Source organism: Curtobacterium sp. Csp2 (assembly GCF_013347165.1).
In genome coordinates, this window is the sequence record NZ_CP054593.1 from 3,318,570 (window position 1) to 3,360,839 (window position 42,270).

Genomic DNA, 42,270 nt, shown 5'->3' on the forward strand with positions numbered 1-42,270 from the left:
GTGTATAAGAGACAGGACGTCTTCTGCTCCATCGAAGGCGGTGCACGAGTGAGGCGAGGGCGTTCCGAGGGCGCAGCACGTCCGCGCACGCAGGGCGTGGGGGTAAGAGTGAGGAGTGTTGCGGCTCGGGTGGCAGGTGATGCGGGGGCTCCTCGGCCAGGTCGTCGACCTCGCGCGGGTCCGCCGTGCCCTGTGGATCGCCGGTGCCGTCGCTGCCGTGGTGCTCGGCGCGCTCGTCGCCCTGCACCTGGTGAACGGTTGGGCCGGGACGGGGAGCCTGCGGCCGGGGCTCGTGGTCGCGGCCGTGACGGCCAGCGTGTTCCTGCTCGTCTACGCCTGCTGCCCCACGGCGCGCGAGGTCGGCCCGGAGCTGCGGATCAACGGACGGCAGGTCCGGCCGAACACTGCGTTGGCGGTCCGGTGGGAGGTCCGCCCCTACCTGGACCGCGTCCGGCGCCCGGTGTACCCGGAGCACCGCGAGGCGATCCTGAACGACGTGCCCCTGCTGCAGCGCGGCCTGGTGCGCCGGCTGACCCGGCTCGCCCCGCTGCTGCTCGCCGTGGCGATCGGCGCAGCCGTGGTGCTCACGACAGGACGCGCTCAGGTGTTCGCGGTCCTGTGGCCGTTCGTGTACCTCTTCACACTGCCCGACATGGTGCTCCGGATCGGACGATCCGAACGGGCACGGCGGGACGCCCTCGCGACGCCGCCCGCGGCCCCGGAGCAGCGGCCGCAGTGGCGTCGGGACCCGAGCGGCTCGAAGCTGGGCCTGCCCGGGGAGTGACCGCCGGCCGGGTGTCGGTCCGGGCGGGCACACTGGGCGCATGTGTGGAAGGTTCGTCGTCTCCGACACCACGGCCGATCTGCTGCCCGAGCTCGTCGGTGAGCTCGCCGCGCGCACCGAGCACGTCGACCAGGAGACAGGCGAGGTGCACGCCGGCCTCGCCCCGAGCTGGAACGTCGCCCCGACGGACCCCGTGTACGCCGTCCGGCAGCGGCACGGGCAGCGCGAGCTCCCGCAGATCAGCTGGGGCTTCGTGCCGAGCTGGGCGAAGGACTTCCAGAAGCAGCGCCCGAAGCCGATCAACGCCCGGATCGAGACGGTCGCGACGAGCGGGATGTTCAAGCGGGCGTTCGCGACGAACCGGTGCATCGTCCCCGCGCTCGGGTACTACGAGTGGGTGGTGCGCGAGGACGGCAAGGAGCCGCACTTCGTGCACGAGCCCGGCGGCGCCCTGGCGATGGCCGGGGTGGTCAGCGCCTGGCCGGACCCGACCAAGCCCGAGGACGACCCGGACAAGTGGCGGCTGTCCCTGGCGATCATCACCCGGGACGCGCACGTGGCCCCGGGCGAGGTCCACGACCGGATGCCGGCGTTCCTGACCCCGGACGGCTACGACGACTGGCTCGACGGCAGCCTGGGCACGGACGACCTGCTCGCACTGCTCGACCACGAGTCGCTCGCGGTCGCAGCGGGGCTCGAGCAGTACGAGGTCTCGCGGGCGGTCAACAGCGTGCGGAACGAGGGCCCGCAGCTCATCGACCCCGTGCGCCGAGCCGACCGAGCGGACGAACCGGTCCCCCTCTTTGGGGACAAGAAACCCCCCGTCTGAGTCGCAGCTGGGAACCGGTGTCCCCAATAACGTGATGAACGGCCGTGTACCCGACACGACCGCTCTTCCCGAAGGACACCCGTGCCCTCCTTGCACCGCGCTCGACCGCGCCGTCGAACCCTCCGGCTGGTCGCCGGATCCGTCGCAACGACACTCGTCGCAGGGAGCGCCGCGCTCCTGTTGCCGCACGCCGCGTTCGCGGCCCCGGCCTTCGACGCGTCGAAGCTCTACGCCGTCCAGAGCTCGTCGTCGAACGTCGTGACGATCGACCGGACGACCGGGACGGCGACGACCGTCCTGACCGCCCCGACCGGTCCGGCGAACAACGGCAGCTTCAACCAGCTCGGCATCTCCGCCGACGGCGACAAGCTCTACATGACCGACAGTGCGACGGTCCGCGAGTACACCGCGTCGACGAACACCTGGGAGTCGACGCAGCGTTCGACCGGCGCCGCGGTCGGAACCACCATGGGCGGTGTCAACCCGAAGACGCAGCAGTACTTCTTCGGTGGTCAGACCAACGGCAAGTTCCTCTTCGACTCGTACGACCCGGCGACCAACAAGATCTCCACCACCCCGGTCACCGTCTCCGCGGCGGGAGCACCCGGCGGCAGTGGCGACCTGGCGTTCGACCGGCAGGGCAACCTGTACTTCGTGTCCAGCTCGGGCGCGAACAACAACTCGAACACCGCACAGCTCTACCGCGTCAACGCATCCGACCTCGGCGGTGGCAACACGACGGCGACCGCGGTCGGTCCGCTGATCACCAACACCCCGATCCTCAACTCGCTGGCCTTCGGCGACGACGGCTACCTCTACATCGCGGGGAACGGCACGAACTCGTTCCTCAAGGTCAACCCGGTGAACGGCAAGACCGTCGACACCAAGACCGTCGGCGTCTCGATCACCGACATGGCGTCGAACGCGGTGCCGTCGACCGGCCAGTCGCAGGGCGGCTTCACCGACGGTCGCGCGAAGCCGAGCGACCAGCTCACGACGACCATCAGCGGCGGTGACATCCCGACCCCGGTGAGCGCGACAACGTCGACCGGCAAGGACACCGTCACGGTGGGCCCGATCATCCTGCTGCCCGGCCAGAGCTACACGGTCGACCAGACCCCCGGGAACACCACGACCGACCCGAACGCCTACGACACGACGTACAAGTGCATCAACCTGGTCGACGGCTCGGTCGTCAAGCAGGGCACGGGCACCTCGGCGACGTTCACCGTCCCCGCCGCCGGCGGCGACGTGCAGTGCGTCTTCTCGAACCCGCTCAAGCCGACCGTGACGAACACCTCGTCGACGGGCAACGCACCCGGCCAGCCGGTGACCGTCGACCCGCTCGTGGGCTCGCAGGGCTCCATCGACCCGACCACCGTCACCCTGACCCCGAACACGCCGGACTCGACCGTGTCGAACGGCGGCAAGCAGCTCACCGTCCCCGGTGAGGGCACCTGGACCGTCGACCCGCAGTCCGGCAAGGTCACCTTCACGCCGGAGAGCGGCTCGACGAAGAACCCGACCCCGGTCACGTACACGGTCGACGACACCCGCGGCAACCAGACCTCCGGCCAGATCGCCGTGACGTACAAGGGGAACGCGCAGCCCGACACCGCGAAGACCACCCAGGGCACGGCCGTCACGGTCGACGTCCTGGCGAACGACCAGGGCGGCACCGTCGCCTCGAGCGTCGTCTTCCCGACCTCCGGCCAGCCGAAGGGCGCGCAGGTCTCCACCGACGGCAAGCAGCTGACGGTCCCCGGCGAGGGCACGTACACGATCGACCCGAGCACCGGGAAGGTCACGTTCACCCCGGACCCCGCGTTCCGCGGCACCACCTCGCCCGTGTCGTACCAGGTCGCCGACGCCGACGGCGCGACGTCCACGGCGACGATCACGGTGCAGGTCGCTGCGGTCGGCCCGACGGCGAAGAACGAGACCGCCACGACCCAGCAGAACACCCCGACCACGGTCGACGTCGTCAGCGACGCCGCCCCGGGCGTGCAGGGCGGCACCCCCGTCGACCCGACGAAGGTCACCTTCCCGACCACGGGCCAGCCGGCCGGCGCCACCACGAGCACCGACGGCCGCCAGCTGACCGTCCCGGGCCAGGGCACGTACACCGCCGACCCGACCACCGGGAAGATCACGTTCACCCCGGCGCAGGGCTTCACCGGCACCACCACCCCCGTCTCCTACCAGGTCGGTGACACCGGCGGCGCGACCGGCACCGGCACGCTGACCGTCACCGTCACGGCCGTCACCCCGACCGCGAAGGACGACACGGTCACCCTCGCGCAGGGCGACACGGCCACGGTCAACGTCCTCGGCAACGACACCCCGGGCAACGCGGCGACCCCGCTCGACCCCACCAGCGTGACGTTCCCCGGCAACGGCACGAAGCAGCTCACCGTCCCGGGCGAGGGCTCGTACGCGATCGACCCGAAGTCCGGGAAGGTCACCTTCACCCCCGAGCCGACCTTCCGCGGTACCGCGACGCCCGTGACCTACCAGGTCGCCGACGTCGATGGTCACACCGCGTCGGCGACGATCACCGCGACGGTCACCCCGGTCGGCCCCGCGGCGAAGGACGACACCGCGAAGACCGAGCAGAACGATCCGGTCGTCGTGGACGTCACCGCGAACGACCAGCCCGGTGTCGCGAACGGCACCCCGGTCGACCCGACCAGCGTGGTCTTCCCGACCTCCGGCCAGCCGAACGGTTCCACCGTGTCGACGGACGGCAAGCAGCTCACCGTCCCCGGCCAGGCGACGTACGTGATCGACCCGACCACCGGGAAGGTCATCGTCACCCCGGCGCAGGGCTTCACCGGCACCACCGCGCCGGTGACCTACCAGGTCGCCGACACCGGCAAGGCCACGGGCACCGCGACGATCAGCGTGACGGTCAGCGCCGTCAGCCCGACCGCGAAGGACGACACCGCGACGACCGACCAGGGCAGCGCGACCACCGTCGACGTCCTGGCGAACGACACCGCCGGCAACGCCCAGACCCCGCTCGACCCCACCACCGTGACGTTCCGCAGCACCAAGACGGGCACGACGAGCACGGACGGCAAGCAGCTGACCGTCCCCGGCGAGGGCACGTACACGATCGACCCGACCACCGGCAAGGTCACCTTCACGCCCGAGGCCACGTTCCGCGGCACCGCCACCCCGGTGACGTACCAGGTCGCGGACACCGACGGCACGACGGCCACGGCGACGATCACCGTGACGGCGAAGCCGGTCGGCCCGAAGGTCGCGAAGGACACCACCGCGACCACGTCGCAGAACACCCCGGCGACCTTCGACGTCGCCGGTGCCGCCAGCCCCGGCGTCAAGAGCGGCACGCCCGTCGACCCGACGAGCGTCGTCTTCCCGAAGGACGGGCAGCCGACCGGCGCCACGGTGTCGGACGACGGCAAGCAGCTCACCGTCTCCGGTGAGGGCACCTACACGGTCGACCCGAAGACGGGCGTGGTCACGTTCACACCGGCGCCCGGGTTCTCCGGCACCACCACCCCGGTGACCTACCAGGTGAGCGACACCGGCGGGCAGACGTCGACCGGTCAGCTGACCACCACGGTCACCGCGGTCTCGCCGACCGCCGAGCCGGACACCGCCACGCTCGCACAGGGCGACTCCGCGACGATCGACGTGCTCGGCAACGACCACGGCGGCAACGCGGCGACCCCGCTCGACCCGGAGAGCGTCGTCTTCCCGGCTGCAGGCCAGCCCGCGGGCGCCGTCGGCACCGAGAGCGCGAAGCAGCTCGTGGTCCCCGGCCAGGGCACGTACGTGATCGACCCGGAGTCGGGCACGGTGACCTTCACGCCCGAGCCGACGTTCCGCGGCACCGCGACGCCGGTGACCTACCAGGTCGCCGACGTCGACAGGCACACCGCCACGGCGACGATCACCGCCACGGTCACCCCGGTCGGCCCGGCGGCGAAGGACGACAGCGCGACGACCGAGCAGAACACCCCGGTCTCGATCACGGTCCTGAGCAACGACGGCCCCGGCGTCGAGGACGGCACGCCGCTCGATCCCGCCAGCGTGGTGTTCCCGGCGACGGGCCAGCCGGACGGCGCCGCGGTCAGCACGGACGGCAAGCAGCTGACCGTCGCCGGCCAGGGCACCTACACCGTCGACCCGGCGACCGGGAAGGTGACGTTCGCCCCGGCGCAGGGCTTCGGTGGCGCTGCCGCGCCGGTGACCTACCGGGTCGCCGACACGGGCGGGGTGTCCGCTGCTGCGACGATCACCGTCACGGTCACCTCGGTCGCGCCCGCCGCGCACGACGACTGGGCGAGCACCGCGATGGACACCCCGGTGACGATGTCGGTCCTGAGCAACGACGACGCCGGGAACGCCGCGACGCCGATCGTCCGGACCACCGTCCGGCTGATCGACGGCTCCGGCGCCTCGGTGTCCCGCATCGCGGTGCCCCGGAACGGTGTCTGGTCGGTGAACGACGCGGACGGGACCGTGACCTTCACGCCGGAACCGGGGTTCTCGGGTCCGACGCAGGGGAACTACCGGATCACGGACACCGACGGGCGCACGAGCGACGCCGTCATGACCGTGGTCGTCGGCACCCCGCCGACCGCGAAGGCGGACCACCGTGACGGCAAGCCCGGCACCGCGACCGTCGTCGACGTCCTCGGCAACGACGGCCCCGGCACCGCGCCGATCGACCCCGCATCGGTCCGTCTGGTCGACCCGAAGACGGGCAAGCTCGTCGACACCGTGACGATCGCCGGCGAGGGCACCTTCACGGTCCAGCCCTCGGGCACGGTCACCTTCACCCCGGTCGACGGCTACGCCGGGACCGCCACGATCCGGTACTCGGTCGCCGGCGAGGACGGCAGCCGCGCCACCGCGGCGGTCTCGGTCACGATCCCGGTCGTGCCCGGCATCACGCAGAACCCGGCGAAGGGCGGCGGCGTCATCGTCACCACCCCGAGCGGCGACCGTCTGGCCTTCACCGGCAGCGACGTGCTGTGGCCCGGCCTCGGCGCCTCGTTCGTCCTGATGGCGATCGGCCTCGGCCTGGTCCTGCTGCACCGCCGCCGCACGGCACAGGAGCGCTGACCGGAAACCAGCTGATCAAGAACGGCGAAGGGCCGGGACACCAGATGGTGTCCCGGCCCTTCGCCGTTGCGTGCGGATCGGCTCAGTCGAGCGTCCGCCGCACGTCCGGCAGCAGCTCGTGGAGCCGCTCCGCCAGACGGTCCTGGGCTTCGTGCAGGGACCGGAAGTCCCCGACGTACTGCCCGTAGGTGTCCGAAACGAAGAAGTGCGCGCCCTGCTGGTCGACCACTCCCCCGTAGTACCCGCCGTAGTTCGCCGCCCAGAGCCCCGTGTCGGCTTCGGACCAGACGACGTGCGCCCGGGCCGGTGCGTCGGGTGACACGACCCCGGCAGCGATGCCGGTGATGACCTCGATGGTCGCCGTGTCCACGGTCACCTCGGCCTGGTGGCTGCTGGTGACGCTCGTGCTCATGGTGGTGCTCCTCGTGATGGTGGTGCTGGTGGATCCGTGCAGTGTGGTGTTGTCGCGGGGCCCGTCCGACGACGGGCCGAGATGGTCGCCAGGCACTAGTCGATCGGCCGGATGACGGCCGGCAGCATGACGTGCAGCTGGTCGGCGAGCTTGGCCTGGGCGTCCTCGAGCGTGGCGAAGTCGCCGACGACCAGGCCGAAGGTGTCGGAGGCGACGTAACGGCCGTCGCGCTTGTCGACGGTGCCGCCGAAGTAGCCGCCGTAGTTGGCGATCCACTCGCCGTCGTCTTCCTGCGTCCAGGTGGTCTTCGCGCGGGCGGCACGACCGGCGTGCTCGGCTTCCGCTTCGAGGATCGCGATGACGTCGACGGTCTCGGTGTCGAGCGTGACCTCGGCTCGGCTGTCGGTGGTGACGGTGATGCTCATTTGTCGCTCTCCTTCGCGATCCGGGGTACATCTGCTGACATCAGAAACCTACGGGGCCGACCGTCGGCAGCGCCAGCGATGCCCGCCGATTCACGGGTCGCACCAATGCGATCGATCGGGTATCCCCGGAAATCCGGGGTTGGGGGACGCAAGAACGGGGTACAGGCCCGAAACGGGGTACTCGTTTCGCGGATGAACGACTTCCCGGGGGACGTCGCGGCCGTCGGACGGTCGCCAGCGGCCGGGAGGCGCGGCACAGTACGGTCGGTTCCCGTGACCACCGCGAGCAGGACGACCGCCGTCCGGATCGTGCTGTGGGCGGCGGTCGGACTGCTGGTCGCCCTCCTGCTCGTGCCGGGCACCGCGGACGGGCTGCGGTCCGCCCTGGGCCGCGCCCTCGCGGCGCTGCGCGCCCTCGGGCACGGCACCCTCGACGTCGACCCGGGCTTCGCGATGGCGATGGTCGTGACGGTGGTGACCGTCCCGGTGCCGGTGCTGCTCGCGGTGGTGGGGCGTGCCTCCAGGCCGGGTGGTGTGCGGCAGCGCGCGGACGTGAGCGGACTGCTCGTCCTGGTGCTCGCCGCGGCCGCGGCGGTGCACGCCGACGGACGGTGGGACCGCTTCCGGGACGTCGCGACCGCCGGACTGGTCGGGGTGCTGCTCGGCAGCCTGCTCGACGCGGCGGTGCACGCGCGGGAGCGGGCGGCGCACGCCTCGGTGCGGAGCAAGCGGGTGGCGTGGACGATCGCGGGGGCCTACGGGCTGCTGGTGGTGCTCGTGGCGACGTGGGGGACGCCGGTCGACGGCGGGATCCACCCGTGGCTCGTGCGGGCCCTCGCGGCCGGGCAGCGACTCGGGGCGCCGTCGTGGCTCGGGTACAGCGCGGTCGAGTTCACGGCGAACGTGGTGTTCTTCGCGCCGTTCGGGTTCCTGGCCGTGCTCCTGCTCGGCGCCCGGCGGTGGTGGGTGGGGATGCTCGGCGGCTTCCTGGTGAGCTGCGCGATCGAGACGACGCAGGCGCTGTTCCTGCCGGCGCGGTTCGCGTCGGTGGACGACGTGCTCGCGAACACCTCGGGGGCCGTGCTCGGGGTGCTGCTGGGGGTCGTGGTGCTGGGGCGGGTGCGGCAGGCCTGAGCGGTCGTTGTTGCATCGGGCATGCTGTCCGAGTTCGGCACTGACGACTGAAGAAGCACAGAGCGCGCCCCTGCCGGAAACAAACGTGACCTACCGTCAGCGCATGGCCCGACCCGAACGCCGCCCCTACCATCCGCCCTCGATGTTCCCGTGGTGGTTGTGGATCGCCGCGCCGCTGGCGGTGGTCGCCGTCGTGGCGATCGCGTTGCTCGTCGCCTGACGACCACCCGCCTGACGACCACTCGTCCCACGACGAGAAGAACCCCCGGCACCGAGGTGCCGGGGGGTTCTGTCAGTCGAGCGAGGCTCAGACGGTCTCGCGCTGGCGACGGACCGACTTGCGGACGACCAGCAGGCCACCACCGAGGACGATGGCGCCACCGGCAGCCCAGAGGCCGAGCGTGGAGATGGTGCCACCCGTGAAGGCGAGCTCACCGGGGGTGCCGGTGTTGCCGTTGGCGGCGACCGAGGTCGCGCCGGCCGGGGCGATCGTGAAGGTCGCGAAGCCGGTCACACCGGAGGTCGCGCCCGTCGCGGTCAGGTTGTACGTGCCCGAGCCACCGGCCGGGAACGTGACGCGCACGGTGAGCGAGCCGTCGGCGTTCGCGGTGTAGTCCTTCGAGACGGTCGTGGTCGGCAGGGCGCCGAGCGTGACCGCACCGGCACCGGTGACCTGCACGCGGACCGACTCGTTGTCCTGGAAGGCGCCCGGCGTGAAGGCGACCGTCGCCGTGCCCCCGGCGGTGTAGCTACCCGAGACCGACACGTCGGAGTCCGGCGTGTACCCAGCAGCGTTGGCCGCGGTCGGGATGGCGATGAAAGCTGCGCCCGCGAGGACGGCAGCGGCGATGAGCTTCTTCATAGAAGTGTTTCCCCTAGTGATCTGATCCATCAGACCCTGACACCCAGAGCCCGTGCACCGCGCGCGAACCACGTGGTGCACGCGGTTGCTATGGCGAAGTTCCCTCAATCTAGCGGGAATCCTCAGGTTGTTGCCACCGGATCCGAAAGTTTCGCGAAATGTAACGCGGCGAGACCTTGGGTGGACGAGTCACACCAAGGGCACCCACACCCTCACGACACAGTCCTCGGCACCCGAAACCCCAGGTCAACGTCGCATGGGGCATCAAGTCCGGCGCTTGCCTCCACCGGCTGAGCGCTGGGTGCGAACGCGGTCGTGGTGCTCAGGAAGCAGGTCGCACCCCCCGATCTGGGGTCGGCTCAGATCGCGTTTGGCGGATCAACACGCCGGAAGCTGCCGCCTCGGCGCCCGCAGCAGTCCTATGGTTCGCGCTAGCCCTGCGGGACCGGAGCGGCGCAGTCGAACCGCAGCGGCAGGGTCTTCGTCTGCTCGACACCCGGGGTGGACAGCACCTCCGTGCCGGCCTTCGCGTTCTTGGCCTGCCCGAGGAAGGCGACGCGGAACGTCGCACTCTCGCCCGGCGCCAGGACGGTCCGCAGCTGCGCAACCGGGTGGCCGTCGTCGGTCGCCGTCTGCACACCGACCGCCTTGCCGTCCTGCGAGGCGCCGAGGAAGATCGCGTTCTGCGGCGCGTAGACCGCGATGAGCGTCTTGATCTTGCCGGGCTCGGTGTCGAACGCGCCACCGCCGGTCACGTACTCCGGCAGGCTGGTGGCCGCGTCGGCTGGCGCGGTGTTCTTGATCGTGACCTCGACCGCGGAGGTCGGCAGGCCGTCCTTCCGGCAGACCGAGGATCCCACCGAGATCGTCTTCTGCAGGTAGTAGTCCATCTTCGAGCCGGTGCCGTCGTTCAGGTAGACGCCGAACTGCCGGGTCTCCTGGTCAGCGGTCGGCAGCGTGCCGGCGACGGCCGTGCCGTCGATGAGCTGTTCCTCGGACGAGTCGGCGCTCCAGAGGCGGAGCCGTCCCTCCCCCGCCGACTGCGTCAGCGCGGCGACGAACTGCTTTGCGTCGAACCCGCCGCTCGAGACCTTCTCGAAGACCGCGCTGGCTGCCGAGGCGAAGAACGCGTCCTGCACCTTCGGGTCGGAGTACTTCGCGTACGCCTCGCTCAGGAGCAGCTTGACGGCGTTGTCGGACGTGAGCGTGTCACCGGTCGCGAGCTGCACGGGGCCGGTGGCCTTGAGGAGGTAGCCGAGGGTCACGGGGTCGATGGCGATGACGCCGTTGACCTGCTGCCCGGTCTCGCGCTGCCACATCGCCTGGGCGAGCTTGCCGGAGACGTCGAAGCGCGGGGTGAGCGTGACGTCTTGCATGTACTGCCCGGTGATGTCGCCGTAGAGTCCCTTCGTGCCGTCGTCGAGCGGGAGCACCGACTCGGGGTAGGGCCCGAACGAGGAGCCCGAGCGCTGGTCCCCGAAGGCGACGGAGCCGTCGTTCACGTTGAGGAGCGCCACAGCGCCGGGGATCCCGCCACCGGCGCGCAGCTCGGCGTTGTTCTGGAAGAGCAGCAGGTACTGGCGGTCGCCGTCGGCGCCGAGCATCGCCGGGGCGAGCTGCACCACGCGGTTCGCGGTGTCGACCTGGCCGTGCACGGACGTCAGGGCGTTCCTGAGTTGGTTGACCGCGGACGTCACCGGCGACAGCGTGTTGGCGGTGTCGATCGCATCGGCGTCCTTGACGGCCTTGTCGATCGTCGCGGTCGCCTTGGCCACCGGTGCCTGCGCCTGCGCGAGGGGCTGCAGGTCGACCTTGCCGTTCTTCGGCGCGAACGAGTCGGTGCCGAGCTTGCCGACGACGCTCGCGACCGGGCTGACCGCACCCTGCGACACGTCGTCGACGACGCCGGCGATCTGACGGACCGCACGCAGATTGGTGCCGAAGAACGGGACGTGCTCCGAAGCGCGCCAGACCGGGTCGCCGGTCAACGAGCGGGCCGCGCCGGCTTCGTCCTCCAGGTGCGCGGCCGTCTTCTCCGCACTCGCGGTGTCGCCACCCGTCAGCTGTGTCCGGAGTGTCTGGACGTCGGCGACGGCGTTCTCCAGGTGGCCCTTCGCGAGCACACCGCGCACCCCCACCCAGGCGACGGCGAGGATGACGAGCAGGACGATGGCCAAGACGATCCACAGCACGATCCGGGCCCTGTTCCCCCGGCGTACAGCAGTGCGTCGCGACTCGGGCAGGTCGGACATGAGGACAATCTTACGGTCCCTCATGTCCGCCACCCGTCACTGACGGATCGAGTCGGCGTTCTCGTGGAACCAGTCGATCGTGCTGCGCAGACCGTCCTCGAGCCCGATCTGCGCGGTCCACCCTGCCTCGGCGAGCTTCGACACGTCGAGCAGCTTCTGCGGCGTGCCGTCGGGCTTCGACGTGTCCCACACGGTCTCGCCCTCGAACCCGACGACCTTCGCGATGGTCTCGGCGATCTCGCGGATCGTCACGTCCGATCCGGTGCCGACGTTGACCTGGTCGGGCCCGTCGTAGTGCTCGATCAGGTGGAACACCGCGGCGGCCATGTCGTCGACGTGCAGGAACTCGCGGCGCGGTGTCCCGGTGCCCCAGTTCTCGACGCAGTCCACGCCGTCCTGGACCGCTTCGTCGTAGCGACGGATCAGTGCGGGCAGGACGTGCGACCCCGTCGGCGAGAAGTTGTCGCCGGGCCCGTACAGGTTCGTCGGCATCGCCGAGATCCACGGCAGTCCGTGCTGTCGACGCACGGCCTGCACCTGCAGGATCCCCGCGATCTTCGCGATCGCGTACGCGTCGTTCGTCGGCTCCAGGTGCCCGGTCAGCAGGGCGTCCTCGTGGATCGGCTGCTCGGCGAGCTTCGGGTAGATGCACGACGACCCGAGGAACACCAGGCGCTCGACACGGTGCTCGACCGCAGCGTCCATGACGTTCACCTGGATCTGCAGGTTCTCGCTGAGGAAGTCGTGCGGGTAGGTGTTGTTCGCGAGGATCCCGCCGACCTTCGCGGCCGCGAGCACGACGTGCTTCGGGCGCTCCTGCGCGAAGAACTCGAAGACCGCGGCGCGGTCCTTGAGGTCCAGCTCGGCGGACGTCCGGCTCACGAGGTCGGTGAAGCCCTCGGCCTCGAACTTCCGCTGCACCGCGGAGCCCACGAGTCCACGGTGGCCGGCGATGTACACGCGGTCGGACCGATCGAGCGGCCCGGGGGTGAAGGAGGTCTCGGTCATCAGGACTCCCAGCTCGCGAGCTTCACGGTGTCGATCCACGGACGGCCCTCGTGGTCGAGCGCCTCGATGTCGGCGTCGACCATGATGCGGGCGAGTTCCGCCGTGTCGACCGTGGCCTTCCAGCCGAGCTTCTCCTTGGCCTTCGACGCGTCGCCGACCAGGGCGTCCACCTCGCTCGGGCGCAGGTAGCGCTCGTCGAACCGGACGTGGTCTTCCCAGTTCAGCCCGGCGTGCGAGAACGCCGTCGACAGGAAGTCCTTCACTGTGAAGTTGCCCCCGGTGGCGAGGACGAAGTCGTCCGGCTCGTCGACCTGCAGCATCCGCCACATGCCTTCGACGTACTCCGCGGCGTAGCCCCAGTCACGCACCGAGTCGAGGTTGCCGAGGTAGACATGGTCCTCGAGCCCCGCCTTGATCCGCGCCACCGCACGGGTGATCTTCCGGGTCACGAACGTCTCACCGCGGCGCGGGGACTCGTGGTTGAAGAGGATGCCGTTGACGGCGAACATGCCGTACGCCTCGCGGTAGTTCCGGGTCACCCAGTAGCTGTAGACCTTCGCGGCGCCGTACGGGGAGCGCGGCCAGAACGGCGTCTCCTCGTTCTGCGGGGGCGGCGTCGCGCCGAACATCTCGGACGACGATGCCTGGTAGAAGCGCGTGTGGATGCCGGACATCCGGACGGCCTCGAGCATGCGCATCGAGCCGACGCCCGTGACGTCACCGGTGTGTTCTGGCTCGTCGAACGAGACGCGCACATGCGACTGCGCGGCCAGGTTGTAGACCTCGTCCGGCTTCAGCTCGCCGAGCAGGCTGACGAGCCGCGCCCCGTCACCGAGGTCGCCGTAGTGCAGGAAGAGCTTGGCGTCCGGGTTGTGCGGGTCGACGTAGAGGTGGTCGATCCGCGAGGTGTTGAAGGTCGAGGCGCGGCGGATGACTCCGTGCACCTCGTACCCCTTCCGGAGCAGCAGCTCAGCCAGATACGACCCGTCCTGTCCGGTGATGCCCGTGATGAGTGCGCGCTTGGTCAATCGTTTCCCGATCCCGTGGAGGTAGCAGCCCGACGTCCCCGCGTCAGCCCCTGCAGAAGTTGAGCATAAGTGTTGAATGATGCCTGGCTGGACAGACGCTCCCGACGGAAGCGCTGACCGGCGAGGCCCATCTCCGCAGCCCGCTGCGGGTCGGTTGAGAGTCCCTCAGCCACCTCGAGCAGCGCTCGAGGGTCGCCAGCCGCAACGGGGACGCCACCGCCAGACAGGACCACCTCGCTTTCGGTAACGCTCCCCGGGTCCGTCGCTGCCACGACGGGAAGGCCGGTACTGAAGTAGGAGGTGAGCTTGCTCGGGACCGCCATCCCCGCGACACCTGGCTTCTCGTTGACGAGCAGCGCATCTGCGGCCGCGAGGGCGCGGCGGAACTCAGCGTCAGGGAGCGAACCGAGCATCTGCAATGAGGGGACATCCTCGGCGGCCCGCTGGAGTACGCGGCGCTGGTTCCCATCGCCGAGGAGCACGAAACGGACCTGACTGCCATTTGTTCCAGCGAGCTTTGCCGCCTCGACGACGTTCTCGAGCCCCTGCTTGACGCCCATGTTGCCGGCATGCAGAACGACGAATTCGTCGTCCGTCCAACCGAGTTCCGCTCGTGCGGCAGCCCGGTCGATCGGTTCACCGTCCTCCAGGTGCGACCAGTTACGCACGACTGTCACGGCACTCGGAGCGACCCCGAGCTGCTGGACAACCGTGTCACGGAATCGCTCGTGGATCACAACGACCGCGTCCGCTCTCCTGAGCAACCATCCCTCGAGCGCCGCGACCGCCCGCGCAAGTCGACCCGGTCGTTCACCGAGCTCCCGCAATCCGAGCGAGTACAGGTCCTGAACCCAGACGATCACGGGAGTCCGTCCGCCGAGCCGTGCACGGAGAAACGCGATCGCACTGGACAAGAGCGCGGGCGACACGAGCACGATGGCGTCCGGCCGGCCGAACCGTGCCAGCGACGAAGCGAGTCCGAACGATATCTCCGACGCTGCACGCGACGCCCCGCTCGGCTTCGAGGGAAGGCGGTGACGGAACCGCTCTACGACCACGCCAGCTCGCGACTCACGAGATCGACGGAGAGGCTCACCGTCAAACCGCCACTGCGGATAGTGGGGGTGCGCAGTCAAGGCGCGCACGCGGAAGCCGCGGCGCGCGAGCTCCTCGGCCAGACCTGCCGAGTACGGCGCGATCCCAGTGGTCTCGGGGGTGTAGTTCATGCCAATCAGCAGAACCGACAAGGGGGTCGTCACCGGCTGAACATAACAGGCGTTATGGGATCGCACTTCGACTGCGCGCGTAACCACCCGTGGACGGCAGGGGTGATTGGCTAGCGCCCTGACGTCCAATCCGACACAGCGGCCGACCGAGCACCCAAGGTGTCTCGCCCCCACACCCGCCCCACGATTGGTGGTTTCATGCAAGTGGTCATCCATTGGACAGCAAGTCTGCTGCCGAGTGCGCTTCGTTGACCCTAGGCTAGGGGGCAAGGCTGCGACCTGGGGATCGTGGACAGTCCAGCAGTTGCCATCTTTTCTCTCCTGCGCCTCGGAGCGCCAGTATCGAATGGAGTCGCATGGCGTCCGTCGCTGTCGTTCAGCCCTACATTCCAGAATATCGCATTCCGTTTTTCGAAGCGGTGGAGGCGCGATTACGCGGCCAAGGGCACACATTTGTCGTCCTCGCCGGAACCGCAGATGCAGATCAGGCCGTTCGGGGAGACACGGCCCGGTTGCCGGGAATCGAAGTGCCTCTCCAGACTCGTCGGCATGCCCTCGGGCCACTTCGTTGGCGCTCGACAGGTGCGCTCGGGCACCTTCGGCAGGTGGACGTCTGCGTGGTCGAACTCGCCGCCGGCTCGATCGATACCTTCAACGCCTTGACGAGAGCCCACATCCCGGTCGGCGTCTGGGGGCATGTCGACGACTACGTGTCGAAGGGCTCCTTCGCGGGACGCGCAATCAAGAAGTGGCAGGTGCGGCGAGCTCACGCTGTGCTGGCGTACACAGCGTCCGGGGCCGATACGGCACGTAGATGGGGCGCCCGGGCTGACGGAGTCTTCACGCTCAACAACACTGTCGATCTCTCGAGCCTTCAACGCGCAATCGACCAGCGGTCAGCGCTGCCGACTGTGGACGAAGCCGACCGCGCCCGTACTTTCTCTTACATCGGCGGTCTGGACGCATCGAAACGCATCGATCTCGTGGCGGACGCACTTGAAATACTTTGGAACAGCGGGTCGAGCGTCAGGCTGCTCGTAGCCGGAAGCGGCAAACAGAGAGATCTGCTCCACCCGGCCCAGGAGCGGGGACAGGTTGTCTTGATGGGCCGTGCCGATGACGCAATCAAGGCGGACATGGCAGCTCGAAGTGTAGCCTTGCTCAACCCGGGCCGGGTCGGCTTACTGGCCGTCGAGAGCCCTGTACTCGGGTTGCCAATCATCACGACGAACGGCGCCCGACATGCGCCAGAGTTCGAGTACCTGACACCGGGTGCGAACGCGGTGGTGACTCAGGCTAGCGGCCACGCTCTCGCGGACTCCCTTGCGCGAGGTGCCACCGATCCGTTGTACTTATCACAACTACAACAGCGCCTCCGTGAGATCGCCGGACAGCCCCCACTCTCGGCCATGGTGGACAGCTTCGTCAGCGGCATCGAGCACATGCTTCGTTCATCTGTGAGAAGAGACGGCTGACCTTTATGGAACCCAACGAAAGAGATTCGGGCGAACGACCGGCGATCCCGCTCGCAGAAGCACCTGGAGCGCGGTCATCATGGGGGCGCCCCCTAGTGATCGTCCTGCTATGGAACATATTCGAACTCGTTTTCGTGACGAACCCTTGGCAGATCAGTTCCTCATTGAGGATCCGCGCTCTACGTCTCTTTGGCGCCACAATAGGCACTGGGGTGATTTTTCGGCCACGCACGAGGGTCACGTTCCCGTGGAAGCTCACAGTTGGATCGGATTGTTGGATTGGTGATGGCGTTTGGTTCCACAACCAGGCCCCGATCACCGTTGAAGATAACGCAGTCATCTCCCAGGAGACCTTCCTGACCACTGGTAGCCACGCACACCGGAGAGACATGGCTCTCATTACGCGGCCAATATCGATCCGGTCGGGTGCATGGATCACCTCGCGGTGCATCGTCCTGGGGGGATCCGACGTCGGACGGTCAGCACTTGTTCGCCCTTTGTCGGTGGTCAAGGGGAATCTCCGCCCTGGCACCATCTACGGCGGCAATCCTCTCGTCGAAATCGGGCCGAGATTTCCGGATGAGAGCAAGGACGAGGCGTGAGTGGAGGGACAGGACCGACCCGCGTGCTGCACGTTGTCGGCCTTTTGACAGCAGACGGTCGCTATGGAGGACCTCAGCGAGTTGCCCTCGATCTGGCGGCGGAACAGCGCGAGCAAGGGCTCGACGTCTTCGTCGTTTCGGGCAGCGCCCACGACTCACCTTACCGCTCGACGGAGAGTGTACGAACCTTCCGGTCATTTCGGCTTTTGCCACAACTCGGGTACGCAGGCCTCGTTTCCCCGGGCATGGTGTTCTGGCTCTTCCGCCACTTCCGCCGATTCGACGTCATCCACGTTCACTTGGCCCGTGACCTCACCACGCTTCCGATAGCCGCAGTTGCGCGCGCCTTCAAGCGCAATTATGTTCTGCAAACGCACGGAATGATTGACAAGGCAAGTAATATCGCAGCAAAGATCCTCGACTTCGTCGCCGTACGCGGAGTCGCAGCGAAAGCGAACAGGATATTTGCTCTGACGCCGTCCGAGGCTGAAGACATCAAGCGACTCGCCCCCCATTCTGCAGTCGCACTCCTCGACAATGGGATACGTATTTCCGAACCGCATCATCTACCGAGGACGAACGTCACCTTCCTTGCGCGCTTGCACCCTCGGAAAGGCGGCAAGCTTTTCGCCGAAGCCGTGAATCTCATCAGCAAGGACTTTCCTGACGTCAGCTTCATTCTCGCTGGGCCCGATGAAGGCGACCTCCAGAACATCCTCGCGACAGCGCGCAAAGATGGCTCGCCTAAGCTCAAGATCATCGGCCCCGTAGACCCCACTGACGTCCCACTCTTGATGGCCAGCTCACTCATTTACGTTCTGCCGGCACCAGGCGAGCCTTTCGGCATGACTGTTCTAGAAGCCATGGTGGAGGAAACTGCGGTAGTAATCAACAGAACAGCTGAGCTCGCCGACCGACTGCACGCCGATGGATGCGTTGCCACCTTCGACGGGTCAGCAACAGACCTCGCCACAGTGATTGTCGAACTCCTGACAGATCGCCGCGGAACAGAACGCCTAGGTCGCCTCGGACGACAAGTCGCTCAGCGCAAGTTCAGCCTCTCGTTCGTAGCGGAACAGGTCTCTTCAGCCTATCCGTGAGTCTTCGCCGTAAATCCGCAAACGCATGCCAGCCGCGCTCAAGGCGAAACCGATGAGAGCGGGCCAGAACGTGTATCGCTCAGTGAATCCGTTATTGAGCAAGCCGAGTACGGGGACGAGTGCGCCCGCGATCAAACAGCAAAGCACGGCACTGTCACCCAGGTTGTCCCGCATCGCCAGCAGGGGCTTGAACGCGAAAATACTGTAAACAACGAGGAACGTGGCACCGCCGGATACGAGCATCACCAGCGGCGCAAGTTCGCCAACCCAAATGCCAAAGCCAGCCCCGATGAGCGGGCTGGAAAGAAAGTCGGTCCAACCGTCCGAAAGAGCAGCAGCTCGACTGACGTCGCTGGCGCTGGCACCAGAGTCGACCGCAAATCGCGTCCCAGCAATCACACGAGGGCCGACAAACACGGCTGCTACGACTCCAGCGAGGACAATTGGTAGCGCCCATTTCAGCGCCCCAGACCTCGCAGCGACGGCAGCGGCGCACACCACCACCGCAAGAAACCCCACAAGTAGACCCGCGCGAGATCCGGTCTGCCAAAGCGCAAATCCCCAGAGCAGAAGCAGAAGCGGACGAATCAAGCTCGCGAACCTGTGCGATCGAACTGGACCGAGAAATAGAACCGGGATGGAGAGAACCAGCGACTGCGCCAGGGCGTTGGGGTGGCTTGTCAGTCCCGCGTACCGGAAAGCTCCGTTGAGCTGCAGCAAATCCAGCGTAGGAGCAACGATTCCCTGGCCCTGAGCAAGAGCCCAAACGGCACTCACTGCGATGCCCGCAACCCATGTCCAAAGTAGCCTGATCAGGCTACGCCTTCCAATGTACCCAGCAATACTAACCGCAGCGGCGACTCCGAATGTCGACAACGACACTCTGAGGAACATCTGCAACGGGCTGATGCCCAAAGTTTCGTCATCAGATCCATTGAGAGGTCGATCAAGCAGGATCACATCTCGGGCCATGAGCAAGAGCCCGAATACCAGCGGGCCAAACATCCAAAACTTCATTCGCAGGTGGCGAACGCCAATGAGGAGGACCGCAATCGCCGCCGCTATCACCAAGCAGATATCAGCAATCGTAGAGCCCCCGATTCGGATGGCGCTCCAGCTTGAGGTAAGGGCAGCCATACCCACTAGGTATGCAAGTAGCCGGTAACCGAGAGCGCTCTTTTCAACGGGCTCTGTCACGTTCGACTCGCTTGCTGGGGCGCCAAGTGTGGAATTCGCACCAAGCAAGCGCCTTTCAGAAGTCATAGAGAAGTGATCCTCCCGGGCGTCACCCTGCCTCTTGCTGCATCCAGCAAGGCCAACCTGTTACCGAGCAGACGCGCTCGTCTCCCGTCACGATTCCTGAGCGCACCCACTACGTTGGCGAGCAATGGCCGCAGGATCAGTCGCATCACGTCTCTGAGGACAATGCTCCGCTTCCTGTGCAAGTAGAGAACGTTAGCGACCTGCGAGTAGCCAAACCGGAGATGGCTTTGCCGCCCTCCGCTCTTCGAGCCCAAGTGCACGCCCTCCGCGCCGAGAACTCGTCGCAACTTCCCATGACGGGCCAAGCGGCGGGACAAGTCCAGGTCCTCAAGCCAGGAATAGAGCGGAAGCTCATCGTCGAAACGCTCCAGCTCGAGAAAGCGCCCTCGCACGGCAAAGTTGCAACCGTACAGATTCCCGACAGGCAATGATGAGTGGTCATCGGACGCTTCCGTGCCCGCGATCAATTTCTCGCCGGACTCAATATCGATTGCCCCTGAGGCGGCGCCGTCATAAAGCAGCGTTCCTGTTACACCGACCACCGCCCCGTCTTTTTCCAGGAGCGCCTCGCAGCGCTCGAAGTAGGTGCGGTGTACGAGCATGTCGTCATCGAAGAAGTACACAACATCGACTGGCGGAAGAGCCTCGAGGGCGCGGTTCCGCTGGCTCGCAGCGCCGGCCGCCCCGAAGATGAAGTGGACGTTCTGCTCGAGGGTCGCAACGTCGGCAGCTTCGACAGCCGATACCCACACCTCGTCCGGCCGGCCGCCCGCCCGCATGATGGCTCGGATGCTCGCTGCCAGCTCTTCTGGTCGGCCTTTTGTAGCGACAACTATCGCTCGCTTCACTGCCTTGCACCTCTCCAGACGATCAAAAGTTCGAGGACGACGGTCACGGCCAACCCGATAGCGACACCCAGGAGGGCGCCCACTGCGCCGGAGCTCATGACCAGGATCATCACCAAGATCAGCCCGACTATCGCTCCAGCGATCGTCGCAATCGGGAGACGCTTAAGCATGTCGAGGCGGGGAATCACCGCACGGCTCAAAAATTGCTCGAACAAGATGATACCGAAGGTGGATCCGAGCAAGATGACGGCGATTGCCCCGATCGCGATCTGCCCAGATGAGAGCCAACGGAGAATATCAGTACCGACGAACGAGAAGAGCACGGCCCCGGTCAAGGACAAGCTCGCCACGCCCAAGAACGATCTTCGCAGACGCGCCCCTCGCTGACCCTCAGAAGCCCGCGCAACGTATCCCTGGAGGATCTGGATGACGGGCGAAATTGAGGACGAGACCTGCTTCTGTAGCTTGTCTACCAGGGCGTACACCGGCAACGCGGAAGGTGCGAAGGCGGCAACAATGGTGATGGGCAAGGTCGTGTAGAGCGTCGCGACTAGTGCAGACACCATGCCGGGCGTCTGGGTCCAGACTGAATGGACCAGTTGCTGCCGTGAGGTCCTGACCGTTTCATGATGCCCAGTCATTCGCAGCACATAGATCGTCGATGCAATCAGTCCAACGATGATGCCAGCCAACTGTGCGATAAAGATCGCGATCACTGACGACCCCTGCGCAGCCAGAGTAATTGCGCCGACAGTGCCAGCCACACGCGGAACAGTGTCGAGCAGGAGCGAGGCGAAGGGCTTCCCACGTCCGACGAAGAACCAAGTCGGCCCGCAGCCGACGAGCGCGACCGCAGTCACAGCAAGGGCGACTGTCCAGGACCAGGTACCTGTCACCGCGAAGGCAGCCAGCGCCGCGACTGGGCAAACCAGGACGGCCAGCGCGACGCGGATGATCAATGACTGGACATATTCGCTGCGTTGACCTGCAGCTGAAGCGTGGGCAACCCGGACCGGACCAGCGACTCCCCAACCGAAGCCGATGACCACTCCCGCTAGCGCACCTATCGACTGTGCCACAGCGACATGCGCCCACGTACGTGGCCCTAGTGCTCCGACAAGGGCCGGGATCAAAAGAACCCCAGCGAGTGCAAGGGCGAGGGTGTTGAGCACCCAACCCGCGGCGGCAGCCCTCCTCAGAGACCTCGCGCGCCGTTTGGGCAAGGGCATCGAACCATCCTCCTCGTGCCCTTCAAGGTCGCGCCGTTCAGTAAGCACCGCTGCTCCCGAAAACCGCCCGCGCGGTACGCCAGAGCAGGGCGACATCCCCAATGATCGACCAGTTCTCCACGTAGTACAGATCAAGCCGCACCGAGTCCTCCCACGACAGGTCCGACCGACCGCTGACCTGCCAGAGACCGGTCATGCCCGGCTTCACCAGGAACCGTCGGTGCACGTGGGAGTCGTAGCGCTCGACCTCGCGGGCGAGCGGCGGACGCGGACCCACGAGGGACATGTCGCCGACGAGGACGTTGAACAGCTGCGGCACCTCGTCCAGGCTGTACCGCCGCATGAAGGCACCGATGCGGGTGACCCGGGGGTCGTTCTTCATCTTGAACAGGACGGCGTTGCCCTCGGCCCGGTCGAGCGTGCTGAGCTCCTGCAGACGGGCCTCGGCGTCGACGACCATGGAGCGGAACTTGACCATCCGGAAGGTCGAGCCGTTCAGGCCGACGCGCTCCTGCCGGAAGAACACGGGTCCGGGCGACGACGTCTTGACGAGCAGCGCGAGGACGAGCAGCACCGGCGACAGGACGATCAGGAGCGCAGCTGATCCGACCAGGTCGAACGCGCGCTTGGTGTAAAGCTTGCGGCCGGAGTAGGTCGGAGTCTCGACGTGGATCAGCGGCAGACCCTGCACCGGTCGGGTGTGGATGCGCGGACCACCGATGTCGGTCAGGCTCGGCGCGACGACCAGGTGCTGCCGGCCGGGCTCGAGCGACCAGCTGAGCTGGCGGACGCGCTCGGGCGGCAGGTCGTCCGAGCTGGTGATGACGACGGTGTCAGCACCGGTCAGCTGGAGCGCAGACGCCACGTCGTCGATGCCGCCGAAGCTCTCGATCGTCGAGCCGTCCAGCACACCGCGGGTCCCGTTGGACACCGCGGCCCCGACGACCCGGTAACCGGCCTCAGGGGCCCGGGCGAGCTCGCGACCGATGTGGAGGACGCTCGCAGTCGACCCGACGAGCAGGACCCGGGCGGAGTACCCGCCGTGCTTGCGCTCGGCGACGAGCCACTGCCGCCACATCCAACGCGAGAGCAGCAGGACGAGGATCCCGACCGGGAACGCGATGAGCACGTAGCCCCGGGCCAGGTCGACGTGCAGCAGGAACGCCGCGATCGCGAGCAGTCCGAAGACGCGCACGCTCGAGTCCGCGACCAGGCGGTACTCGGCACTGCCCACCCCGATGAACCGGCTGCCCCGGGTGTCGTAGATCGCGAGCGCGACCATCCACACGACGATGACGACGAACGAGATGCCGGTGTAGCTCAGGCGCAGGTCCGCGGTGTTCGTGGCGAGGTTCGAGTCGAAGCCGAGCCATGCGATCTGCACGCCGAACACGACCCAGATCACCGCGAGCAGGTCAGTGACCAGCACGCGCCGCGAGTACGTGCGGCTCCACTCCTGCGTTCCCGCCGGAGCAGCTGCCGGCCGGACCCGCTCCGCCGTCACGGTGTGCCCCGGCTCACCACGTCTTGCCGCCGTCCGCGGACACCGCGACCGTGTCGCCCCCCCACATCCACACGGACTGCCCGGCCCGGTCGATCGCGATCGGCCCCGTGGTCGGCGCCGGGTTGCACCCCACCGGGGTGGTCGGCGTCGCCGGCGTCACGCCGATGGCGGTCATGGTCTCGACCTGCACGCCCTCGCACGCCGACGCCCCGACCCGCGCGAGCGTGTACGAGTTGCCGTCGACCGCGACGCCGCGGACGCCGCCGAGCGGCACGTCCACCCACGCGGCGGTCCCGGTGCGCCACTCGACCTGGCCGTCGCACACGACGATCGCGGTGCGGGTGCCCTGGAACGCGTCGAGCGGTTCCGGGCACGGGTTCGCGACGGTGGTGGTGCCGAGGCGCACGCCGTCCGGCGTGATGCCGGCGCCCGAGGCGCCGGCTACTGCCGCCTTCCAGGTCACGCCGTCGTCGACGGAGGTCCGCTCGGTCGCCTCGCAGCCGTCGCCGACGGCCTCCAGCAACGAGAGTCCGTCCGTGGTCGCGCGCATCCCCCACAGGGCGCGCACGTCGTCGCCCAGGGCGACGGGCGTCCAGGTGGTCCCACCGTCGACGGTGTGCTCCAGCACCACCTGCGCGACGGAACACGACGCACTGGAGGCACGCCATGCCTCCCGTCCGTCCACTGCGGACAGCAGACGGCGGGCCGGGCCCTGGGACGCACCCTGCGCGGACGCGTCCGGTGTCGGGGTGGCGGACGCCGACGGCGTCGGCGTCGCGTCCGAGGACGCGCCGAAGGTGGGGACGGGTCGGGGTGAGCCGACCGCCTCCGGGGCGGTCCGTCCCAGCGCCATCGCGACGAGCACGACGTCCACGACGACCAGGAGCACCACGACGGCGGCGACGCCGATCAGGGTGTTCCGTTTCAGATCACTGCCGAGGCCTCGGGCCCCCCGGCCTGCACGCATGTCGTCCCCCGGTCTCAGCGGTCGGCCCGGCGCAGCGTGCCGAGCTTCCCACGCGCCTTCTTCGGCGCCTTCGTTTCGGGCTGGGTGGGCTCTGCCTCGTCCAGTCCGTAGCCGTAGCCGTACCCGTAGCGGCCGTAGCCGTACGCACCCGGTCCGCGCACCGGCATCATCGTGATGACGAAGCCCGCGATGGGGGCGCCGACGTTCTCGAGCGACGCGACGGCGGCGGCGAGCTGGCCCTTGTGGGTCTTGCCGGAGGCGACGGCGAGGATCGCGCCGGACGCCTTCTTCGACAGGATCGCCGCGTCGGTGACGGGCAGCAGCGGCGGGGCGTCGAACAGCACGTAGTCGAACTGCCCCTCGAGCGTCGTGATGAGGTCCTGCATGGCCTTCGAGCCGAGCAGCTCCGACGGGTTCGGCGGGATCTGGCCGGCGGGCAGCACGACCAGGTTGCCGCGGCCCCAGGGCTGGGCGACGTCCTCGAGCGAGGCGCGGCCGATCAGCACGTCGGTCAGCCCGGCGGAGCCGTCGACCTCCATGTACTCGCCGACGCGCGGGCGGCGCAGGTCGGCGTCGATCAGGATCACGCGGAAGCCGGCGCTGTCGAGCGCGATCGCCAGGTTCGCGACCGTGGTGCTCTTGCCCTCGGACTGCATCGACGACGTCATCACGAAGGTGCGTGCGCCGGTGCCCAGGTCGAGGAACTGCAGGTTCGTGCGGAGCGTGCGGAAGGACTCGGCGCGCGGGCTGCGCGGGTCGACCTGCACGATGAGCGGACGCTCGGAGGCCTTGCCGTCGAACGCGATGCCGCCGACGACAGGCTTGGCGCTGATCTTCTCGACGTCGGTCTCGGTGCGGACGCGGTTGTCGAGCGTCTCGCGCAGCACGGCGATGCCGACGCCGAGCGCCAGGCCGACGAGCAGCCCGAGGGCGATGTTCACGGGAACGTTCGGGCTGACCGGGCTGAGCGGCACGTCGGCCTGCTTCACGCGGGTGAGCTTGACGGTGCTCGTGCCGTTCGCGTCGGTGGCCTCGATGTCCTGCACGACGTTGGTCAGGCTCGACGACACCGCGTTCGCGATCTCGGTGGCCTGCACCGGGTTCGTGTCGTTCACGGTGATGGAGATGAGCGTGGTGCTCGTCGGCGCCGTCGCCGAGACCATCGTCGCGAGCTGGTCGGCGTTCATGTCGAGCTTGAGCGACGAGATCACCGGCAGGAGCACGATGGGCGTCTGCACCAGGTTCGAGTACGTCAGCACGCGCTGCTGCGTGAAGGTGTTGCCCTGCGCCAGGTCACTCGCGCTGCCCGACGTCTCCGTCGACACGAACACCTGGGCAGAGGCGGAGTACACCGGCTTCTTCAGCAGGGAGAAGCCGGCCGCGGCCGCCACCCCCACCAGGGCGAGCACCACGATGAGCACCCACCCCTTGCGGAGCACAGTGATGTAGTCGCGCAGTTCCACGCGGCCGTCCTTCCCCGATCCTCGCCGTCCCTGTGGTCCCGACACAGGCCTGCGGAGGTTTTCCCAGCAGACGGCATTCAAATAGTGCCACATGGATGAGGCCCACTCGGCTGTTCTCCCCGATCCGCGTCGAGGGTCCTCTACGCTCGCCCCATGACGACCCAGCCGGAAGCGGCCGCCCACGAGCCATCGACCGCCCGGCAGCGAGACCTCGTCGCCCTGCTGATCGCCCTCGTCGTGGCGGTCGTGCTCGCCCGGATCGTCAGCACCCTGACGCTCCGGGGGGCGATCCCGACGCCGGTGCTGCAGGTGCTCGTCGGCGACCTGTCGGTGTGGGTGCCGCTCGCGCTCGGTGCCGTGTGGGTGCTCGCGCGGACGGGCCGGGGCACGCTCTCCCGGTTCCGGATCGAGCTCGGCGACCTGGTCTTCGCGCTCGGCATCGTGATCCTGGCGCGGGTGCTCGACGTGGTCCTGGCGATCTCGTTCACCGGGACGACCGGGCTGACCCCGGCGCCGTCGCTCGGGGCGCCCGACGTGGGGTTCCTGGTCGTGTCGGCGATCGGCATCGTGCTCGTGAGCCCCGTGCTCGAGGAGCTGTTCTTCCGCGGCCTGTTCCAGCGCATCCTGGCCGACGAGCTGACCCCGCGGACGCAGTGGCTCGCGGTGGTGCTGACGGCGTTCCTGTTCGCCCTGTCGCACCTGTTCCTGGGCTCGGCGACGACGACGCTCGGCGGGTTCCAGGTGTTCGTGACGACGTTCGTGCTCGGGCTGCTGACCGGGACGCTCGTCGCGATGACGAACCGGATCGGCGCCGCGGTCGTGGCGCACGTGCTGTTCAACGCGGTGGCGGTCGTCGCGACCTGGCCGCGGTAGCGGGCCGGGCGCGCGCGGCCGGGCCGGCCGGCGCCGGCGCGCTGGCCGAGGCTCGGCCTGGCGGACAAGACTCGGGCGCGAGCACGCGAGTCTTGTCCGCCAGCGCGAGACTCGGCACCGCACCGCACCGCACCGCGCCGGGCCGGCTGGGCCGCGCCCGCGCCGCGCGGCTCAGCGCAGGGCGCGCAACGCGTCCGCGATCGGCGCGAGCGCCGCGTCGATCTCGTCGGCGACCCGCACGTGCGTCTCGTCCGAGCGCCGGTAGGGGTCGTCGACGTCGTCGTCCGCGGGGTCGGCCGGCGGCGGCACGGTCCCCCGCAGCCGAGCGACGCGCTCGACCAGGTCCTGCGCCGTCTCGATCCCGGACAGGTCCTCTGGTTCGAGCCCGTCGAGCACCCGCGCGAACTGCTTGATCGTGAACGCCCGCTTCGCCGCCCGGGGCGCGAGCGACACCACGGCTGCGCGGTGCGACCGCTCGGCCGTCAGAACGAGGTCGGCCGACGCCGCGATCTGCTCCGTCAGGTAGCGGGACCGGTGCGTCGACGGGTCACCGCCGAGCCGGGCGGACTGCGCGGCCGCAGGGCCGTCCATCGCGGCACCGTCGTCGGCGATCGTGCCCGCCGACTCGACCGTGAACGCGTGCGCGTCCGGGCCGAGCCGGGCGGTCAGGACCTGGGCGCCGAGCGGCGACCGGCAGATGTTGCCGCTGCAGACGAACAGGACCCGCATGCTCAGAGCGCCGCGCCGAGCAGGTCGTGGCGCACGACGATGGCGTCACGCCCCGGGCCGACACCGATCGCCGAGATCCGGGCGCCGGACATCGCCTCGACCGCCAGCACGTAGTCCTGGGCGTTCTGCGGCAGGTCCTCGAACGAGCGGGCACCCGTGATGTCCTCGGTCCAGCCGGGGAACTCCTCGTAGATGGGCTTCGCGTGGTGGAAGTCCGACTGGTTGACCGGGACCTCGTCCACGCGCTGGCCGTCGACCTCGTAGGCGACGCACACGGGGATGGTCTCGAGGCCCGTCAGGACGTCGAGCTTCGTCAGCACGAAGTCGGTCACGCCGTTGATGCGCGCCGTGTACCGGGCGATCGGGGCGTCGTACCAGCCGCAGCGACGCGGGCGACCGGTGGTGGTGCCGAACTCGAAGCCGTTCGCGCGCAGGAACTCCCCCGACTCGTCGAACAGCTCGGTCGGGAACGGACCGGCGCCGACGCGGGTCGTGTACGCCTTGACGATGCCGATGATCCGCTCGAGCTTGCCCGGGCCGATGCCGGAACCGGTCGCGGCACCGCCGGCGGTCGCGGACGACGAGGTCACGAACGGGTAGGTGCCGTGGTCGACGTCGAGCATCGTCGCCTGCCCGGCCTCGAACAGGACGGTGTCGCCCCGCTCGAGCGCGCGGTGGATCTCGAGCGCGGTGTCGGCGACCATCGGACGCAGGCGGTCCGCGAAGGACAGCAGCGACTCGACGACCTCGTCCGCGTCGATCGCGCGGCGGTTGAAGACCTTGACGAGCAGGTGGTTCTTCTGGTCGAGGGCCGCCTCGACCTTCTGCCGCAGGATGTTCTCGTCGAAGATGTCCTGGATGCGGATGCCGACGCGGTTGATCTTGTCGGCGTAGGTCGGGCCGATGCCGCGGCCGGTCGTGCCGATCTGGCGCTTGCCGAGGAACCGCTCGGTCACCTTGTCGATGGTGCGGTGGTAGTGCGTGATGACGTGGGCGTTCGCCGACACGAGCAGCTTCGACACGTCGACGCCGCGGGCGCGCAGGGCGTCGAGCTCCTGGAACAGCACCTCGAGGTCGACGACGACGCCGTTGCCGATGATCGGGGTGACGCCCGGCGTCAGGATGCCGGACGGCAGCAGGTGGAGCGCGTACTTCTCGCCGCCGACGACGACCGTGTGCCCGGCGTTGTTGCCGCCGTTGAACTTCACGACGTAGTCGATGCGGGAGCCGAGGAGGTCGGTGGCCTTCCCCTTGCCCTCGTCACCCCACTGGGCACCGATGATGACTGCTGCGGGCATGGAGGTTCTCCTCACGTTGGCGGAGGACCGCACCGGCGGGCTGGGCCGATGGTCCACCCGAGTCTATCGAACGGTCACCTGCCCGCTACCTCGCGCGGTCGGTCCGGGTCGCGTCGCGACGTGGTCGCGACCCACGGACGGACGGGAGGCACGGTGCCAGCTGGCACCGTGCCTCCCGTCCGGTCCGTGGTGACGCTGGATCCGAGGTGACGCTCCGCGATCAGGCGCGGAAGAAGTCCCGGTAGGACGGGTCGCCGACCGGCTGGGAGTGCCCCGGCTCGGCGAGGCGCTCGGCCACCATGGCCTGGATCGCGTCGGGCGGGGTGAGCCCACGGCGGCGCCACTCCATCGGGTTGGCCCGGAGCTGCATCAGGGTGCTCTGCGTTCGCATGGGACGACCTTCCCACCGATTGTCTAGTTTGTCTAACTACATGTCCTGTTGCCGCACTCGGGTTGCAGCGGACGCGCGGAACGCCCCGCCACCCGAGGGGTGACGGGGCGTTCCTGGTGGTGCGTCAGCGACGCGGAGCCACCTTGGCGGTCGACTTCGAGGTCGCCGAACCGTCCTGGTAGCCCTTCGCCTTCGCGGTGACCTGCACCTGGAAGCGGTGCCCCTGGTCGGTCGTGCCGAGCGAGTAGCGCTCGCCGGTCGCACCCTTCACGGCCACGCCGTCACGGAGCCACTGGTACGAGTACGTCACCTTCTTGCCGTCCCACGAGCCGTGCTGCGCGCGGAGCGTCTTGCCGACCTTCGGGTCGCCCGAGATCGTCACGGCGCTGCCCTTGCGGAGCGCGAGCGTCGGCGCGGTCTGCGCCGCCGCGAGCGTGTCCGCCTGGTCGCCCACCGCGTTGCCGAGGTGGAGCAGCAGGATGCGGGCGTTCGTGACGTCCGCGGGACGCGTGACCTGCAGCGAGCCCTGGTCCGCGAAGAGCACACCCGTGGTGGCGCCCTGCGCGAAGGTCAGCGTCGGCTTCGACGGGTCGTACGTGGCCGAGTCGGTCTCGTCGACGACGTAGGAGCCGCTCGTGGCGAGGGCCGGGGCGTACGCCGACTCGGTCAGGACCGAGTAGTCGAACGGACCGGTCGCGCCGATCGTCGAGGCCGACACCGTCAGGACCTTCACGGCGCTGTCGAACGTGTTCACGTCCTGCCCCGCCGTCCCGCCGCCCAGCGGCTGCGAGTCGACCGTCTTGCCCGTCGCGAGGTCGACCGTGGTGGCGAACGTGGCGTCGACCGTGGCCGACTTCGCGTCGTACACCAGGTAGTCCGGCTTCCCGTCGCGGTTCGTGTCGATCATGACCTCGACGTTGGTGACGGCGCCCGGGTTGGCGTCGGCACCGGCGGTCTGGACGCCGAACGCGAGCGTGTCGGACGCCTTGTCGTAGTTCGCGCCGTAGGAGCGGATGTCCGCGGCCTGGAGCGACTGCTTCGCCGAACCGGCCGGGAACGACTCCTGCGGGTCCGTCCCACCGAGCACGAACGGCGCGACGACCGAGTGGTACCCGGTCACGGCGTCGCCCTGGTCGACCGCGCGCCCGGTGAGCGCGAGGTCCGACGTGGTCTGCGCGCCCGAGAACGCGATGTCCTTGCCGTGCACCGCGCTGACCGGCTTCGGGGCCACGTAGGCACCGAGGCGGAGCGGGTTGAGCGACTTGTCGGTCGGCGTGAAGGCCACGACACCCGACGCCGCGGCGACGAACTCACGCTGGTAGCCGGACTGCACCGACTCCTGCGTGGGGTCGATGACGCGACGGAGCTTCGTCGGGTCGGCGATCGTGAACGTCAGCTTGACCGTCGCGGTGCCGTGGGCCGGAGCCGTGACCCGCTTCGTGCTCAGCGTGAACGCGACGCCCGGCTGGTCCACCTGCGGCTGGTACGCCACGTCGTAGGTGTGCGGACGGCCGTCGGTGTTCTGGATCTGCAGCGTGCGGGACTCGCTCGTGGCACCGCTGACCTCGATGACACCGTACGAGGCGGTGACGAGCTGGTCGTTCTCGATGCTCCGGACCGTGGTGCCGGCGGTGACCGCCTGCAGCGCGTCGACGCGGCCGGTGCCCTGGCGGAGCAGGGTGGCCGTGCGGTCGCCCTGGCGGACGTCGTGCGTCGCGGTGTTCATCACGGCGGCCTTGACCTGCGGGGCGGTCCAGGACGGGTGCGACTGGAACGTCAGCGCGACGATGCCGGCCACGTGCGGGGTCGCCATCGAGGTCCCGCTCATCGACATGCGGCCGTCACCGGTGCCGTTGGCCGCGGAGATCACGTTGACCCCGGGGCCGGCGACGTCGGGCTTGACGATGTCGTCGAACGACCCGTGGACGCCACGGCTGGTGAACGGTGCGAGCGTGTTCACGTTCGCCTGGTCGGTCGCCAGCTGGAAGCCCTTGAGCTCCTGCGCGAAGCGCACGTGCAGGGTCCCGGCCTGGGCAGCGGCCTGGAGGCTCGCCACGCTGTCCGACGTCAGCTCGGCTCCCGGGATGGTCGCGTTGCCCGCGATGCCCGAGTCGAAGCTCGTCACCGTGCCGGCCAGCAGGACGCCGACACCGCCGGCCGCCTGGACGTTGTTGAAGCGAACGCCCGAGCCGCACTCGAGTGCGCCGTCGGTCCACTTCAGCCAGACGACCTTGCCCTTCACCTTGGCGGCCTCGTCGGCGCTGAACGCCTGGCAGCCGTCGATGTTCGTGGACGGGACGACGACGTCGCCCTCGACCGGCAGGGTGCCCTGGTAGTTCTGCGAGTACTGCGCGCGGTAGGTGTTCGAGACGTCCGCGGGGGCGGTCGCCTGCACACCGTCGAAGAGCGACTGGCCGGTGGCGCTCGCGGCCACGGTCAGGGCGCCCTCGGCGTTCCCCGGCGAGCCACCGATGTCGGTGAAGTCGTCGGCGTTGCCCGAGGCGATGACCGGCAGGACACCGCGGGCGGTGAGCGCGTCGATCTTGGCGTTGTCGGGGTCGTCCGGCGCGCCGTAGTCGGAGCCGAGCGACAGGTTCAGGACGTTGATGTCCTTGCCCTCGGTCAGGGCCTTGCCGACCCAGTCGAGCGCGGCACCGGTCAGGTCGGTCGAACCGCCGTCGTCACCGAACACCTTGAGGGCGTACAGCCCGGCCTGGGGCGCGGTGCCCGGGCCGACCCACATGTCCTGCACGGTCTGGTTCGTGAGCTTCGAGTAGTCGCCGCGGAAGGTCTTCTTGTCCGCCGTCAGACCGAAGCCCGCCGCGGTGCCCGCCACGTGCGTGCCGTGGTCGCCGCCCTTGCCGTCGATCGGGTTCGCGTCCGGCTTCGGGGTCGGGTCGTACGCCGCGCTCGAGGTGTCCGCGTTGTAGGTCGGACCGGCGAAGTCGTAGCCGCCGAGGTACTTCGAGCCGTCGTACCAGCTCGGGTCGGGGGCGTTCGTGCTCGCGAGGGCGGTCTGGTACGCGGCCGTGGTGCCGGGGCCGCCGAAGTCCGCCTGCGTGTAGTCGAGACCGGTGTCGAGCACGGCGATGTTCACGCCCTTGCCCGTCTTCCCGGTCTGCTGCCACGCGTCGAGCGCCCGCGTGTAGACGTCGCTCGCCGCGTTCTTCGGGCTGACGCCGTCCGCGCCCGGCTTCACCAGGTCGGGGTCGACGCCGCTCGGGGCCTGCGACGCATCGCCCGGTGCCGGGTCGACGATCTTCTTCGGGGTGAGCGGGATGATGCTCTCGACGTCGGAGCGCTCGGCGATGCTGCGGAGCGCGTCGACGTCCGCGACGACCGCGACGCCGGGCACCGTGTACTCGGTCGAGTACAGCTCGGTGGCCTTGGCGTCCGACTGCTTGACGGCGGCGCTGACCGCGTCGACCGTCGACGCGATCGCCTGCACGCGCTGCTTCGCCTGCGTCGACTGGGTCTTCGACTTCGTCAGGTCGCCGCCCTTGGCCTTCGCGTCGACCGCGAGCGCACCCTCGCCGGTCGTCCGCACGAACGCGGCGATCGTCTTCGAGGGCTTCGCGTCGCGGAGTGGCTGCGCGAGCTTGAGGTCGGCCGACGACAGTCCGGTCGGGGCGGCGTTCGCGGCGCCGCCGACGGCGAGTCCGCCGCACGTCAGGGCCACGGCGGCGATGCCGGCGGTCAGCACGCGGGTGAGCCGGCGGTGCCGGGTGGGGGTGGTGGGGTCCGTCTGATCTGGTGTTGCACGGTTCGGTGTAGCTCTGGTCACAGGGCGCACTCCTCGGGTTCCGTCCGTGGTGGGAATTCCTGTGAAGTTATGCGGTCGTTCACAGGCACCGCAGTCGGCACTTCGGGGGACTGGCCCCCGTCCGGGGGTACACGATCTGTGAACTTGCACACTGCTGTGCACGATCGTACGATGGTCGCCGTGACCACCGCAGACCAGCCCGTGCGCGCCCCCCGGCGTGACGCGACCGAGAACCGCGCCGCCCTGATCGAGGCCGCGAAGACCGTCCTGCAGCAGGACCCGGACGCGTCGCTCGAGACCATCGCGAGTGCCGCCGGACTGTCCCGCCGTGCGGTCTACGGACACTTCCCGTCGCGGGACGACCTGGTCCGCGAGCTCGTCACCGCCGGGGCCGCCCGGATCGCCGCCGCCATGCCGACGACCTCGGACCTCGGGGTGCTGCCGCCGGCGTCGCGCCTCGCCGTGATCGCGGTCGCGCTCTGGTCCGAGGTGTCGCACGTCCGCTCGATGGCCCGGATCGCCGTGCGCTCGCCGTTCGCCGAGTCCGTGGCCGAGGTCTTCGCGCCCCTGCGGGCCCAGGTGCGCGAGGCGTGCACGCTCGGGATCGCCGAGGGCTCGATGCGCGACGACGTCGACCCCGCCACGCTCGCCCGGCTGGTCGAGGGCGCGTGCATCACCGTCCTCGACGAGGCCACCCGTTCGGGCACCACCGACGAGGCCGGCCGGCGCATGGTCGTGCTGTCGGCCCTCGGCACCGCCGGGATCGACTGGCGGACGGCACTGCTGTCCGAGCCGGTCGCCCCCGTGTCCCCCACCACCACGACCACCACCCCGGAGGCCCGCGCATGACGACGCTCGAACTCGACCACGTCGGCATCGGCGAGGAGCCCGGCGCGGCGCTGCCCGTCGTGTCCGCCGTCGCCGGCCCCGGGCGCCCCGGGGTCGTCGCCGTCGAGACCGAACAGGCACCCGTGCTCGCGTCGCTGGTCGCCGGCGGCCGGATGCAGCCCGAGACCGGACGGGTGCTGCTCGACGGACGACCGGACGCGGGGGCGGTGCGCACGGCGTTCGCGCTCGTGGACACCCCCGGGGTCGCCGAGCCGTTCCCGGTGCTCACGCTGACCCAGGTCGTGCGCGAGGAGCTCGCGTTCGCCGGGCAGCGGCCCTCCCGCCGGCACGTCGACACCGTGCTCGACGAGCTCGGGATGCGGGAGTACGCCGACACCGCCGTGCAGCGGGTCCCGACGGGCGTGCGGGTGCGGCTGCTGGTCGAGCTCGCGCTGCTGCGGGACGGGGTGACGGGCATCGTGCTCACCACCCCCGAGCGGCACGGGGGCGCCGTGGCGGAGTGGTTCGCGGTGGTGCGCGACGTCGCCCGCCGCGGCGTGACCGTCGTCGTCGTGACCTCCAAGGCGGCCGCGGCGACCGTCGAGCAGCTGCTCGACACCATCGGGACGGACACCGTGTCCGACCCGCACCAGACCGAGGGTCCCGACGACGTGACCGTGACCGACGGAGGCCCCACGAGCCTCCCGGCCGACACCGACCACCTGCCCACGGAGGCGACAGCGTGACCATCCCCTCGCTCATCCGCGCCGAACTCGCGCGGCTCACCGCGACCCCGCTCGCGCGACTGGCGTTCATCGCCCTGATGATCGTGCCGCTGCTCTACGGCGGCGCGTACCTCTGGGCCAACCGCGACCCGTACGCCAAGCTCGACCAGGTCCCGGCCGCGATCGTCGACCAGGACGCCGGCGCGACCCTGGACGGCGAGCGCGTCGACTACGGCAAGGACGTCACGAAGCAGGCACTGGACGGCGCCGACTTCAAGTGGACCGAGACCTCCGCGGCCGACGCACGCTCCGGCGTGCGGAACGGTACCTACGACTTCGTCGTGACCATCCCGCACGACTTCTCGGAGTCGCTCGTGTCGGCGCAGGGCGACGATCCGAAGCGCGCCGAACTCGTCATGACGACGGCGGACACGAACTCCTACCTGGCGTCCACCATCGCGGAGCAGGCCGGCAAGACCATGCGCACCGCCGTGGCGGAGCGGGTCGGGAAGCAGGCGGCGAAGACCCTGCTCGTCGGGCTCGCGGACGTGCGGGACAGCCTCGGCGACGCCGTCGACGGGGCGGGGCAGCTCGCGTCGGGGGCCACCTCGGCCGCCGACGGTGCCCGGCAGCTCGCGTCCGGGACGGACCAGCTGTCGGCAGGGGCGTCGCAGCTCGCGTCGGGGACGGCCGAGCTGCCGTCGCAGACGCGGCAGCTCGCGGACGGGGCCGGTCAGGTCGCGTCCGGGGCGTCGTCGCTGGCGTCGGGGCTCGCCGACGCGCAGCGGCAGACGGCGGACCTGCCGGCGCAGACGCAGCAGCTCGCCGGCGGTGCGAAGCAGGTGTCGGACAACCTGACGGCGTTGACCGCCGAGACCGACCCGGCGCTCCAGGCGCTGCAGACCGCGTCGCCGGATACCGTCACGGCGGCGATCACCCAGGCCGCCGCCGACCGCGGGGTCACCCTGACGCCGGAGCAGCAGGCCGTGGTCGCCGCGACCGTGCAGGCCCAGCTGCAGGACGAGAAGACGCAGCAGCAGCTCGCCGACGCGAAGGCCGCGCTGCAGGGGCTCGACCAGCTCCGCGACGGGTCGCAGCAGGTGACGGACGGGGCCGCGCAGCTCGCCGCCGCCGCACCGACGCTGTCGAACGGGATCGCGTCCGCCGCGTCCGGGGCGTCGCAGCTGTCGACCGGCGCGTCGCAGGTCTCGGCCGGTACGTCGAAGCTCGCCGACGCCGCGCCCACGCTGTCCTCGGGTGCGTCGTCGCTCGCCTCCGGTGCCGCGTCGGCCGCGTCCGGTGCGTCGTCGCTGTCGTCCGGGGTGGACCAGCTCGAGAGCGGCTCGAAGGAGCTCGCGTCGAAGCTCGACCAGGGGCGCACGAAGATCCCGGCGTCCACGGCGTCCCAGCGGAACGCGCAGGCATCGGTCATCTCGGACCCCGTGAAGGTCGGTGACGACAACGTGGCCGCCGCGTCGAACTACGGGGCCGGCCTCGCGCCGTTCTTCATCTCGCTCGCGGCCTGGATCGGCATGTACGCGCTGTTCCTGATCCTCAAGCCGATCTCGAAGCGGGCGATCACGGCGGTGCGGAAGCCCCTGTCGGTGGTGCTCGGCGGCTGGCTGACGCCGGCGCTCCTCGGGGTGGTGCAGATGGCGGCGCTGTTCCTGATCGTGCGGTTCGCGCTCGACCTCGACGTGGTGCACGCCGGGTCGACGGTGGGCGTGATGGTCCTGGCCTCGGCGACGTTCGCGGCGATCATCATGGCGCTCAACGTGCTGCTCGGCTCGGTCGGTCAGTTCCTCGGGCTCGTGCTCATGCTCGTGCAGCTCGTGACCGCCGGTGGGACCTTCCCGTGGCAGACGCTGCCGGGGCCGTTGGCGGCGCTGCACTTCGCGCTGCCGATGACCTACTCGGTCGACGCCCTGCGGCAGACGATGTACGGCGGGTCGATGGGCGCGGTGTGGTCCGACGTCGGGGTGCTCGCGTGCTGGCTGCTCGGCGCACTGCTGGTGTCCCTCGTGGTGACGGCCCGGCAGACCCGCACGCGGACGCTGCGCGACCTGCGGCCGAGCCTGATCGGGTAGCGCGGGCCGGCCGGGCCGGCGGCGGGCGCCGGGCGCCGGGCGCCGGGCGCTCCGCACAACGAGAAGCACGCCGCACCGCGGAAGTCCGTGGCGCGGCGTGCTTCTCGTTGTGCGGGAGCACACCGAACCACCCCGACCCCGGGCCGGTCGCCGCCGCGCGACCGCCGCCCCGCCCATGTCCTGACAACCGCGGAACGGCGCCCGGTACGATCGAGGGACACCACAGGAGGTCGACGGGGATCATGGGACACGGCACGCCCGCCAGCGCAGACGGCACGCCAGCGACGACGGAGCACAAGCCCGCCACCATCTACGACGTGGCCGCCCGTGCCGGGGTGTCGAAGTCCCTCGTCTCGCTCGTGCTGCAGCGTTCGCCCCGGGTCAGCGACCAGCGCCGGCAGGCGGTGCTCACGGCCATCCAGGAGCTCGACTACCGCCCCTCGACCGCCGCGGTCTCGCTCGCCGGCACCCGGAGCCGCACGATCGGCGTCGTGCTCGACGACTTCCGGAACCAGTGGTTCGTCGACCTGCTGACCGGCCTGCGCGAGTCGCTCCAGGACCAGGGACACCGCCTGGTCGTCGCGGACCGGTTCCTCAACACGGGCCTGGACGCCTCGCCGGTCGAGGGCTTCCTGTCCATGCGCGTCGAGGGCATCGTCATCGCCGGCGAGCCCGACACCGACCTCGCGATCCCGGCGAGCATGCCCGTCGTGGTCGCCGGCGGTCGCGCGACCCTCCCCCGCGCCGACACCGTCGCGAACGACGACCGCGCCGGTGGCCGGATGGCGGCGGAGCACCTGCTGTCGCTCGGGCACACGCGCATCGGCTTCGTGGGTGCGAGCTCCGCCGCCTCCGCCGAGCGGCTCGCCGGCCTGCAGGAACGGGTCGACACCGCCCGAGCCGATGGCCCGCCCGACGCCGAAGTCGTCTCGAGCGTCATGCGCGGCGAACCGACCGAGACCGCCGGCGCCGAGGCCGTCGGGCACCTGCTCGACGAACACCCCGACGTCACGGCCGTGTTCGCCGCGAACGACGTCATGGCGCTCGGCGCGCTGTCCGCCCTGGCCGACCGGGGCCTGCGCGTCCCCGATGACGTGTCCGTGATGGGCTACGACGACACCCCGCTCGCCGCGACCGCCTACGTGGCGCTGACGAGCATCGACGACCGGAGCGTGGAGATCGGCCGCGGCGCCGGGGAGCGGCTGCTCGCCCGCATCGCCGACCCGACCGCGCCGGCGCAGGAGACCCTCGTCGAGCCCCGCCTGGTCGCCCGCCGCACGACCGCCCCGCGCTGACCGCGCGCCGCCAGCCCGTCCGCCCGGTCAGGCGCCGGGCAGTTCCGCGTGCTGCACGACCCACGCGTGCATGACGATCGCGGCCGCCGCCGAGGCGTTGATGCTCCGCGTCGACCCGAACTGCGTGATCTCGAGGTGCGCGTCCGCCCCCGTGACGGCCGCCTCGGTGAGCCCCGGTCCCTCCTGCCCGAACAGGAACACGCACCGCTCCGGGATCGCCGCCGTCTCGATGCGCTCGGCCCCCGGGGTGTTGTCGATCGCCACGACGGGTCGGCCCTCGTCGCGCATCGCCGCGAGGAACGCCTCGACGTCGGGGTGGTACCGCACGTGCTGGTACCGGTCGGTCACCATCGCCCCGCGCTTGTTCCACCGCCGCCGTCCGACGATGTGCACGGTCCCGGCGAGGAACGCGTTCGCGCTCCGCACGATCGACCCGATGTTCAGGTCGTGCTGCCAGTTCTCGATCGCGACGTCGAACCCGTGCCGACGGGTGTCGAGCTCCGCGACGATCGCGTCCATCGACCAGTAGCGGAACCGGTCGACGACGTTGCGGGTGTCCCCGGCGGCGAGGAGCTCCGGGTCCAGCCGCGGGTCGTCCGGCCACGGCTCCGGGTGCGGTCCGACGCCGTTGGTGGTCGCCTCGTGCGTCGGCGGCAGCTGCGGCGCGTGGTCGCCCCGGTGCGCCGGTCCCGTCGACGGGACCACGGGGTCGGACGGGAGGCGCTCGGTCACGCGACCAGCGTACGGTGCGTGCCCCGCGCCTCCCGTCCGGCGACCGTCGTCACCGCCGGCCGGACGCGGTCAGTACCCCGTCGGGTACTCGACCGTCGGTGCGGACGCGGCGACCGCGACCAGCCCGATGACGAGGACCACGTACAGCAGGGTGATCACACCGCCGACGATGACGGCCGCGAGCGCGAGGCCGCGGCCGCCCTCGCCCCGCTTCCGGGTCTGCGACATCGCGACGAAGCCGAGGACGAACCCGACGATCGGCGCGACGAACGCCGCCACGAGGGCGATGATCGCGAGGGTGTTGGTGCGTGGCGGAGCAGCGGGCGCTGCTGCGTACGGCTGGTACTGGGACTGGGTCTGGGCGTTCTGTTCTGACACGGCCAACGAGCGTAGGGCGACTCGGATTTCGTTGCGAAGTGCCAACCTACGTCGTGCCCGGACGCAGGAACTCCTCCGGGTTCTGCCCCTTGCCGGTCGCGGCGAAGATGCGCTTCCGGTCGCCGGGCCGGGCGGGGTCGTACAGCACCGTGACCACGTGGCCGAGCACCGGACCCTCGCCGTGCGCGAAGCCCTCGGTCCGCTCCACCCAGCGCCGGACGCCCTGCAGGTCGACGAACGTGAACGTCCACCGCAGCAGGGTGCGGGACGCGTCCGGGGTGGTCGCGCCGCTGACGGCGGTGACCTCGCCCGTGGTCCGCCGGCCCTGCTGCAGCACGTCGGTCAGGCGTGCGCGGCGGCTCCCCCGGCCCAGGCGCGTGACGCCGCCGGCGGTGCAGGCGAGCACCGCGAGGAGCGTGACGAGGGCCGGCACCCACCAGACGGTCGCGTACCAGACCCAGTCACCGGCGCTCCAGGCCTCGTCGTGGCCGAACGTCGGGTCGACGGCGGTTCCGACCCGGTCCGGGGCGGGCCACTGCGTCTGCGTCGTCCACCACAGGAACGCCGCTGCCCCGACGAGCCAGAGCGGCAGCACGCCGATGCCCGCGACGTCGGTGGTGCGACCGGACCAGCGGTGGTTCCAGCGGGTGTAGACCGCGGCGGCGGCGAGCGTGCCGACGACCGCGACGGGGGCGGCCCACGGGACGGTGTCGGGGTCGGGGCTGTCCGAGAACACGCTGTTCAGGTTCATCATCCGGAACACCAGGACGAACTGCCCGATCGCGGCGCCGCCGACCGCGCCCGCGGCTGTGACGAGCAGGCCGCCGAGGACCGTCATCGCGAGGGCGAGGGGCGTGCGGCGGTGGCGGGCCTCACGTTCGCGGCGGGCCTGCTGCGGGTCGACCGTGCTCACCGGTCGGCGTCGGCGCTCGTGGAGCGGACGCGTGCCTCGATCCCGCTCAGCAGGATCTCGAGTCCCAGGTCGAACCGCTCGTCGTAGGAGTGCTCGCCGAGGATCTCACCGACGAGCCGGTGCCGCTCCGGGCGTCCGGCGTCGGAGTCGCCCCGGCCGACCTGCACCCCGGCGTGCCCGACCACGAAGTCGTACACGACGAAGAACGCGTACATGGCGTCCCGCTCGCTCAGCCCGGCCTGCCGGAGGGCGCCGACGACCTTCGCCACGACGGCGTCGGACTCGGTCGAGGCGAGCGGGGCGCGCTGGCTGTGCGACTCGAGCACGAGTGGGTGCGTGTGCATGAGCTGCCGGAAGGTCCGGGCGAACACGCACACCACCTGGCGCCAGTCGTCCGGCCAGACGAAGGTCGCGGTGAACTCGTCGACGGTGCGGCGGACGAGCTCGGCGTGCAGGTCGTCCAGGCCGCCGATGGTCCGGTGCACCGTCATCGGGGCGACGCCGAGGCGGGCACCGAGGGCGCGGAAGGACAGGCGCTCGAGGCCCTCCTCGTTCGCGATGGCCGTCGCGGCGTCGACCACCTGGTCGCGGCTCAGGACGTTCGGCCGGCCGCGGCGGCGCGGGGCGGGCTCGTCGCCCGTCGACGTGTGTCCCTTGCTGGCCGCGGCGGGGCTGGCCGGGGCCTTGCCGGCCGTGGTGGAGCGGGGTGCGGCGCTGGGGGTGCCGGGGTCGACGAGCACGGAAGGGCCTCCTGATCCGGATCCGGTACGTGTACGGAAAAGCCTAGGGCAAAGCCGAACGCCGTTCGGTGTCCGGTCGGCCAGGACTCGGTGGCCGACCGGCTGGCGAGCGCTCCCGGTAGCCTGGGCGCATGGCGACCCGCGACGACGTCGAGTGCTGGCTGACCGACATGGACGGCGTGCTCGTCCACGAGAACCAGGCGCTCCCGGGTGCCCCCGAGCTCATCCAGCAGTGGCTCGACGAGGGCACCGAGTTCCTCGTCCTGACGAACAACTCGATCTTCACGCCGCGCGACCTCAGCGCCCGCCTGCGGAGCTCCGGCCTGCACGTGCCCGAGGAGCGGATCTGGACGAGCGCGCTGGCGACGGCCGACTTCTGCCGCTCCCAGATGCCCGGCGGCTCGGCGTTCGTGATCGGTGAGGCCGGCATGACGACCGCCCTGCACGAGGCCGGGTTCATCATGACCGAGACCGCCCCGGACTACGTGGTGGTCGGCGAGACGCGGAACTACTCGTTCGAGGCGATCACGAAGGCCGTCCGGCTCATCCGCGACGGTGCCCGGTTCATCGTGACGAACCCGGACGCGACCGGCCCGTCGGCCGAGGGGGTCCTGCCGGCCACGGGTGCGATCGCCGCGATGATCGAGAAGGCCACCGGGAAGCAGCCGTACGTCGTGGGCAAGCCGAACCCGATGATGTTCCGGTCGGCGATGAACCGGATCGGGGCGCACTCCGAGAACACGGGCATGATCGGAGACCGGATGGACACCGACGTGCAGGCCGGCATCGAGGCGGGGCTGCACACCGTGCTCGTCCTGACCGGCATCAGCGACCAGGCCGAGATCGACCGCTACCCGTTCCGCCCGAGCGAGGTCATCACGGGCGTGCACGAGCTCGTCCGTCCCGAGCCCATCGAGGTCGAGATGTAGCGAGGGCCCCGCTCGCACTCCCGCGCCCGGCCCGCTGGCCTTCCGCAAGACGCAACGTCGGCGGTTTCTCGCAGCGACATTCCGCTGCGAGGAACCGCCACAGTTGCGTTGGCGATCCCGGCCGACGCGCCCCGCCCGGCCCTCGCCTCACTCCACCGTGACGAGAGTGCCGAGCGGCAGGGCGTCCACCGCTGCCACCGCCTCGGCGGACAGCCGGACGCACCCGTGCGACACCGCACCCGAGGTCGTGGCGTTCCAGTGCAGCCCGATCAACCCGCCGTCGTGCCCGCCGTACGGCTCGTCGGCGGCGCTCGAGTGCAGCGAGGTGAGCTGGATCGGGTGGTCGCCGGTGCCCTGCGACGGGTCGACGTACCGCTGCTCCAGGTAGCCCGTGACCCCGGTCGGCGTCGGGGTGTCCGCCGTCCCGACGCCCGCGGCGAAGTGCTGCTGCACCGCACCGGTCGACGCCGAGACGATCGAGACGGACTGCTCCTTCGTCGAGATCACGACGCGCGAGGTCGGCGCCGGTGCCGCCGTCAGCATGGCCGCGGGCACCCACGCCGCGGTCTGCGCCGCGGCACCGCCGGCTCCGGCGGCCGAGGGCAGCTGCCGCCGCGCGGGCGTCAGCACGAGCTCCCACGGACCCTGCCGGCGCACACCGACGACCGTGGTCGGCTGCTGCAGGAAGTCGTCCTTCGCGAACCGCGCCACGGGGGCGGTCCGCGCGTCGCCGAACAGCGGGGCGTCGGCGGTCAGGTGGAACACGTCGACCGAGGTGGTCGTCCGGTCCCACGGGAGCAGTCCGCCGATCACGGCCGAGTACTGCGCCTCGGGCAGGGCGGCGAGCGCCGCGGCGTCGACGGACGGAACGCTCGGCACCGAGGACGCGGACGCCGTGGCCGCGCGGGTGGTGCCGGCCGCGGGGGCGGGTCCGCCACCCACCAGGAGTGGGAGGGCGATCGCGGCCGCCGCGACGGCGGCGGCGACGCCGCCGACGGTGGTCCAGAGGGTGGTGCGCTGCACGGGGTGTCTCCCGGTGGGACGGCGACCGTCGTCTCCGGCGTGCTGACCGCACCGC

The 42,270-nt window shown here is 69.8% G+C and carries 34 protein-coding genes; 12 read left to right on the plus strand and 22 right to left on the minus strand.

Annotation, left to right across the window (positions count from 1 at the left end; all coding sequences use genetic code 11):
• Positions 1-115 precede the first annotated feature (115 nt).
• The 3 genes from HUN59_RS16140 (at position 116) to HUN59_RS16150 (ending at position 6,713) form a co-directional block, all read left to right on the plus strand.
• Complete coding sequence (locus tag HUN59_RS16140; protein ID WP_174778934.1) at positions 116-784, plus strand: hypothetical protein; 669 nt, start codon at positions 116-118, stop codon at positions 782-784.
• A 40-nt stretch (positions 785-824) separates the two neighbouring features.
• Positions 825-1,613, plus strand: a complete 789-nt coding sequence (locus tag HUN59_RS16145) for an SOS response-associated peptidase (protein WP_083519991.1) — start codon at positions 825-827, stop codon at positions 1,611-1,613.
• Between the two features lie 81 nt (positions 1,614-1,694).
• Positions 1,695-6,713, plus strand: a complete 5,019-nt coding sequence (locus tag HUN59_RS16150) for a beta strand repeat-containing protein (protein WP_174778935.1) — start codon at positions 1,695-1,697, stop codon at positions 6,711-6,713.
• An 82-nt stretch (positions 6,714-6,795) separates the two neighbouring features.
• On the opposite strand, the gene HUN59_RS16155 is transcribed toward HUN59_RS16150, so the two are convergent.
• Both HUN59_RS16155 and HUN59_RS16160 read right to left on the minus strand, forming a co-directional pair.
• Positions 6,796-7,125, minus strand: a complete 330-nt coding sequence (locus HUN59_RS16155) for a hypothetical protein (protein WP_058742193.1) — start codon at positions 7,123-7,125, stop codon at positions 6,796-6,798.
• Positions 7,126-7,220: 95 nt separating this feature from the next.
• Complete coding sequence (locus tag HUN59_RS16160) at positions 7,221-7,550, minus strand: hypothetical protein (RefSeq protein ID WP_058742194.1); 330 nt, start codon at positions 7,548-7,550, stop codon at positions 7,221-7,223.
• Positions 7,551-7,823: 273 nt separating this feature from the next.
• Here HUN59_RS16160 and HUN59_RS16165 point away from each other — a divergent pair, with 273 nt between their 5' ends.
• Positions 7,824-8,684 carry a VanZ family protein gene (locus HUN59_RS16165; RefSeq protein WP_174778936.1) on the plus strand — a complete coding sequence of 287 codons (861 nt, stop codon included), beginning with the start codon at positions 7,824-7,826 and terminating at the stop codon, positions 8,682-8,684.
• A gap of 307 nt (positions 8,685-8,991) precedes the next feature.
• On the opposite strand, the gene HUN59_RS16170 is transcribed toward HUN59_RS16165, so the two are convergent.
• From HUN59_RS16170 to HUN59_RS16190, 5 genes are all read right to left on the minus strand, one after another.
• Positions 8,992-9,546 (minus strand): hypothetical protein, encoded by a 555-nt coding sequence (locus tag HUN59_RS16170; protein ID WP_058742196.1) that lies wholly within the window; start codon positions 9,544-9,546, stop codon positions 8,992-8,994.
• 431 nt (positions 9,547-9,977) lie between these two features.
• Positions 9,978-11,798 carry a DUF4012 domain-containing protein gene (locus tag HUN59_RS16175; RefSeq protein WP_174778937.1) on the minus strand — a complete coding sequence of 607 codons (1,821 nt, stop codon included), beginning with the start codon at positions 11,796-11,798 and terminating at the stop codon, positions 9,978-9,980.
• A gap of 36 nt (positions 11,799-11,834) precedes the next feature.
• Complete coding sequence (locus HUN59_RS16180) at positions 11,835-12,806, minus strand: GDP-L-fucose synthase family protein (protein WP_174778938.1); 972 nt, start codon at positions 12,804-12,806, stop codon at positions 11,835-11,837.
• On the minus strand, positions 12,806-13,834 hold the full coding sequence (gene gmd / locus HUN59_RS16185; protein ID WP_174778939.1) for a GDP-mannose 4,6-dehydratase: 1,029 nt from the start codon (positions 13,832-13,834) through the stop codon (positions 12,806-12,808). Before gmd ends, HUN59_RS16180 begins: the two co-directional genes overlap by 1 nt.
• A complete protein-coding gene (locus tag HUN59_RS16190) occupies positions 13,831-15,093 on the minus strand; it encodes a glycosyltransferase family 4 protein (protein WP_174778940.1) in 1,263 nt (420 codons plus the stop codon). Before HUN59_RS16190 ends, gmd begins: the two co-directional genes overlap by 4 nt.
• Positions 15,094-15,677: 584 nt before the next feature.
• Here HUN59_RS16190 and HUN59_RS16195 point away from each other — a divergent pair.
• Positions 15,678-16,535 (plus strand): glycosyltransferase, encoded by an 858-nt coding sequence (locus tag HUN59_RS16195; protein ID WP_174778941.1) that lies wholly within the window; start codon positions 15,678-15,680, stop codon positions 16,533-16,535.
• Between the two features lie 625 nt (positions 16,536-17,160).
• Positions 17,161-18,237, plus strand: coding sequence for a glycosyltransferase (locus HUN59_RS16200; RefSeq protein WP_174778942.1), 1,077 nt, complete (start codon positions 17,161-17,163; stop codon positions 18,235-18,237).
• Here the strand turns inward: HUN59_RS16200 and HUN59_RS16205 are convergent.
• From HUN59_RS16205 to HUN59_RS16230, 6 genes are all read right to left on the minus strand, one after another.
• The gene (locus tag HUN59_RS16205; protein WP_174778943.1) at positions 18,223-19,374 is read right to left on the minus strand and encodes a hypothetical protein; all 1,152 of its coding nucleotides are present in this window, start codon (positions 19,372-19,374) and stop codon (positions 18,223-18,225) included. The two genes, HUN59_RS16200 and HUN59_RS16205, sit on opposite strands and share 15 nt — an antisense overlap.
• 122 nt (positions 19,375-19,496) lie before the next feature.
• The gene (locus tag HUN59_RS16210) at positions 19,497-20,348 is read right to left on the minus strand and encodes a glycosyltransferase family 2 protein (RefSeq protein ID WP_174778944.1); all 852 of its coding nucleotides are present in this window, start codon (positions 20,346-20,348) and stop codon (positions 19,497-19,499) included.
• Positions 20,345-21,397 carry a hypothetical protein gene (locus HUN59_RS16215; RefSeq protein WP_174778945.1) on the minus strand — a complete coding sequence of 351 codons (1,053 nt, stop codon included), beginning with the start codon at positions 21,395-21,397 and terminating at the stop codon, positions 20,345-20,347. Before HUN59_RS16215 ends, HUN59_RS16210 begins: the two co-directional genes overlap by 4 nt.
• A 217-nt stretch (positions 21,398-21,614) precedes the next feature.
• Positions 21,615-23,006 (minus strand): sugar transferase, encoded by a 1,392-nt coding sequence (locus HUN59_RS16220; protein ID WP_254629917.1) that lies wholly within the window; start codon positions 23,004-23,006, stop codon positions 21,615-21,617.
• An 88-nt stretch (positions 23,007-23,094) separates the two neighbouring features.
• Positions 23,095-24,048 (minus strand): hypothetical protein, encoded by a 954-nt coding sequence (locus HUN59_RS16225; RefSeq protein ID WP_174778947.1) that lies wholly within the window; start codon positions 24,046-24,048, stop codon positions 23,095-23,097.
• A gap of 14 nt (positions 24,049-24,062) precedes the next feature.
• On the minus strand, positions 24,063-25,511 hold the full coding sequence (locus tag HUN59_RS16230; RefSeq protein WP_174778948.1) for a polysaccharide biosynthesis tyrosine autokinase: 1,449 nt from the start codon (positions 25,509-25,511) through the stop codon (positions 24,063-24,065).
• A 153-nt stretch (positions 25,512-25,664) separates the two neighbouring features.
• Here HUN59_RS16230 and HUN59_RS16235 point away from each other — a divergent pair, with 153 nt between their 5' ends.
• Positions 25,665-26,384 (plus strand): CPBP family intramembrane glutamic endopeptidase, encoded by a 720-nt coding sequence (locus HUN59_RS16235; RefSeq protein ID WP_144803001.1) that lies wholly within the window; start codon positions 25,665-25,667, stop codon positions 26,382-26,384.
• 171 nt (positions 26,385-26,555) lie between these two features.
• Here HUN59_RS16235 and HUN59_RS16240 read toward each other — a convergent pair whose 3' ends face one another.
• The 4 genes from HUN59_RS16240 to HUN59_RS16255 form a co-directional block, all read right to left on the minus strand.
• Positions 26,556-27,113, minus strand: a complete 558-nt coding sequence (locus HUN59_RS16240; protein WP_144803004.1) for an arsenate reductase/protein-tyrosine-phosphatase family protein — start codon at positions 27,111-27,113, stop codon at positions 26,556-26,558.
• Positions 27,114-27,115: 2 nt separating this feature from the next.
• Positions 27,116-28,411 (minus strand): adenylosuccinate synthase, encoded by a 1,296-nt coding sequence (locus HUN59_RS16245; RefSeq protein WP_058742208.1) that lies wholly within the window; start codon positions 28,409-28,411, stop codon positions 27,116-27,118.
• 220 nt (positions 28,412-28,631) lie between these two features.
• Positions 28,632-28,802, minus strand: coding sequence for a hypothetical protein (locus HUN59_RS16250; protein ID WP_174778949.1), 171 nt, complete (start codon positions 28,800-28,802; stop codon positions 28,632-28,634).
• Between the two features lie 124 nt (positions 28,803-28,926).
• Positions 28,927-32,505, minus strand: a complete 3,579-nt coding sequence (locus HUN59_RS16255; protein ID WP_174778950.1) for a S8 family peptidase — start codon at positions 32,503-32,505, stop codon at positions 28,927-28,929.
• A gap of 240 nt (positions 32,506-32,745) precedes the next feature.
• Here HUN59_RS16255 and HUN59_RS16260 point away from each other — a divergent pair, with 240 nt between their 5' ends.
• The 4 genes from HUN59_RS16260 (at position 32,746) to HUN59_RS16275 (ending at position 37,500) form a co-directional block, all read left to right on the plus strand.
• On the plus strand, positions 32,746-33,414 hold the full coding sequence (locus HUN59_RS16260; RefSeq protein WP_144803010.1) for a TetR/AcrR family transcriptional regulator: 669 nt from the start codon (positions 32,746-32,748) through the stop codon (positions 33,412-33,414).
• Positions 33,411-34,139: a hypothetical protein gene (locus HUN59_RS16265; RefSeq protein ID WP_144803013.1), complete on the plus strand. Its 729-nt coding sequence runs from the start codon at positions 33,411-33,413 to the stop codon at positions 34,137-34,139. Before HUN59_RS16260 ends, HUN59_RS16265 begins: the two co-directional genes overlap by 4 nt.
• Positions 34,136-36,205: a YhgE/Pip domain-containing protein gene (locus tag HUN59_RS16270; RefSeq protein WP_174778951.1), complete on the plus strand. Its 2,070-nt coding sequence runs from the start codon at positions 34,136-34,138 to the stop codon at positions 36,203-36,205. Before HUN59_RS16265 ends, HUN59_RS16270 begins: the two co-directional genes overlap by 4 nt.
• Positions 36,206-36,522: 317 nt before the next feature.
• Positions 36,523-37,500, plus strand: coding sequence for a LacI family DNA-binding transcriptional regulator (locus tag HUN59_RS16275; protein WP_254629918.1), 978 nt, complete (start codon positions 36,523-36,525; stop codon positions 37,498-37,500).
• Positions 37,501-37,527: 27 nt separating this feature from the next.
• On the opposite strand, the gene HUN59_RS16280 is transcribed toward HUN59_RS16275, so the two are convergent.
• The 4 genes from HUN59_RS16280 to HUN59_RS16295 all read right to left on the minus strand — a co-directional run bounded on the left by HUN59_RS16280 (position 37,528) and on the right by HUN59_RS16295 (position 40,263).
• The gene (locus HUN59_RS16280) at positions 37,528-38,205 is read right to left on the minus strand and encodes a TrmH family RNA methyltransferase (RefSeq protein ID WP_441307045.1); all 678 of its coding nucleotides are present in this window, start codon (positions 38,203-38,205) and stop codon (positions 37,528-37,530) included.
• 96 nt (positions 38,206-38,301) lie between these two features.
• A complete protein-coding gene (locus HUN59_RS16285) occupies positions 38,302-38,610 on the minus strand; it encodes a DUF4190 domain-containing protein (protein ID WP_174778953.1) in 309 nt (102 codons plus the stop codon).
• A 46-nt stretch (positions 38,611-38,656) separates the two neighbouring features.
• Positions 38,657-39,523 (minus strand): DUF3592 domain-containing protein, encoded by an 867-nt coding sequence (locus HUN59_RS16290; protein WP_174778954.1) that lies wholly within the window; start codon positions 39,521-39,523, stop codon positions 38,657-38,659.
• Positions 39,520-40,263 carry a TetR/AcrR family transcriptional regulator C-terminal domain-containing protein gene (locus HUN59_RS16295; RefSeq protein WP_174778955.1) on the minus strand — a complete coding sequence of 248 codons (744 nt, stop codon included), beginning with the start codon at positions 40,261-40,263 and terminating at the stop codon, positions 39,520-39,522. The genes HUN59_RS16290 and HUN59_RS16295 overlap by 4 nt, the downstream gene beginning before the upstream one ends.
• 131 nt (positions 40,264-40,394) lie before the next feature.
• On the opposite strand from HUN59_RS16295, the gene HUN59_RS16300 reads away from it, so the two are divergent.
• On the plus strand, positions 40,395-41,192 hold the full coding sequence (locus HUN59_RS16300; protein WP_174778956.1) for an HAD-IIA family hydrolase: 798 nt from the start codon (positions 40,395-40,397) through the stop codon (positions 41,190-41,192).
• Between the two features lie 147 nt (positions 41,193-41,339).
• On the opposite strand, the gene HUN59_RS16305 is transcribed toward HUN59_RS16300, so the two are convergent.
• Positions 41,340-42,215: a L,D-transpeptidase gene (locus tag HUN59_RS16305; protein ID WP_174778957.1), complete on the minus strand. Its 876-nt coding sequence runs from the start codon at positions 42,213-42,215 to the stop codon at positions 41,340-41,342.
• Between the last annotated feature and the right edge of the window lie 55 nt (positions 42,216-42,270).

Bases quoted from the DNA above. Each gene is read 5' to 3' on its own strand.
- HUN59_RS16235 (WP_144803001.1), top strand. From the start codon at position 25,665: ATGACGACCCAGCCGGAAGCGGCCGCCCACGAGCCATCGACCGCCCGG.
- HUN59_RS16160 (WP_058742194.1), bottom strand. From the start codon at position 7,550: ATGAGCATCACCGTCACCACCGACAGCCGAGCCGAGGTCACGCTCGAC.
- HUN59_RS16145 (WP_083519991.1), top strand. From the start codon at position 825: ATGTGTGGAAGGTTCGTCGTCTCCGACACCACGGCCGATCTGCTGCCC.
- HUN59_RS16300 (WP_174778956.1), top strand. From the start codon at position 40,395: ATGGCGACCCGCGACGACGTCGAGTGCTGGCTGACCGACATGGACGGC.
- HUN59_RS16205 (WP_174778943.1), bottom strand. From the start codon at position 19,374: ATGGCTGCCCTTACCTCAAGCTGGAGCGCCATCCGAATCGGGGGCTCT.
- HUN59_RS16240 (WP_144803004.1), bottom strand. From the start codon at position 27,113: ATGCGGGTCCTGTTCGTCTGCAGCGGCAACATCTGCCGGTCGCCGCTC.
- HUN59_RS16170 (WP_058742196.1), bottom strand. From the start codon at position 9,546: ATGAAGAAGCTCATCGCCGCTGCCGTCCTCGCGGGCGCAGCTTTCATC.
- HUN59_RS16180 (WP_174778938.1), bottom strand. From the start codon at position 12,806: ATGACCGAGACCTCCTTCACCCCCGGGCCGCTCGATCGGTCCGACCGC.
- HUN59_RS16245 (WP_058742208.1), bottom strand. From the start codon at position 28,411: ATGCCCGCAGCAGTCATCATCGGTGCCCAGTGGGGTGACGAGGGCAAG.
- HUN59_RS16225 (WP_174778947.1), bottom strand. From the start codon at position 24,048: ATGCGTGCAGGCCGGGGGGCCCGAGGCCTCGGCAGTGATCTGAAACGG.
- HUN59_RS16250 (WP_174778949.1), bottom strand. From the start codon at position 28,802: ATGCGAACGCAGAGCACCCTGATGCAGCTCCGGGCCAACCCGATGGAG.
- HUN59_RS16155 (WP_058742193.1), bottom strand. From the start codon at position 7,125: ATGAGCACGAGCGTCACCAGCAGCCACCAGGCCGAGGTGACCGTGGAC.
- HUN59_RS16175 (WP_174778937.1), bottom strand. From the start codon at position 11,798: ATGTCCGACCTGCCCGAGTCGCGACGCACTGCTGTACGCCGGGGGAAC.
- HUN59_RS16265 (WP_144803013.1), top strand. From the start codon at position 33,411: ATGACGACGCTCGAACTCGACCACGTCGGCATCGGCGAGGAGCCCGGC.